Origin of the sequence: Clostridium sp. AF50-3, assembly GCF_003477445.1 — a bacterium.
GTDB lineage: Bacteria > Bacillota > Clostridia > Lachnospirales > Lachnospiraceae > Otoolea > Otoolea fessa.
In genome coordinates, this window is record NZ_QUDH01000011.1 from 1 (window position 1) to 57,671 (window position 57,671).

46 protein-coding genes, 2 tRNA genes, 1 other RNA gene and 1 pseudogene (1 of these 50 running past the window's edge) are annotated in these 57,671 nt (G+C 49.8%); 8 read left to right on the top strand and 42 right to left on the bottom strand.

Features of this window, described 5'->3' with window-relative positions; translation table 11 throughout:
* Nucleotides 1–607 precede the first annotated feature (607 nt).
* From DW085_RS12415 to ffs, 8 genes are all read right to left on the bottom strand, one after another.
* On the bottom strand, nucleotides 608–1,342 hold the full coding sequence (locus tag DW085_RS12415; protein ID WP_107001682.1) for a CvpA family protein: 735 nt from the start codon (nucleotides 1,340–1,342) through the stop codon (nucleotides 608–610).
* The gene (locus tag DW085_RS12420; protein ID WP_118492960.1) at nucleotides 1,327–2,151 is read right to left on the bottom strand and encodes a Cof-type HAD-IIB family hydrolase; all 825 of its coding nucleotides are present in this window, start codon (nucleotides 2,149–2,151) and stop codon (nucleotides 1,327–1,329) included. The genes DW085_RS12415 and DW085_RS12420 overlap by 16 nt, the downstream gene beginning before the upstream one ends.
* A 120-nt stretch (nucleotides 2,152–2,271) precedes the next feature.
* Nucleotides 2,272–4,518, bottom strand: coding sequence for a hypothetical protein (locus tag DW085_RS12425; protein WP_118492962.1), 2,247 nt, complete (start codon nucleotides 4,516–4,518; stop codon nucleotides 2,272–2,274).
* A 90-nt stretch (nucleotides 4,519–4,608) separates the two neighbouring features.
* Nucleotides 4,609–5,208: a recombination mediator RecR gene (gene recR, locus DW085_RS12430; RefSeq protein WP_022359051.1), complete on the bottom strand. Its 600-nt coding sequence runs from the start codon at nucleotides 5,206–5,208 to the stop codon at nucleotides 4,609–4,611.
* 3 nt (nucleotides 5,209–5,211) lie between these two features.
* Nucleotides 5,212–5,565 (bottom strand): YbaB/EbfC family nucleoid-associated protein, encoded by a 354-nt coding sequence (locus tag DW085_RS12435; protein ID WP_022359050.1) that lies wholly within the window; start codon nucleotides 5,563–5,565, stop codon nucleotides 5,212–5,214.
* Nucleotides 5,566–5,722: 157 nt separating this feature from the next.
* A complete protein-coding gene (gene dnaX / locus DW085_RS12440) occupies nucleotides 5,723–7,342 on the bottom strand; it encodes a DNA polymerase III subunit gamma/tau (protein WP_118492964.1) in 1,620 nt (539 codons plus the stop codon).
* A 17-nt stretch (nucleotides 7,343–7,359) separates the two neighbouring features.
* The gene (locus DW085_RS12445) at nucleotides 7,360–8,439 is read right to left on the bottom strand and encodes an ATP-dependent 6-phosphofructokinase (RefSeq protein WP_118473071.1); all 1,080 of its coding nucleotides are present in this window, start codon (nucleotides 8,437–8,439) and stop codon (nucleotides 7,360–7,362) included.
* 300 nt (nucleotides 8,440–8,739) lie between these two features.
* An RNA gene (ffs, locus tag DW085_RS12450) (signal recognition particle sRNA large type) lies at nucleotides 8,740–9,002 on the bottom strand.
* A gap of 272 nt (nucleotides 9,003–9,274) precedes the next feature.
* On the opposite strand from ffs, the gene DW085_RS12455 reads away from it, so the two are divergent.
* The gene (locus tag DW085_RS12455) at nucleotides 9,275–10,300 is read left to right on the top strand and encodes a branched-chain amino acid aminotransferase (RefSeq protein WP_118492965.1); all 1,026 of its coding nucleotides are present in this window, start codon (nucleotides 9,275–9,277) and stop codon (nucleotides 10,298–10,300) included.
* Between the two features lie 55 nt (nucleotides 10,301–10,355).
* Here the strand turns inward: DW085_RS12455 and tadA are convergent, their stop codons facing one another.
* The 16 genes from tadA to DW085_RS12535 all read right to left on the bottom strand — a co-directional run bounded on the left by tadA (nucleotide 10,356) and on the right by DW085_RS12535 (nucleotide 31,000).
* On the bottom strand, nucleotides 10,356–10,844 hold the full coding sequence (tadA, locus tag DW085_RS12460; protein ID WP_117796687.1) for a tRNA adenosine(34) deaminase TadA: 489 nt from the start codon (nucleotides 10,842–10,844) through the stop codon (nucleotides 10,356–10,358).
* A 195-nt stretch (nucleotides 10,845–11,039) separates the two neighbouring features.
* Nucleotides 11,040–12,341 carry a hypothetical protein gene (locus tag DW085_RS12465; protein ID WP_347475080.1) on the bottom strand — a complete coding sequence of 434 codons (1,302 nt, stop codon included), beginning with the start codon at nucleotides 12,339–12,341 and terminating at the stop codon, nucleotides 11,040–11,042.
* Between the two features lie 139 nt (nucleotides 12,342–12,480).
* Nucleotides 12,481–12,566, bottom strand: a tRNA-Leu gene (locus tag DW085_RS12470).
* A gap of 33 nt (nucleotides 12,567–12,599) precedes the next feature.
* Nucleotides 12,600–12,681: transfer RNA gene (locus tag DW085_RS12475), tRNA-Tyr, on the bottom strand.
* Nucleotides 12,682–12,837: 156 nt separating this feature from the next.
* Nucleotides 12,838–15,003, bottom strand: coding sequence for a glycoside hydrolase family 13 protein (locus DW085_RS12480; protein WP_118293771.1), 2,166 nt, complete (start codon nucleotides 15,001–15,003; stop codon nucleotides 12,838–12,840).
* A 588-nt stretch (nucleotides 15,004–15,591) separates the two neighbouring features.
* Complete coding sequence (gene ftsH, locus DW085_RS12485) at nucleotides 15,592–17,400, bottom strand: ATP-dependent zinc metalloprotease FtsH (protein ID WP_333489863.1); 1,809 nt, start codon at nucleotides 17,398–17,400, stop codon at nucleotides 15,592–15,594.
* Nucleotides 17,401–17,457: 57 nt separating this feature from the next.
* The gene (hpt, locus tag DW085_RS12490; RefSeq protein ID WP_022360393.1) at nucleotides 17,458–17,982 is read right to left on the bottom strand and encodes a hypoxanthine phosphoribosyltransferase; all 525 of its coding nucleotides are present in this window, start codon (nucleotides 17,980–17,982) and stop codon (nucleotides 17,458–17,460) included.
* A complete protein-coding gene (gene tilS / locus DW085_RS12495; RefSeq protein ID WP_243034027.1) occupies nucleotides 17,975–19,366 on the bottom strand; it encodes a tRNA lysidine(34) synthetase TilS in 1,392 nt (463 codons plus the stop codon). Before tilS ends, hpt begins: the two co-directional genes overlap by 8 nt.
* Nucleotides 19,367–19,525: 159 nt before the next feature.
* Nucleotides 19,526–20,944 (bottom strand): SpoIIE family protein phosphatase, encoded by a 1,419-nt coding sequence (locus DW085_RS12500; RefSeq protein WP_118293769.1) that lies wholly within the window; start codon nucleotides 20,942–20,944, stop codon nucleotides 19,526–19,528.
* A 166-nt stretch (nucleotides 20,945–21,110) separates the two neighbouring features.
* Nucleotides 21,111–21,461, bottom strand: a complete 351-nt coding sequence (locus DW085_RS12505) for a septum formation initiator (RefSeq protein ID WP_347474443.1) — start codon at nucleotides 21,459–21,461, stop codon at nucleotides 21,111–21,113.
* Between the two features lies 1 nt (nucleotide 21,462).
* On the bottom strand, nucleotides 21,463–21,861 hold the full coding sequence (gene yabQ / locus DW085_RS12510; RefSeq protein WP_022360388.1) for a spore cortex biosynthesis protein YabQ: 399 nt from the start codon (nucleotides 21,859–21,861) through the stop codon (nucleotides 21,463–21,465).
* Nucleotides 21,862–21,871: 10 nt separating this feature from the next.
* On the bottom strand, nucleotides 21,872–22,156 hold the full coding sequence (yabP, locus tag DW085_RS12515; protein ID WP_022360387.1) for a sporulation protein YabP: 285 nt from the start codon (nucleotides 22,154–22,156) through the stop codon (nucleotides 21,872–21,874).
* 85 nt (nucleotides 22,157–22,241) lie between these two features.
* On the bottom strand, nucleotides 22,242–29,414 hold the full coding sequence (locus DW085_RS12520) for a carboxypeptidase regulatory-like domain-containing protein (protein WP_182430876.1): 7,173 nt from the start codon (nucleotides 29,412–29,414) through the stop codon (nucleotides 22,242–22,244).
* 236 nt (nucleotides 29,415–29,650) lie between these two features.
* Nucleotides 29,651–30,316: a TetR/AcrR family transcriptional regulator gene (locus DW085_RS12525; RefSeq protein ID WP_107001694.1), complete on the bottom strand. Its 666-nt coding sequence runs from the start codon at nucleotides 30,314–30,316 to the stop codon at nucleotides 29,651–29,653.
* Nucleotides 30,317–30,354: 38 nt separating this feature from the next.
* Nucleotides 30,355–30,594 carry an RNA-binding S4 domain-containing protein gene (locus DW085_RS12530; protein WP_022360641.1) on the bottom strand — a complete coding sequence of 80 codons (240 nt, stop codon included), beginning with the start codon at nucleotides 30,592–30,594 and terminating at the stop codon, nucleotides 30,355–30,357.
* A gap of 130 nt (nucleotides 30,595–30,724) precedes the next feature.
* The gene (locus DW085_RS12535; protein WP_022360642.1) at nucleotides 30,725–31,000 is read right to left on the bottom strand and encodes an HU family DNA-binding protein; all 276 of its coding nucleotides are present in this window, start codon (nucleotides 30,998–31,000) and stop codon (nucleotides 30,725–30,727) included.
* Nucleotides 31,001–31,533: 533 nt separating this feature from the next.
* Here DW085_RS12535 and DW085_RS20610 point away from each other — a divergent pair.
* Nucleotides 31,534–31,734 (top strand): hypothetical protein, encoded by a 201-nt coding sequence (locus DW085_RS20610; protein WP_347475081.1) that lies wholly within the window; start codon nucleotides 31,534–31,536, stop codon nucleotides 31,732–31,734.
* Nucleotides 31,734–32,861 (top strand): Na+/H+ antiporter NhaC family protein, encoded by a 1,128-nt coding sequence (locus tag DW085_RS12540; RefSeq protein ID WP_347475082.1) that lies wholly within the window; start codon nucleotides 31,734–31,736, stop codon nucleotides 32,859–32,861. The genes DW085_RS20610 and DW085_RS12540 overlap by 1 nt, the downstream gene beginning before the upstream one ends.
* Nucleotides 32,862–33,283: 422 nt before the next feature.
* Here the strand turns inward: DW085_RS12540 and spoVT are convergent, their stop codons facing one another.
* From spoVT to DW085_RS12560, 4 genes are all read right to left on the bottom strand, one after another.
* A complete protein-coding gene (spoVT, locus tag DW085_RS12545) occupies nucleotides 33,284–33,832 on the bottom strand; it encodes a stage V sporulation protein T (protein ID WP_107001695.1) in 549 nt (182 codons plus the stop codon).
* A gap of 125 nt (nucleotides 33,833–33,957) precedes the next feature.
* The gene (locus tag DW085_RS12550; protein WP_107001696.1) at nucleotides 33,958–35,346 is read right to left on the bottom strand and encodes a uracil-xanthine permease family protein; all 1,389 of its coding nucleotides are present in this window, start codon (nucleotides 35,344–35,346) and stop codon (nucleotides 33,958–33,960) included.
* A 954-nt stretch (nucleotides 35,347–36,300) separates the two neighbouring features.
* Nucleotides 36,301–36,876 (bottom strand): chromate transporter, encoded by a 576-nt coding sequence (locus DW085_RS12555; protein WP_207655665.1) that lies wholly within the window; start codon nucleotides 36,874–36,876, stop codon nucleotides 36,301–36,303.
* Nucleotides 36,873–37,415, bottom strand: a complete 543-nt coding sequence (locus DW085_RS12560) for a chromate transporter (RefSeq protein ID WP_107001697.1) — start codon at nucleotides 37,413–37,415, stop codon at nucleotides 36,873–36,875. The genes DW085_RS12555 and DW085_RS12560 overlap by 4 nt, the downstream gene beginning before the upstream one ends.
* Nucleotides 37,416–37,643: 228 nt before the next feature.
* Here DW085_RS12560 and DW085_RS12565 point away from each other — a divergent pair, with 228 nt between their 5' ends.
* Nucleotides 37,644–38,492 (top strand): LysR family transcriptional regulator, encoded by an 849-nt coding sequence (locus tag DW085_RS12565; RefSeq protein ID WP_118492969.1) that lies wholly within the window; start codon nucleotides 37,644–37,646, stop codon nucleotides 38,490–38,492.
* A 284-nt stretch (nucleotides 38,493–38,776) separates the two neighbouring features.
* On the opposite strand, the gene DW085_RS12570 is transcribed toward DW085_RS12565, so the two are convergent.
* The 10 genes from DW085_RS12570 to DW085_RS12615 form a co-directional block, all read right to left on the bottom strand.
* The gene (locus DW085_RS12570; RefSeq protein ID WP_107001699.1) at nucleotides 38,777–40,273 is read right to left on the bottom strand and encodes a Na+/H+ antiporter NhaC family protein; all 1,497 of its coding nucleotides are present in this window, start codon (nucleotides 40,271–40,273) and stop codon (nucleotides 38,777–38,779) included.
* Between the two features lie 155 nt (nucleotides 40,274–40,428).
* The gene (spoVG, locus tag DW085_RS12575; protein ID WP_107001781.1) at nucleotides 40,429–40,713 is read right to left on the bottom strand and encodes a septation regulator SpoVG; all 285 of its coding nucleotides are present in this window, start codon (nucleotides 40,711–40,713) and stop codon (nucleotides 40,429–40,431) included.
* A 36-nt stretch (nucleotides 40,714–40,749) separates the two neighbouring features.
* Entirely contained in the window at nucleotides 40,750–41,871 is a 1,122-nt protein-coding gene (glgD, locus tag DW085_RS12580) for a glucose-1-phosphate adenylyltransferase subunit GlgD (RefSeq protein WP_022359575.1), read from the bottom strand.
* Nucleotides 41,868–43,142: a glucose-1-phosphate adenylyltransferase gene (locus DW085_RS12585; protein ID WP_118473001.1), complete on the bottom strand. Its 1,275-nt coding sequence runs from the start codon at nucleotides 43,140–43,142 to the stop codon at nucleotides 41,868–41,870. Before DW085_RS12585 ends, glgD begins: the two co-directional genes overlap by 4 nt.
* Before the next feature lie 257 nt (nucleotides 43,143–43,399).
* Nucleotides 43,400–44,035 carry a substrate-binding domain-containing protein gene (locus tag DW085_RS12590; protein WP_347475083.1) on the bottom strand — a complete coding sequence of 212 codons (636 nt, stop codon included), beginning with the start codon at nucleotides 44,033–44,035 and terminating at the stop codon, nucleotides 43,400–43,402.
* On the bottom strand, nucleotides 44,020–44,373 hold the full coding sequence (locus DW085_RS12595; protein ID WP_118482239.1) for a LysR family transcriptional regulator: 354 nt from the start codon (nucleotides 44,371–44,373) through the stop codon (nucleotides 44,020–44,022). The genes DW085_RS12590 and DW085_RS12595 overlap by 16 nt, the downstream gene beginning before the upstream one ends.
* Before the next feature lie 138 nt (nucleotides 44,374–44,511).
* Nucleotides 44,512–45,801 carry a TRAP transporter large permease gene (locus DW085_RS12600; protein WP_207722853.1) on the bottom strand — a complete coding sequence of 430 codons (1,290 nt, stop codon included), beginning with the start codon at nucleotides 45,799–45,801 and terminating at the stop codon, nucleotides 44,512–44,514.
* Nucleotides 45,798–46,298 (bottom strand): TRAP transporter small permease, encoded by a 501-nt coding sequence (locus tag DW085_RS12605; protein WP_107001703.1) that lies wholly within the window; start codon nucleotides 46,296–46,298, stop codon nucleotides 45,798–45,800. The genes DW085_RS12600 and DW085_RS12605 overlap by 4 nt, the downstream gene beginning before the upstream one ends.
* A 23-nt stretch (nucleotides 46,299–46,321) precedes the next feature.
* Complete coding sequence (locus DW085_RS12610) at nucleotides 46,322–47,401, bottom strand: TRAP transporter substrate-binding protein (RefSeq protein WP_118492971.1); 1,080 nt, start codon at nucleotides 47,399–47,401, stop codon at nucleotides 46,322–46,324.
* A 42-nt stretch (nucleotides 47,402–47,443) separates the two neighbouring features.
* Nucleotides 47,444–48,307 carry a DUF6282 family protein gene (locus DW085_RS12615; RefSeq protein WP_118492996.1) on the bottom strand — a complete coding sequence of 288 codons (864 nt, stop codon included), beginning with the start codon at nucleotides 48,305–48,307 and terminating at the stop codon, nucleotides 47,444–47,446.
* Between the two features lie 350 nt (nucleotides 48,308–48,657).
* Here DW085_RS12615 and asnS point away from each other — a divergent pair.
* The 4 genes and pseudogenes from asnS to DW085_RS12630 all read left to right on the top strand — a co-directional run bounded on the left by asnS (nucleotide 48,658) and on the right by DW085_RS12630 (nucleotide 53,110).
* Nucleotides 48,658–50,048: pseudogene (gene asnS / locus DW085_RS12620) on the top strand (asparagine--tRNA ligase).
* 127 nt (nucleotides 50,049–50,175) lie between these two features.
* On the top strand, nucleotides 50,176–51,246 hold the full coding sequence (locus tag DW085_RS12625; protein ID WP_117796652.1) for a DNA repair exonuclease: 1,071 nt from the start codon (nucleotides 50,176–50,178) through the stop codon (nucleotides 51,244–51,246).
* A gap of 5 nt (nucleotides 51,247–51,251) precedes the next feature.
* Nucleotides 51,252–51,632 (top strand): AAA family ATPase, encoded by a 381-nt coding sequence (locus DW085_RS20615; protein WP_347475084.1) that lies wholly within the window; start codon nucleotides 51,252–51,254, stop codon nucleotides 51,630–51,632.
* Nucleotides 51,629–53,110 (top strand): hypothetical protein, encoded by a 1,482-nt coding sequence (locus tag DW085_RS12630; protein ID WP_347475085.1) that lies wholly within the window; start codon nucleotides 51,629–51,631, stop codon nucleotides 53,108–53,110. The genes DW085_RS20615 and DW085_RS12630 overlap by 4 nt, the downstream gene beginning before the upstream one ends.
* 122 nt (nucleotides 53,111–53,232) lie before the next feature.
* Here DW085_RS12630 and DW085_RS12635 read toward each other — a convergent pair whose 3' ends face one another.
* From DW085_RS12635 to murC, 4 genes are all read right to left on the bottom strand, one after another.
* Nucleotides 53,233–54,414, bottom strand: coding sequence for a ribose-phosphate pyrophosphokinase (locus DW085_RS12635; protein ID WP_022359580.1), 1,182 nt, complete (start codon nucleotides 54,412–54,414; stop codon nucleotides 53,233–53,235).
* A gap of 109 nt (nucleotides 54,415–54,523) precedes the next feature.
* Entirely contained in the window at nucleotides 54,524–55,516 is a 993-nt protein-coding gene (locus DW085_RS12640; protein ID WP_118482233.1) for an ATP-binding protein, read from the bottom strand.
* Nucleotides 55,503–56,567 (bottom strand): DnaD domain protein, encoded by a 1,065-nt coding sequence (locus DW085_RS12645; RefSeq protein WP_118492973.1) that lies wholly within the window; start codon nucleotides 56,565–56,567, stop codon nucleotides 55,503–55,505. Before DW085_RS12645 ends, DW085_RS12640 begins: the two co-directional genes overlap by 14 nt.
* Before the next feature lie 547 nt (nucleotides 56,568–57,114).
* On the bottom strand, nucleotides 57,115–57,671 hold the 3' portion of the coding sequence (murC, locus tag DW085_RS12650; RefSeq protein WP_118466999.1) for a UDP-N-acetylmuramate--L-alanine ligase. The gene runs 835 nt beyond the window's last position; 557 of the gene's 1,392 nt are visible here — the last part of the coding sequence; the start codon falls outside the window, past its right edge — the gene reads right to left on this strand; its stop codon occupies nucleotides 57,115–57,117.

The following is a 57,671-nucleotide window of genomic DNA, read 5'->3' on the forward strand; positions in this document are numbered from 1 at the left end:
GGTTTTGTTCTGAATGTTCTCTTGAACTTCAAGGCTTAACCAAAAGCCTTTGTTCTTAGAATTTTCAGGGTTTTACATACTGTTCAGTTTTCAAGGTTCTTTGTTGTTGTCTCATTGACAGCTCATTTATATTACCACAAGCGGTTATCTTTGTCAACAACTTTTTTATTTTATTTTTCGCAACTGAGCTTTCGCTCAACAGCTTGAATATCATATCATAGGCAGTTGTCGTTGTCAACTATTTTTTCTTAATTTTCAAAACATTTTCGCAAATAAGAAAACCTGTGATATTCGATTTTCCCTGCATATGCAGACCAACGTCAAAACACGTTAGAGTTAGAGTTTACCATTTCAGCATTAACTTGTCAAGGGCTTTTCACTTGTTTTTTCGCTGACATATTCCATACAGAATCATTGCGCATCCTCGCGGAGCGTTTATCTCAGTCGGAGCCCCAACTCCCACTGAGACAAATTTGCTATTACTCGCCACCTAAAGAGGTGGGAGTCTTCTCGACTGAAATAAAAAATTTGGCACACCTAACTCATCACTAAGTAGCGAGAATGCGGTGTGCCGTTTTTCAATATCACAGTTTTTCTCTATACGCTTTTAAATAATCCGTTTCACAACACCCATCAGGATGCTTCCAAGCATATTGTGGTCATACAGCCAGGTCAGCCAGATATTGCTTTCTATCTGGTTCAGGAAAAGTTCACCAATCGCCGTTGCCGAGAACAGTGTAATAAGCAGTGCTGCAATCCAGACGAAAAAGATCCCTTCCGCACCCCCCAGCACGGCACCTGCCAGACGGTTCAGCCCCGATATGATCGGCAGCCGGGAGACCACATTGAGCGATACGGACAGAACACGCAGTCCGCCGAACACGGCTGCAAACAGCAGAAAAAAACTTATAATATTGATCAGGCTGTTTGCCAGATAACGGCTGACGTAGTGGGTAAAGCTGCTTACACCCAGCGCCTCGTAAACTTCGCTGTTATTATTCTCCAGAAGCGCATCCTTTAACTGTTCCGGAAGCTCCATTTCTTCAATAATACTGCGCTGTACGGATGGCGGCGCCGCGTCAGCTGCCTCATTTTCCGCCTCATCGTCCTTTTGGATAAATTTCGTCACGCTGTCCTCCACCGCCTGATAGACCACCTCATTGCTGCGAAGCAGATTCGCGACAGACGGCGCACCAAAATGAACCACCCCCAGCGACAGCACCAGGGAAACGGCCGAGACTGCCAGGCGGACAAATCCGCGGTAATGCCCGTACAGTACCATGGAAACCAGATAGACTGCCACCACCACGAACAGCCAGTTTTCTTTTATATAAGCACCCATTGTCTGATCGCCTCCGCTACGCCCTCTTCCCGGTTCGAAGCGGCAATCCGGTCTGCGCGTTCCTTTAAAAATGGGGCGCCATTTTCCATCGCCACGCCGATTCCTGCTGCCTCCAGCATGGGCCAGTCGTTTTCGCCGTCTCCAAATGCCATCGTCTCCTCCGCTTCAATTCCCAGATACTGACAGAGATTCCGCAGCCCGCTTCCCTTTGTGATGCCCGCCGCGTTGAGTTCCAGATTCCACGGAAGCGAGGAGGTCACCAGAACCTCCGGCATCGCTTCCAGCTTTGCCCGGACTGCCTGCTTGCTCTCCCGGTCCTTAAAATTTAAATTCATCTTCTGCACCGGGCATTTTTTCTCCCGCAGATACTCCACCATGTCAGTAACTGCCCGGCGCGTCGCCCGGATATAGGCGCATTCACGTTCCGGTATCCCGTATTCTTCCAGCTGTGCCAGCAATCGCGTCTCGCTGACGCCGCCCTCCGATACATACATATCGTAAATAACCGGATGCCGGCGCAGCACCTCAATCACCCGGATCGTCTCTTCCCAGCTCAGGCAGCTTTCCGACACCCAGGTATTTTTCCCGAAATCCCGGACGACCGCCCCATTTGTAAATATGCCATAGTGGACGCCCGGCAGGCTCAAAACCTCCTCTGGCACTTCCGGGAGCGCGCGCCCGGTCGCCGGGACAATCTCAATTCCCCGCTGCGCGCACAGTTCCATCACCTGTCTTGTTTTTTCCGACACGTGCATTTTTTCATTTAACAGTGTCCCATCTAAATCGAGGGCTATTAACCGTGTTCCCATCTTTCTCTCCCGTATCTCTTTTTACTGTCCACTACCAGAAAACGCTGCCGGGAAGCATTCCCCCGCAGCGCTCTCTTTTACTAATTAGTTTTAATTTTAAAATTTCTCGAATTGTTTTAATTAATCAAAGAAATGTTTCTCTTTCAGAATCAGAAGTCCATCCTTATCATATTTCGATGAGAACAGTCCGCTGAAGGATTTCTTCTCCGCCTTATCTGCAGCTTCCTCGATCAAATCTTCGGCACTTGTCTTGGTAAGCGGTTCTCCGTCCTCCTCCATCATCTCAGCGCGCTCGTACAGAGCCAGCATGCTCTTTCCCGAAATACTGCAGTCGATCTCCGATGCATATTTGCAGGCATACTGAACAAACTCCTCAACATCCATATCGCCGGACTTTTTGGACGGTTTCTCTTCCGACTCATCCTCTGGATAATTGGAATACTCGTCGTCCTCGCGTTCGTCTTTATAGCTGTCTTTGTAATCGTCCTTATAATCATCACGATAGCCGCCACGCGCATAATCATCCTCCGGCTCATACTCGTCCTTCTCGTAGTGATCTTCTTCGTCTTCATACTCCGGCTCGTCATCGCGTCTTGCCTCTTCCTGACGGCGCAGTTCTTCTCTCTGCCGCTCTGCCAGACGGCGATCTTCCTCCGCTTTACGCGCTTCTTCTGCCTCTTTGGCTGCCAGCGCCTGTGCTTCTGCCTTGGCGCGCTCTTCTTCCTCACGGCGGGCTGCTGCTTCCTGCTGTCTACGTTTTTCCTCTGCCTCTTTTTCTGCCTGACGGCGGATCTCCGCTTCACGCTCTGCCTGGCGTTTTCTGGCTGCTTCTGCTTCCTGCTGCGCCTGCTGGCGTTTCAGCTCTTCCTCGCGCGCCTGTGCCAGCTTCGCTGCATCGTCTTTCTGGTTTTCACAGCCGATATACTGGAAACGCTCTGCTAATGCCGGATATGCGCGGTGCATCTGCTCTAAACGTGCCTGCGTATCAATCAGAACAACGACCATGCCGGTTTCATCCTGTGTCATCAGTTCTTCCAGCTCTTCCACCGTCAAATCGTCCAGATCGGCTGCATGCTCGACCACCAGATCCTTGCCTGCCAGGCGCTCCGCCACCGATGCGATGCCGCGATGGGAAAGGTTTGCACCGCTGATCTTGGCAACCGGATGCTTGGTTCCCAGCTCGCGGTGAATCTTTTTCAGGGAATCAAGTGCCATCGCAAGACCGGCTGCTGGATCTTCCGCCTCGATCATCAGATGATTTGATTCCTTGATCTCCTCTTCTTCCTCTTCCGGTTCGAAATCCCAGTCTTCCACTATGGTTTCCTCTTCCTCTTCAAATTCATGAATCGGAGCTTCCTCGCTCTTTTCCTCTGCCTCTGCCGGCTCTAGGTCGCGGAGATTCCTGAAAACACGTGTCTCCCCTTCGGATGCGCCCTCTTCCTCATCGTAAGGCTTGATCTTGGACACTTCTTTTGCCAGCGCTTCTTCCGCCTGTGCTTCATGAAGGCTTGCTACTACATCCTCGTCCAGCGCAGCCTTTTCTACTTTCTCGTCCGCCGGTTTTGTCTCAGCTTTCGGTTTTCCAGCCTTCTCTTCTGGCTCTGCCTGCTCCGGCTGTCCCTCCGGTTCGTTCTCCGGTTCGTCGTCCAGCTCTGCCTCCGGCTCATCCGTATCCAGATACTCTCCTTCCGGCTCTGGCTTGCGGTATGTACCGTTCTTGTACTCTTCTTCCACCGCACGCAGCTTCTCTTCGTACTTCTCGCGGTTTTCCACCAGATCCATCTGATATTTCGTCAGCGGCGCATACTGAAGTTTCAGTTCCATTGCCTTGTCCACATATTTGCCAAGACCGAACATCAGCATGATCTTGTCGCAGATCCGCACACAGTCGTCCGCCTGGTTCGCCTGATGATAAAGCTCTGCCAGGTGGTACAGCCATTTCTCATCCAGCTCTTCCTGACAATATCTCTCCAGAGAATTGATCTGCTGCTCTAACGGCGCATCCTTCGCCTCCAGAATCAGGAAACGAAGCAGGTACTGGCGCGGGTCATCGCCGGACAGCTCACAGAACTCCCGGTAATATGCCTCTGCCTCCTGAATATTATTTTCACGCAGTGCAAGGTCGGTCAGCTTATATAAAAGCCCCTTTCCAAGCGGCGCTCTCTCATATGCCAGCAATAAAATATCCTTGGCATCCTGATACTCTGCATTTTTCTCATAAATCTGGGAAATCATCGTAAGCAGGCTGGTGCTGCGTACACGACGCCAGTCGATGGTATCGGCGATCTTCATCGCCGTCTCGAAATCTCCCTTGTTAACCAGTTTCTTAATCTGCTCTACCTTGATGTTAAACTCGTATTTATCCATCTTATGCATCTCCTAACTTCCTGCCGCGGCAGAAGTTTTATTGTTACTGTTCACGCATACGTGCCCAGTAACGTTTTATTTGCTCACCGGCTACAGCTCTGTACGCCCATCCAGCGCGCGCAGAAGCGTTACCTCATCAATATATTCCAAGTCGCCCCCGACCGGAACGCCGCTGGCGATTCGCGTCACCCGGATCCCTGTCGGCTTAATCAGCTTGCTCAAATACATCGCGGTCGTCTCGCCCTCCAGGCTTGAGTTGGTTGCGATAATGACCTCACGAACCTCCTCTTTCTGCAGGCGAGTCATCAGCTCCTTGAGCCGGATGTCGCCCGGCCCGATCCCCAGCATCGGGGAGATCGCCCCATGCAGCACATGATAGACCCCGTTGTATTTTCCTGTCTTTTCATATGCCGCCAGATCGCGCGTATTTTCCACCACCATGATCGTCTCATGATCTCGCCGGTCGCTGCTGCAGATCGGGCACAGTTCCTTATCAGTCAATGTGCAGCACTCCTTGCAGTAACGCACATTCTGCTTGGCTTCCAGAATCGCGCCGGACAAGTGCCTGACCTGTTCTTCCGGCATATTGATAATATGAAATGCAAGACGCTGCGCCGATTTACTTCCGATTCCGGGAAGTTTTGACAATTCTTCGATTAGCTTGCTAATCTGACTGCTGTAATAATCCATCGCTTAAAACGGGAATCCGCCTCCCAGACCGCCAAGGCCACCGGTCAACTGGGACATCATCTGGCTGCTGTCCTCTTCCGCCTGACGGAATGCCTCGTTGGTCGCCGCCACGATCAGATCCTCTAACATCTCGATATCATCCGGATCCACTACTTCCTCAGACAATTTCACGGAAAGAACCTCTTTTTTACCTGATACGGTTACGGTTACAGCGCCGCCGCCTGCGGATGCGCTGTACTGCTTCTCCTCCAGCTCTTTCTGCTTCTCTTCCATCTGGCGCTGCATTCTCTGCGCCTGCTTCATTAAATTGTTCATATTGCCCGGCATACCGCCTGGGAAACCGCCACGTTTTGCCATGGTGTCATTCCTCTCTTTCACTTCTTTTTATTTATATTCAGACTGGCTGCCGATTGCAGCCGGTTCTATATATCATATAAACCCACTAATATCATTTATCTGCATTTAATCACAGCTTCTTGCATTACAAAACAAGGCTCATCTTTGGCAAGCTCCACTACACGGAATCATCCTCTTCGACAATCACATCGGTATGGATTGCGTTCTTTAAATCCTCATCACTGACATAAACCGTTCTTTGCGGCACAGCAGATGATTCTAAACGGACTTTAAATTGCAGAGTCTTTTTGTATTTTTCTTGCACTACTTCCTGCAAATTCTTAAGCTCAGGCTCCCGATTGATAATTCCAAACGTATTTTCATCTGTACACACAATGCAAAGGCAGCCTTCGCCCGCCGGTTCTACACTTGTCTTGGGAAGACTGAGTCTAATCGAACCCACAAGCTGGCTCAGGGACGCAATCCGTCCCCATTCTTTCCGCATCAGCATCAGATCTTCGTACTGTGCCGGTGGAAGGGATACCTTCTTCGGCTCAGGCGGCGTTTCCACCACAGCCGTTTTGGAGGATGCCGCCTGCCCCGCTGCCGGTGCAAGGGACGCCAGTTTCTGTAGATTGTCCGGCATTTCCTGCATTTTCTGCTCTAATAGCGTAATCCGCTGTAAAATGGAATCAAGATTCTGTTCCATCGACGGCGTCGTCAGCTTGATAAAGGCAATCTCCACCAGAATCCGCTTCTGCGACGCGTAGCGCAGCTGCCCGGAAAGCTCCGAGAAAATACGGATGTAACGCATCAGCGTTTCCGTATCAACGCCTGTCGCCTCTTCCTTTAAAATTGCCAGATTTTCCTCCGACATATCGAGCATATCGCCCGGTTCGTCGGTCGTCTTGGCAATCAGGAGATTTCGCATATACCAGACGAAATCGTTGACAAGCTGCGAAAGATCGCGCCCCTGGATGATCATTTCCTCAATCTCACGGATGCACGCCTTCGTATCACTTGCAAGCACCGCTTGAAACAGCTTGCTGAACACGCGGTTATCGACCGCGCCCAACACCTCGAGCACATTGTCATACGTCAGCTTTTCCCCGAAATGGAACGCCACGCACTGATCGAGAAGGCTTAACGCATCTCGCATCGAGCCATCCGCCGCACGTGCCACATACCTAAGTGCCCGGTCATCTACATCGATCTGCTCCGCCTGCGTCAGCTCCGCCAGCCGTCCCGCGATGGTATCGATCGAGATCCGCTTGAAATCATATCTCTGGCACCGGGACAGGATCGTGATCGGGATCTTGTGGACCTCCGTCGTCGCCAAGATAAATATAACGTAGGACGGCGGTTCTTCCAGCGTCTTTAAGAGCGCATTGAACGCGCCGATCGAAAGCATATGAACCTCGTCAATGATGTAGACGCGGTAGCGCCCATCCGTCGGCGGGTACTGCACCTGCTCCCGGATATCGCGGATATTTTCCACACCATTGTTGGATGCCGCATCGATCTCCACCACATTGAGGGAAGCTCCTTCCGCAATCTGGCGGCACATACTGCACTCGCCGCAGGGGCTGCCGTCCACCGGATGTTCACAGTTGACTGCCCGTGCAAAGATCTTGGCAATACTCGTCTTACCGGTTCCGCGCGTCCCGCAGAAGAGGTACGCGTGCCCGATCCGCCCGGAGTTGATCTGATTTTTCAGGGTCTTTACGATATGGTCCTGACCCCGGACCTCTTCAAAGGACGTCGGACGCCATTTTCTGTACAGTGCTGTATATGACATAAACTACTACTTCCTTACTATTCGTCGCCGAAGCTGATGCCTACATCCTTAGCTTCCCGGATAATATCGCTCTTCGGATCGACCATCTTTAATTTACCGGCAATGTCCGCGAGCGGAATTTTTTCAATCTTATTGTTGTTTAAAGCGACCATATAGCCGTATTCTTTGCGGCGGATCATCTCTGCTGCCTCCGCACCGAGGCGCGTCGCAATCACGCGGTCATACGGACATGGCTCGCCTCCGCGCTGCATATGCCCCGGAACCGTCACACGGATCTCCTGCCCCGTCCGCTCGGAAATCTGGGCGCCCAGCTCGTAAGCGACCGACGGATAAACCGGTCCATTTTTCTTCTTTTCTTTTAATTCTTTCTTGGTCAGGGCTGCATTTTCCTTGGAAATCGCGCCCTCTGCGACCGCCAGAATCGTGAAATTCTTGCCATTTTTAGTACGGCTGCGGATCGCATTTACCACCACATCAATATCATACGGGATCTCCGGCAGGAGAATGATGTCAGCTCCGCCCGCGATGCCTGCATAGAGCGCCAGCCATCCCACCTTGTGGCCCATGATCTCCACGATGAAGACTCTGCCATGAGACGCCGCCGTCGTATGAATACAGTCGATGGCATTGGTCGCTACATCAACCGCACTATGGAATCCAAACGTAAGATCGCTGCCCCAGAGATCGTTGTCTATGGTCTTCGGAAGAGAAACGATATTGAGTCCTTCCTCCCGCAGCAGATTTGCCGTCTTCTGGCTGCCGTTGCCACCTAAAATGACGAGGCATTCCAGTTTCAGCTTGTAATAGGTGTGTTTCATCGCTTCCACTTTATCCAGACCGTTCTCGTCCGGCATCCGCATCAGCTTGAAAGGCTGTCTGGAAGTTCCCAGAATCGTACCTCCGCGTGTCAGAATCCCGGAAAAATCCGACTGTTTCATAATCCGGTAGTCTGCATACATAAGACCTTTATAGCCGTCTTCAAATCCAACTATCTCTATGTCATCAAACATTTTGTACAGCGATTTTGCCACGCCTCGCATCGTCGCATTTAAGCTCTGGCAGTCGCCGCCGCTGGTTAACATACCGATTCTTCTCATGAGCGCTTTCCCTTTCTTCATAACCGTCCAGTACCTTCACAGTTACCCTTATTCTAAGTTTCCAACAACCCCCATATCAGGATAAACTACACCCATTTTGTAATTATAATACAATCATATCCCGCGGGCAAGAAAAAATTCCTTACAAATATCATAGACATAAAAATACCGGGATACGCGCTTTTAATCTGCTCCGGCACGGTATTCCTACCCCTTGGCAAATCAAATTCCACATATCCCGGCTATATTCACACACCTGCAAAAATGCTGGTTTCTGCATCTATTTTCTTATAAAAAAATCCGCACGCCCGGCTTCGAACGTATGCCATGGACGTTACCCTGACAGTTAACTCGGTCCAGGCTGCCTTGCGGCACACAGAAGCTTCTGCTTAGTGCTGCTGCATTCCTGCCCTGACACGGTTCACAGATTTCTGTTGCGCAAGACCCAGACTTCAACGCCACTTTTCAGGGGCAGCCCCACAGTAAAAACGCCCTCGGTCGGACAACACCCCTGCTATAGCGGATTGCAGGTACAGGGCACCGCTAACTCCCCGGCTGTGCGGAAACTTTATGACTTGATCTTATATGACGGAATGACCTGCAGACCGTCAGCCTGTTTAGTATACATGGCAGCCGCCGTTTTGTCAAGCCGGAGCTTGACTAACAAGCATTGTATAAAAATACACAAGAATACATTTTATTGTTTTTTTATCATTTTTTATCCCAGAATCTTGCAACAGAAGAAAGAAATTATTATAATAGGTATAAATCTAGCGACTGCAAAAAGTCAAACAGTTACTAAATCATAAAATTCTGTAAGATTGGAGCAACGATTATGGAAAAGAAAAATATCGACTGGAGCAACATCGGTTTCGGCTATATGCCAACGGATTACCGCTATGTTTCCATGTACCAGAATGGTTCCTGGGACGAAGGCGCCCTTACCTCCGACCCGAATATTACCTTGAATGAATGTGCCTGTGTTCTGCAGTATGCACAGACTTGCTTCGAGGGTCTGAAAGCGTATACGACCGAGGACGGCCATATCGTTACGTTCCGTCCTGACTTAAACGGCGAGCGTATGGAGAATTCCGCAAAAGGTCTTGAAATGCCGCCATTCCCGAAGGAGCGCTTCGTAGACGCCATCACAAAAGTAGTAGAAGCCAACGCAGCATTCGTACCGCCGTATGGTTCCGGTGCAACCCTGTACATCCGCCCGTATATGTTCGGTTATGATTCCATTATCGGCGTTAAACCGGCAAACATCTATCAGTTCCGTGTATTCTGTACACCGGTTGGCCCGTACTTCAAGGGCGGCGCTAAACCGATCACCATCCGCGTCAGCGATTTCGACCGTGCAGCACCTCACGGAACCGGTCACATCAAAGCCGGATTAAACTATGCGATGAGCCTGCATGCGATCGTCGATGCTCATAAGAACGGTTTCGATGAGAACATCTACCTGGATCCGCAGACACGTACCAAGATCGAGGAGACCGGCGGCGCAAACGTTATCTTTATCACCAAAGACGGCAAGCTGGTAACTCCGAAGTCCAACAGCATCCTTCCGTCTATCACACGCCGTTCTATCCTGCAGGTTGCAAGAGATTACCTCGGCATGGAGACCGAAGAGCGTGAAATATACTTAGACGAGGTAAAGGATTTCGCAGAGTGCGGCCTGTGCGGTACCGCAGCTGTTATCTCCCCGGTTGGCAAGATCGTTGACCACGGCAAGGAAATCTGCTTCCCGGCAGGTATGGAGAAGATGGGTCCGGTTACCCAGAAACTCTACGAGACACTGACCGGCATCCAGATGGGTCACATCAAAGCTCCGGAGGGCTGGATCCACGTAATCAAATAAGGACTGTATTTTTCGGTTTGAAGGGGAAATATGGAATGCAAAAAGCTGGTGGAAATCATTCACCAGCTTTTTCTTCTTTCTTCTTTTTTCTCTTTTCACGCAATTCTTTGAAAAATTCTTTCAACATCATCGAACATTCCTCGCCCAAAAGTCCTTCTTCTGTCTCCACCTGATGATTGAATCCTTTTTCATCCAGAAGATTCAGTACCGAACCGGCGCAACCGGCTTTCGGGTTCATGGAACCGATGTAAACTTTTGGAATCCGCGCCTGCACGATCGCCCCTGCACACATCGGGCACGGTTCCAGCGTCACGTACAGCTCGCATTCTTCCAGGCGCCAGTCGCCCATGCGCTTGCACGCTTTTTTGATTGCCGCAATCTCCGCATGTGCCAGCGCGCTATGATCGACCATCCGGCGGTTGTAACCCCTGCCGATGATTTTGTCCTCATACACGATCACGCAGCCGATCGGCACTTCTCCGAGCGCCCAGGCTTTCTTCGCCTCGCGGATCGCCGCTTTCATATATTTCTCTTCCCGTGTCAATTTTGCTGCCACTGTTTTTTCCTCCGTTCAAATTCATCCGCTTCCAACAACAGACATCCTTATCCCAGTTTCCTGGCAAGTTTGCTCCGCTGCCAACCAAACACCTGAAAACATTTGACCCGTGTCCATCCTACCCAGAAAAGCTATCCTTTGTCAAGAGTTCTCTAAAAGGATCGACCGGCTTTTATGTAAAATTCAAATCCGTATACCAATACCCGAACCGGCTGTCGCGCGGCGGCTGGCGGGTGGAACGGACAAAGCGGTCAAAGCCGAACATCGCCGCCATATATTTTTCATTGTTTCCATAATGTCCCGGCACGCCAGAATGTAGCGCCCCCGTTCGCCGGGTTTCCCCAGTCTCGCCAGAATCAGATATCGGTAGTTGTAGTAACCGTGCAGAAGAAAGCTGTTATTTCCATACACCCAGTTTTCCCGCGGCAGAAGCCCGATATCCTGCGGTTTGATTACCAGAATCTCGCAGCCGTCGGCGCATTCGAAGGCGGTTACTTTGGGATAGGCAGCACGCAGACGGTTCCAGAGGGACTCGGCGGGATCTTCTTTCGGAAATTCCTTGGATGAATCTGGTTGCGGTTGTTTTTGATTTTGAGAGCCTGGCTGAAATGCTTCTTGATGGTCTGGTGGAGAATCTGGAAGCGCCTCTTTCCGGACTTCCCGGGTGGATTCTTGAGAATCTTTCCGCCGTGCTTCTGTCTGTGCTTCCTGATAGGATTCCTGAAAACTTTCCTTCGGTGTCTCCGTTTGCACTTCTTGAGTGGATTCCTGAAAACTTTCTTGCGGTGTTTCCGTTTGCACTTCCTGAGTGGATTCCTGAAAACTTTCTTGCGGTGTCTCCGTTTGCACTTCCTGATTGGATTCCTGAAAACTTTCCTGCGGTGTTTCCGTTTGCGCTTCCTGAGTGGATTCCTGAGAACTTTCTTGCGGTGTTTCCGTTTGCGCTTCCTGAACAATTTCTGCCTCTTGATGATCGGATGTTTCTGAGATATCTGGAACCTCTTCCGCATTCTGGCCCTCTGCCTCCTGCGCCCTCTCTGTCTGTTTCCGCGTTGCCTCTTCCTTCTCTGCTTCCTGCTCCCGCACTTTCTCAGCAGTCACATCCGCCAGCTCAACCTCTGCCGCATGCGCGACGGCATCTTCCCAGATCGTCGTATAGGCACGCCATGCGCTGTCCGTCTCATGAAGAGTCAGACCACAGCACTCTTCCATATTGCAGCCGCTTCCTTCAATATTTTCACAATTGACGACGGCACGGAACTCCCCATTTCCGCCACGGACAAACAGGGTGCCGATACGGATCTCCTCCTGCCCTGCCAGAAGGTATACGCCGATCGGGCTGCCGCCCGCAAAGACACGGCGGACGCTGACCTGAATCCGGCAGGAAGTTCCCCGTGTCTCCAATTTCGCAAATCCCGTATTTTTCCCTTTGATTCCGCCCTCGTATGCATAGATATATGATATTAACCGATGATATGCAGACATGTTTTCACTCCTTTGCTTTGTATTATATGCAAAAGAAGCGCCGGTTTATGACAGGATTTCTATATCCTGATATAAACCAACGCTGCAAATACGTCCGTATAACGCAAAATCGGGAACAGTTAAAAACTGTTCCCGATACTGCCGGCGACCGGAATCGAACCGGTACGAAGTTTAACCCTCGCAGGATTTTAAGTCCTGTGCGTCTGCCAGTTCCGCCACGCCGGCATCATGATTACTCATGACTGGCACAAAGCCAAATGGATGGAGGTGGATTCGAACCACCGAAGCGAGACGCAACAGATTTACAGTCTGCCCCCTTTGGCCACTCGGGAACCCATCCAAAATTGCTCTGACAGTTGAAGATTATAACATGGCTGTCTCAAAAAAGCAAGTGTTTTTATATATTTTATTTAATATTTTTATTTCCATTTTTTCCTGCTTTTGATTCTTCTCGCTCAACTGCCAGAAATCATATATCTTGTCGAAGCCGCATTTCCTACAATGCCGTATCATTTCCCGTCAAAACGATACTTCCGACCGGTGGGATTTTCACCTCGATATAGCCGTCCTTTACCTCATGTTCAACCTGTCCGGCGTTGTAACCGTCCTCATAGGTCATCATTTCCCGGCGCAGGACCGCCCCGTCGCGCGCCCCGATCTGCCAGACCGGAATCTTGAGCGTCAGCCAGTCATCACCTGTATTGACCACCGTTACTCCGCAGCACGCGCCGCCAGCTCTCTGAGCACCCTGAAAACGTCCATAGGCAATATAGCCATCTCCCGCCGCCAGCGCTTTCAGGGAACCATTTCTAAATGCCGGACAGCGTTTCCGGATGCCGCTCATGTAGCGGTGGAACTCGATCAGCTCCAGGTTTTCCCCGCCCCACGGGTACGTCCGGCGGCTGTCCGGATCGGTCCATCCACAGACACCCGCTTCGTCACCGTAATAGATCGTCGGTGCGCCCGGCCAGGTCATCTGCATGACAACACCCTGGCGGAAAATGCCATAGCTGATGCCTTCCTCCGCTGCTTTTGCACCTGCCGACGCAAGACGGCCCACCCGGCGGTTTGTCCGCGTCATAAAGCGGGAGTGATCGTGGTTGGACAGCTCGTTCATCGCACACTGCACGGAAGCCGTCGGCATTTCACTCATATGGTAGCGCATCGCCTCAAAAAAGGCGCATCCATCCCCAAACAGCGCCGGATTTTCTTCGTCACTGTGCTTCTCCATCCCGGTCAGAAACCATGACAGCGGCTCCATAAACGCATCATAATTCATGACCGTATCCCACTGATCGCCCTTCAGCCAGTCATACGGGCTGCCATAATGTTCCGCGATCATGACCGCCTCCGGATTTGCCTCCTTGACTGCCGCGCGGAAATCACGCCAGAACTGATGGTTCATCCAAGCGCTCCGCCCCAGATCTGCCGCCACATCCAGCCGCCAGCCATCTGCTCCAAACGGCGCCGACACCCATTTTTTCGCAATCCCCAGAATGTACTGGTACAATTCCGGCGATTCCTCGTAATTGAGCTTCGGAAGCGTCGCGTGTCCCCACCAGCCGTCGTAGCTGTCATTAAACGGCCAGGCATTTTCATTGTGAAACTGGAAAAAATAGCGATACGGGCTGTCCTCCGAGACATATGCCCCCTGCGGATAGCCGCCCGCGTGCTGGTACAGAAGTTCCGCATCCAGCCATTTATTGAAAGAACCACAATGGTTGAACACACCGTCCACCAGCACCCGGATTCCCCGCTTGTGCGCTTCCTCAATCAGGCGGGCAAAAAAGGCATCGCTCGCCTCCAGGTTCTGCTCATCCGCCGTCCGCGTCATATATTTATGTGCGCGGTCATTGTCCGTATCTTCCGGGCACACCAGCCCGTCTGCGTCCTCCAGAATCACTCCATAATGCGGATCGATATGGTCGTAGTCCTGACAGTCATACTTATGGTTCGACGGTGATACAAATACCGGATTTAAGTAGATTGCTTCTATCTTGAGACTCTTTAAATAATCAAGTTTATCTAAAACACCCTGCAGATCACCGCCGTAAAACCGTCCCACATCGAGTGTACTGATCGGTTCCTTCCAGTCCGTTACCCGGGTGACCGGCTTTTTCAGATAAATATATTCATTGGTTTCCGTATCGTTTGTAGGATCGCCGTTGCAGAACCGATCCACATAGATCTGATACATCAGCGCGCCCTTGCTCCACTCCGGCACATGAAACCCCGGAATCAGGCGGAACGGGTGCGCCGCCGCATCCTCTGTCAGCCCGATCCGGTTGTAAAGACAGACGTTCTCGCCCCAGGTTACCTGAAATACATACGAAAATGTTTTCGTTCCCAGAGTCAGCGCACAGCTGTAGTAATCAAAACGGCTGTCTGACTTGTCAGCCATACCGCTACCATCTATGCCTCGATTTGTATCTGCACCGTTCCCAACGCTGCCAGCACAGCACTCCCACGAAAGCCGTTTCATCTGCCACTCCTGCAAAAGCGCCCCGGTCTCCGGGTCACATTCCAGCAGTACAACCGCATCTGCTCCATTTTTCTCTGTTCTGAAATAAAATGTAACGACTTCACCCGCATCTGCCTCCGAAGGACAACGGTAATCCTCTGTCTCGTCGCAAAATAGCGCGTCGCGATTGATCTGCTCCATCTGTTTCCCTTTCCAGCGGTTTCGCCGCTTTCACAATCATGTTATTTTCTGCCCATATTTTACAGGATTTCCCCAAATTACACAAGTTATTTTCACGCCCCTAATTTTAGGTAATAAAAAAGAATGTGCCTTGGCACATTCGGGCGTCTCGCGCGGTCGCTTGCGACATGTTTCTGCTTCGCGCGAGTGTGCATCCCCGCGGAGCGTTTTTTGTTTCATAGGACGTAATTTCCTATGAAATAAAAAAGGTCAGCGGGGTAGCTGACCTTTTTAGGAGAAGGTATTTCGTTTTATGGGGTGTAGCAAAAACTATATAATGTATTGGGGGGGGTTACGTCTATTATAATAGCATAGGAGCGGAAATAAGTGTGCACAAACATCGTTTTATTTCGATTTCTTTTTTGTGCAAATCAACGCTCTTTCCAGAAATGTCCAGCAAAATCCGCCTGAAATTTGCATAAAAGAAGGTGCCGCCACTGCCATTTCCATCTATCCGATGGCTGTCCGGGATGTCTCCCGCACATTCTGGCAGCTGACTGGCACCTTTTTTCAGGCTTATTTCCAGACCTGTCTCATGCTTTCAACTTTTTATGCTTCTGTCACCGGAGTTTCAGCTTCCCCTGACGGCTTTTCTCCATCCTGAAACAGCGCTTCAAACTCAGCCTGGCCGATCTTCTCTTTCTCCATCAGCAGGGCACAGCAGGAATGAAGCACATCTTCATGGTCGAGAATGATCCGTTTTGCCTTGGCGTAGCACTCATCGATGATGCGCTTTACCTCGCTGTCGATCTCGCTCGCCACTTCCTCGCTGTAGGTTCTCGTATGCGCCAGGTCGCGGCCAATAAAGACCTCGTTGTTGTCGCCGCCGTAGTTGATCATGCCCAGTTTCTCTGACATACCGTACTCGGTTACCATCGCGCGCGCCATCGAGGTCGCCTGCTTGATATCCTGGGAAGCGCCGGTCGTGATGTCGTCAAAGATAATCTCCTCGGCGATTCGTCCGCCCAACGAAACCATGATATTTTGAAGCATTCTGCCCTTCGTCATATGAAGCTCATCCTGCTCCGGAAGCGGCATCGTATAACCTGCCGCACCAACGCCGGTCGGAATGATCGAAACGGTATGAACCGGTCCCACATCCGGGAGGACATGGAACAGAATCGCATGACCCGCCTCATGGTATGCGGTAATCTTCTTATCTTTCTCGGAAATCACCTTGCTGCGCTTCTCAGCACCGATTCCCACTTTAATAAAGGCTTTCTCAATATCCGTCTGGGTCAGGAACTTACGTCCCTCTTTTGCGGTATTGATCGCCGCCTCATTCATCAGGTTTTCCAGATCGGCTCCGGTAAATCCAGCGGTTGTCTGCGCGATGCGGTGTAAATCCACATCCTCGCCCAGCGGTTTTTCCTTCGTATGGACGCCGAGAATCTCCTCGCGACCCTTGACATCCGGTCGTCCGACTGCCACCTTTCGGTCAAATCTGCCCGGCCGCAGAATCGCCGGGTCGAGAATATCCACGCGGTTCGTCGCCGCCATGACGATGATGCCCTCATTGACTCCGAAACCATCCATCTCAACCAGGAGCTGGTTGAGCGTCTGCTCTCGCTCGTCGTGACCGCCGCCCATGCCGGTACCACGCTGTCTGGCAACCGCATCGATCTCATCGATAAAGACAATACACGGGGCATTTTTCTTGGCTTCCTCAAACAAGTCGCGGACACGGGATGCGCCGACACCGACGAACATTTCAACAAAATCCGAACCGGAAATCGAGAAGAACGGAACGCCTGCCTCACCCGCCACCGCTTTGGCAAGCAGGGTTTTACCGGTTCCTGGAGGTCCGACTAGGATCACGCCTTTCGGGATGCGCGCCCCGACACCGGTGTATTTCTGCGGATTTTTCAGGAAATCTACGATCTCCTCCAGTTCCTCTTTCTCCTCTTCCAGACCGGCAACTTTGGTAAAGTTGACCTTGCTGGTCGATACCATCCGGGCACGGCTGCGTCCAAAATTCATCATCTTGGCATTTGCCCCGCCGCCGGAACGGGAATTGATAAACATAAACAGGAAGATCAGGACGCCTGCGGACAAAGCGATCGGCAGGATCACCGTCATAAAATAGCTGTCCTGGCGGACGCTGGTGGTCGTGTACGGAACCCCCGCCTTGCGAAGCGCCATCTCTACTTCCTTCACATCCAGCACATTGAACTCCTCCCGGTCGCCGGAGGTTGTCTCAAAAATAACCTCACCGGTCGGCACCTCGCGGTTCGGGCGGATCTGTGCGCTCTCTACGGTCTTATTTTCCAGATATACCATGAACTCCGGATAGCTTAATTCCCGCTCCGTCGCCATTCCAGGGACCTTCAACGAGAAAAACATGATAACGAGCAGCATGAGGATCAGAAGCCCCACGCCTCCCATCGACTGACGTTGTTTCAACTGGCTTCCTCCTTATACTTCCACAACACCGATGTACGGCAGGTTGCGGTATTTCTGATCGTAATCCAGGCCGTAACCTACGACAAACTCATCCGGGATTGTAAAGCAGGTATATTTAACCTGAACCTGTTTTTTTACGCGGCGCTCCGGCTTGTCAAGCAGGGTGCATAGCTCGATATTTTTCGGATTTCTCTGTTTTAATACCTCGATCAGATATGCCAGGGTGCGTCCGGAATCGATGATGTCCTCCACGATGATGACATTCTTGCCCTCCAGCGGCTCGTCCAGATCCTTGATAATCTTTACCACACCGCTTGACTTGGTGTCGGAACCGTAGCTGGATACAGACATGAAATCCAGGGAAACCGGAATAGTCAGGCGTTTTGCCAGTTCACAGGTAAAGAATACGCCGCCCTTTAAGATACAGATCAGGTGGACTTCCTTTCCCTCATAATCTTTGTTGATCTGTGCTGCCACTTCACTGATCTTCTTGTTTACTTCTTCTTCCGTTAATAATACACGAATCTTATCAGCCACTGCTTTTTCCTCCGTTAAATTCCACCTCAAGGATGGTTTTTGTCTGTTCTGTTATCTTATAATATGCGCTGATCCGGTGCCCCACTATCCACAGGATATGTTTTTCTTCCGCCAGAAGCCAGATTTCCTCCCGCTCCTGTCTCGGAATTTTCTCATCGATCATCCAGGATTTCAGCGTCTTCCGACCGCCGGACGGCAGTGTCAGGTAGTCCCCCGGCTGCCGGTGTCTCAGCGATAAGGTACCTTTTATTTTATCATAGTCAAACCATTTCGTATACTGGTTTTTCGGAAATTCATCCCCATTTTCACAGGGGAAAGTATGCATCTGCAAAAGATTCTCATTCTGGATGCCCGGAAGCAAACCCCCTTTTCTTTCTCCTGGATGACTAAGCGGGCGCACTTCAAGAAATCCATATATATTTACCGCCCGGAACCCATGCGGCAGCGAAATACTCTTTCCGGTTCCCTGATGCAGAAGTTCCCGCACCGCCTGCACATGCGTCTCCGTCACGTCCCGGAGCGGCATTTTGCTCTTTAAAAACAACCGCCGCACGATATAACCCTGCACAATCTCCGCCTGTTCTGCCAGCGCTCCTGCATCCGCCTTTCCGTCCGGTGCATGCTTTTGAAGCCATTCTTCTGCCACCTCTTCCAGATAGGCATCTGCCTGCCGGATGCGTCTGCCCGCCTGGTCGATATGACGGACTGCCTGTGCATTCAGGCGCTCTTCTACCGCCGGAAGCAGTTCATTCCGAAGCCAATTGCGGCTGTATTCACTCTCCTGGTTCGTCGAGTCCTCGACCCAGTCCTGTCCCTGCTGCCGCAGCCAGGTCTGAATCTCGCTCCGCTGCGCCCAGAGAAGAGGACGGATGATGCGCCCCCGCACCGGAGCAATGCCAGAAAGCCCGGTCAGACCGCTTCCGCGGAACAGGTTAAAAAGAACCGTTTCCGCATTATCATCCGCATGGTGGGCGGTGGCGATGTGAACCCGGGCGGCTGCCGCCTCTTTTCTCCCCGCATTCTCCGATGTCAAATCCGGATACATCTCTTTCTCCCACGCAAGCGCCGTCTCCTCATACAGGCGGTACCGCGCCTGCCGTCCCGCCTCCTCGACGGAACATTTCCGGTCAAGCGCCTCTTTCGCCGCATCGATACGGAACTCATAAAAAGGAACTTCCAGCCGTTCACACAGCATCCGTGAAAATGCCGCATCTCTATCCGCCTCCGCGCCGCGCAGCCCGTGATGGACATGGAGCGCCCGCAGGGAAATCTGAAACGTCTCCCGCAGCTTCCAGAGCACCAGCAAAAGACCGACGGAATCCGCTCCCCCGGATAAACCGACCAGAACGCCATCCCCCGGCCTGGCCATATGATTTTGTCTCATATAAATTTCTGTTTGTTTCTGCATTCTTTTATATTTCTTTTTATCCCTCTTAACATCCACTCGTAACTACTGTTCCGTACCTTCACAGTATAACGGATCTCCTCTTATTTCTCAACCTGCCAGATTCTACGTTACTGTTCACGCATACGTGCCCAGTAACTACCCACGTTCCAGCACCGTCCCGACCAACACTGTGCAGTCATCCACCACACCCCCGTCCGAAAGCCCGGACGCAAACGCCAGGATCTGTTCTGCCAGTTCCTGCGGGTTGCCGCCGGAAAGGTTTGATATAAATTCCATGAACGTCTCTTCCTTGTGTTCCCCCGGCATCGCTTCGAGAATACCGTCGCTTATCATAATGATTTTTTCGCCGTCCCACATTTTCCGCGACATCAGAACCGGCTCCGCGTTCTGTACGATTCCCATCGGCAGCCCGCCTGCTTCCAGAAACTCAACGCCCTCACGCCCCAGAATAAAGGTCGGCACCGCGCCCAGCTTCATCGCTTCCAGCACACCTGTCCCCAGATCGATACAACATAGATCGATTGTTGCCGGATTCTGCTCCGTACCCGCCAGCAGAAGCACCGTATTTACCAATTTGAGCGCCGATCGTGCCGAAAATCCCGTCTCCAGCAGGCGCTGGGTCAGCTCAATGACCTTCTCGCTGTCCTCGCTGGCGCTTCTGCCGCTTCCCATGCCATCCGACAGGCTCATAATCACCTGCCCCGGAAGCCCGGTCTGCACCGTACACGTATCGCCTGAAATCGGTTCACCCTCCCTGGGGCTGCACGCCATGCCGTACACCATCCGGTATTTACCTTCTTCCACAAAACGGAAGGTCGCCGCATTGCGGGTGATCAGGCTTTTGCTGTCTTTCGCCACACTCCAGTGGCTTCCGGCGATCGCGCGTCCCAGAAGTTCCGCCACATCCCGCGCCGTCATGCATCGCCCGTTGACGCTGCGGAGTGTGAGAAACGCCTCCTTCTGCTGATTTTCATATTGAAGCACCAGCATGTTGTCCACGCGCAGATGGCTTCTGCGGAGTATCCCTGAAAGCACCTCCTCCCAGGATGCCGTCACATCCGCCGCCTGTTCCATCTGGTTGGAAAATTCCTCCAGAATCGCCGCCAGCTCCCGGAACTGGACGATCACCGCGTCCCGGCTTTCCAGAAAACGGTTTTTCCACCCCAGATTCATCGTCGCCCGCCCGAGACTCCGGTTCAATTCCCGCAAATATGCCTCTCTCTGGGAACAGATCTCATGAAACAGGCGAGGCATGTCCTCCAGGTCGATTTTCCCTTTCTGCTCGAACGTCCGAAGCAGATAATAGAGATAATAACTGTCGTCCCGGCGGCTGCCATAATACAGGTTGCACCGTGTACAATCGCCGCATACCGCCGACGCCGCCGTCTGCATTGCCGCCAGCCCGTCCTCCTTCGTCAGATGCCCCTGCCCGCCGATCTCATCCGCAAACGCCTGCGCCAGACCGCCCAGTGACAGTGCCATGCTCTTTAAACGTCTTGCCGTGTAGACGTTGACATCCGCCATATCTCTATGTAAAGTTCTCCGTTTAAGCACAAAAAATCCCTCCTAACCTGTATAACGCCATTATATACAGGCTGGAGAGAAATATTTGTCAAACGGACAGAGCAAAACCAGGGAAAACTTCGACATTTTCCGACACATCCAGGAATGCTGCTCCCCTGTGTGGCATGCCCCGGACATTCTATGATGCACCGCAAGCCTAATTCGAATTGGACGGTTTGAGCAGGATCTCATTGCGGTTTACAAGCCCCAGCTTCTCCTTCGCTACCTTCTCGATATACTGCTTGGTCTGCACGTATACGCGGTATTCCTCAAGCTGTTTGGCACGTTCTTCTTCTTTCGCAACCTGTGCCTCCAGATTTTCCTCACGAATTGAATAACTCCTATCCTTTTCCTTGAGATCGATGCCCTTGATGTGCACGGCAACCGCCAGACTCAGCACTACCATCGTAACGCCCACAAGCGCCATCCGGTTGTTTAAATTATCCTTTTTCTTTTTCCGCACATTTCCACCCGGTCTGCCTTCCGACATCTGTCTACGCATTCTCATCTCACTTCCTTTCCATGTTTTCTGCCTGTCCCCTTGTTGTACGTTTCTTTCCGGTCTTCTGGCTTTTTTTGCCTCTTCTTTTCATTTTAATCCATCCGCTGCATTTTTTCAATACCGCAAACAAAAGACGGCTGCCCGTCCGGTCATAAAACACCATGCCGCCCAGCACGCCCGCCACCGCATAGCCGCGCAAGACTCCGTCATTCTGCCCGAACAAAAGCCGGAACGTCGCAAAGCTGGCAAAAAGCCAATACGCCGCATCCTCCATGCCTGTCCAAAATGAGCCGTGCCGTACCAGCCACCGGAAGATCCTAAGCCCGTCATACATCATCATCAGCGCGATTCCCGTACACACACTGCCGCCAAGCAGCCATATTTCCCCTCTCACCGTCCCGCTCATCCGCCACCGCCTAACGGAACAGCCGTCCAAAGAACGACTCCTGCGATTTCCGGTGGGACTCATTGCAGGAATACGAAAAGCTTTCAAACTCGCCCTCAATATCCACTTCGCCCTTTTCCAACGTCAGACGGCTCACATGCAGAGCCTTCCCACGCACCGTCAGAAGCCCCATGTTTGTATCGAGAATCATCTGGTTCTCATCAAATGACACCACATCCTGGATCCCCGTCACACTCCCCTTTTCCCGGTTCAGAAGCTCCAGCTTGTGAGGTCTGGCATCCAATTTTTCTTCCATGCAAAAAACCTCCCAATTTATCTAACTTATAGCCTATAGCTGCCTATTGTTAAATATATTGGGAGGTTTTCAGGTTTATGAATGATTATCTGGCCGGTTCCCAGACACCGTCTGCATTTACATAATAGCCGTCCGGTGTCCACTCAGCCATATAAAGGGAGCCATATGGACGCCCTGCGCCCTCCATGTAAACCCAGGTTTTTAATGCTTCATCATACGCCCAGGTCGGCTGCGGTGCATCCGGATTTAAGTATACATAGCCCAAATCCGGAATCAGCTGCCACTCCGTCAGCATCTCTCCCGTTACCGGATCCAGATAATACCATCTGCCGTCCTGCGGATCCAGATACCAGCCCGTCCGCATGCCTGTGTTTTCGTCCACATAGTACCATTTGCCTGCGCTGTAATCATAGACCCAGCCCGTCCGGATATATCCGTCGGCTCCAAATGCCCACCATGCGCCCCGGAGCTGTTTCCACACAACCTGTTCAACCTGCCTGCCGGTCGCCGGATCCAGAACCAGGCTTCCGGACAGATACGTGCCATTTGACAGGCGGTAGCGCCATCCGGCACTCTCTTTTACCCATGTGCTGGTACTTCTGTCGCGGCCGGAAGTGGTCGTTCCCTGCGGATTGCCTGGGGTCGATGGATTCGGGTTCGACGGGTTGGGTTTCGTCGGATTGGACGGGTCAGACGATGCTTTCTTTGTCTGGACCGTTACCGCCTCGCTGGCTGCGGATGCCGTCGTATTGACACCTTCTTTGAGTCTCACATAGAAATTGTAAGTCGTTTCCGGTGTCAGCCCGGTAAATACCGGTGAATCCTGCCATTCTCCCTGATCCACGCAGTATTCCACTTCATATCCTGCCGGAATCGCGGTTCCATCCACAAATGCAGACGGTGCTTCCAGGGTCACGCTGGTGTCTGTCCACGCTGCTGCCTGCGGTGCTTTCGGGGTCTTTGTTGCTATTTTTTTGATCGTCAGGCGCACTGTAATCGGATCACTCTTATAATTTACGTTGCTGTCCGGGATCTTAATCCTACAGGAATACGTTCCCGCATTGGTCGGCGGTGTCGTGCTGAAATAAACGGTTCCGTTCACACCTTCATAGTGAACCTCATACTGACCCTGAAACTGTTCCGAAAGATCCTGTCCACCTATCGTTGCCTGAATTCCATCCCCCACAGACTTCGGCGTTCCATCGTAATCAACCTCTTTATCCGTACCATTCAGTGTAACCTTATCTTTGTCCCCAAAATACACATGTGTCTCAACATCCTGCGCCGGCATCTTAAAGGAAGCCGTCCATTTGCCATCGGATTCGGTAAATTTCGGCGGGTAAATAACTACAAGGAAACCACCGCTGTATGTAAGGCATGCATTCTTGTTCGGATTCTCCTTCATCTGTCTGACACCTTCATTTGTCAAGGTCGCCGTTACCACTTCCCCGGCTCTTGCCGCAGGCTTGTCCAGCATATAATAAGAACTGCTTTCCGGCTTCTTTGTGATCGAAAATATCGCAGTTTGATCATTCTTAACCTCGATATCCACAGCTACCATGCCCGGTCCAGCTAAGTATACATAGAGAGTCGGGAGACCGGTTGTATTATCTTTTTCGATGTAATAATCGCCGTTCTCTTTAAGTTCTGCTCTACTATTTACCTTGTTCGTTGTAACTGAACCTTTCTTATACAGCGACATTGATTTTATATTAAATTCTTTAAACAGCTTGCCATTGATAATCTTTGTTACTTCCAGAGAGCCAATATGGTCCACTCCACTCCACTCTTTGGTTTCAAAGGCTGCCGTTGTTCCCCAGGTACCCCATTCCTGTCCTACGAACCAGGTATACTGGTACGCGTTCATATTTTCCGCATAGGAAACCTGTACGGAGGCATCTGAACATGGCATCGTAAAGCAATACACCGTCGGATTCTCCAGATTGCAAATTGTCGCATTCACTTTTGAATTATTCTCACCGGTAATCGTTACTTCGCTTACGACATCTTTCGGATCCAGACCCGTAAATGCAAGGTACACTTTTTCTCCGGCTTTCCGTGAAAATGTAAATGTACCAGTTTCACTACCTATCGTAGAAATCGGATTTGTTTCCTTTTTTGCATCATCCAGGGATGCATACGCTTTCACAACTGCATTCAGGGAGTTTATCGTATTCTCCCGTCCTACTGTAACTGTGTGCTCCGCCGTATCAACTGTCAGCTGGCATTCTGCCTGCTTGGAAGGATCCGCCTTGCTGATGGCTGTGATTATATAGGTTCCATTTGCCACATCCGCAGCGGTTACCAAGCCGTCCTCTACCTTGACTGCCGGATCACTGCTTTTCCACGTCACTTCTCTGGACGCTCCGTTTGCCACATCGACGGTTGCAGTAAGCTGGACGCTTCCTCTTGGGTAAATCGTCTCATTGGTCTTATCCAGCGTAATTCCGGTAACCGAAGGTGTCAGATCCAGCGTCAGATCCGGACGTAAAGTCTGGTTTTTCAGAATCGGGAAGGCATACTCGCCGGTTGAATCCATCATCCAGGTAGAATCAAAATCCCAGCCCAGCCCCTTATAAAATGCCGGATTTTTCAGATCTGCCGCCGCTGCGTCCGCTCCATATAGCTTATCTGCCCCCATCATATCCGGTTCCGGGGTCAAAATCATTCCATCTGATTTTCTCGCAACTGTGCCGGCAAAGCCGTAGTTGTTCTGGTAACTTCCCGTTCTTCCACCAATCCGGTTGAGCGATCGCATCTCCGGGAAAATGCTGACACAGGAGGAAATCGAACCGTTGCTGGAAATGCCCGCCACGGATGCGCCAGTGGGATTTTTTGTCAGCGTTTCGCCTGCCGCGTAGCTGTGGGAGATCGTTACGTTGCCGCTTCCTACCAGTCCGCCGATATAATATCCCTTATCAACGTCCATATCCACAACTGCATAGCTGTTGTCAATGGTTGTAGTTCCACCGGTCCAACCGACCAAACCACCTGCAAATCCCTTGTCGGTGGTTCCTTTGATTTTAGCATCTGCATAGCAGGACTTAATATTTACCGAATAATTCGAATACTCCCTTACGTTTCCAATCAAACCTCCTGCCGATTCAATCTTATTTGTTCCATCTGCAGTTTCGATTGTTCCACTGACGTAACAATTTTCTACTGTCAGAGAACCATATACATCACCAACCAGGATGCCAACTCTCGCTTTATCGCCGGAAGCCTTAACCACCGCATTTTCTATGGTCAGATTCTTAATTTCACAATTCGAAGAAATTGCTCGAAACAATCCCACATAAGCATCGCCGACTACATTCAAGCCTTGAATCGTATGTCCGCATCCATCAAATTCAGCTCCGGCCTGATTAATCGGGGCAAAGTCGTGACCGCCCATACCAATATCGCACATCAGTTTCGCTTTCCAGTTTGAACTGTTCGTATCTCGGAAATACGCAAGCTCTGCCCCTGTACTAATTTGATAATAACCATTTTCATCTTTGGCCGGTTCCACAACCGCCTGTCCATCCCACTGATCCTGCACCCATACCGCCTTAAATGTCACATTTCCTTCCGGCATTGTATAACTTGCACCGCTGGCATATGTCTTAGTTTCGTCACTCCAGCCTCCAAAATTCATGCCGTATACCTTAAAGGTATTCTCCGGAAGCGTAATCACGGTTCCGGCTGCGGCATTTTCCAGTGTCGGCGCCTTTCCCTGTGAATCCTTACGTCCAGACGTAAAGGTAATTGCATACTTCGCCGCGATTGGAAGATTTATTTCGATTGTATCTGTTTCTGTTGACGCGCTATCAGCGGTATAGCTCAAAACAATCGTTCCCGTGATACTTCCGTTTTGTCCCGGATCTGTTCTGTCTGTTGCCGGTGTTAGCTTAAAACCTTTTTCATCGGACCACTTCGCCTGAATTTTGTTATTTGTGATAACAATCTGTACAACCTGCAAAATTTCCTCTGATGTCGTCTCATTTGTCACTGTCTTCGCCTGCAGCGCTGCCGCTACCGCTTTTTTGACATCCGCTAATGTCTGCTCGGAAAATTCATAGGTTCCACTCTTCTCTTCCTCGCTGTCATCATAGGTTGAACCATCGCCCGTTGCTTGGACTCCAAACGTATAGGTTCCGCTATCTGCAATCTGGGAGGTAAAATCGTAACTGGCTGCATCCGCCCCAAGTGTTACCCCAGCCCCCAGTGATGAACCATTCTTATAGAGCTGTACTTTATAACCCGACGCATTCTCAACCGGACTCCAGACGGCTTTTCCTTTTACTGTCTCATCCCATTTGACATCCGCAGGCGCTGCAAGCTGAACAAGATTCACCTCTTTTGTCAGCGTGATTGAGCCAATCAAGCTTCCCTTATAATGGACATAAAGCTGTTTTTCATTTATACTGCCAAGAGCCAGCGATTTAGCAAATCGAATCTTTATCCCCCATCCATTTTCTGTTTTTTCCACTCCAGAAATTGTAACTTCGCCATACTCCATTCCATCTTCCTCGGATGAAAGGGTAAAATCTTTCGGCTGCAAACTATCTGTTCCTGCATATATAAGTTTAATTTCCCCTTCTGCTGTGGCACTTTCCGCATCGGTTGTCTGGAAAGTTCCTGTCACAGTTTGTCTCGCAGGCATGGAAACCGGGTTGGCTTCCAAGGTGAAATCAAGGTTTCCTGGAATTGTAACACTATCTGTCCACGTCAGATATCCGGTCTTTTTGATTGTTACCGTATAAATTCCGTTTGCGAGTTCAATCTCAAAATCACCATCTGCATTGGTTGTGGTACTTTTTTCACTATTCCCCTTCTTAAAGATAATCTCCGCACCATCAAGTCCTGTTTCTCCAGAGCTTACAGTTCCTGTTACCATATTGGTTGCCTGGAGGTAATCTGGTAAATCATCACCTGAAAATATCACATCACCATTTGTTGTTTCCAGCGAAGGGAACTGATCTGCTTCAATTTTCCAGCTTGAATTTGAGTCATTTCCCCAGCCGATCTTGTTTTCCCAGAAATTGGTTGTTAAAAGTTCTGCTTTCGTGACACCTTCGCCATGGTGCTCTGTATGTTTGTTAGCAAAATTTCCATTATATCCGCCTGCCATATTTTGATAAGCATAATTTTGATTTCCTGATACATAAACGGTTGAATCTCCACTATAGCCAAAAATTCTATCTACATAACTACTAAGTTTTTTTGTGGAAACTGTTTTCTGTAATGCTACACTTTTTTCGATTATAACATTTACATTTCTTCCGCCAACTAAGCCACCGCAGCCACTATTACACTCTGTTGAAACACTTCCCATTGCCATGCAATTTTCAATGTTTAATATATTTTTTGCTGAAACCAATCCAACCAAACCACCAGCCAATGAATTTTGAGAATCTGAGCCTGTACTCTTAACATCCGCATTAACAACACAATTCTTTACCGTCAACGTGCTACTTGAAGGAACCTGTCCAATTAGTCCACCCGCTGCGTAGTTTCCTGTATTAAGAATCCCCGCATCATCATCGCCATTGTCCTTGGCACCTTCAACATAACAATTTTCAATGATGGCTGTACCTGCTGTCGTTCTAGCAATCGCGCCTACATGTTTGAAATTTTTCGCCTCTTTAATTTTCACATTCGATAAAACTAAATTTTTTACCGTTCCTTTCACACTGCTAAACAACGGCTGTGAAATTCCACTCAAAGTATAGCCATCACCGTCTAAGCAAGTTGTTAATGTTCTTTCCTCCCACGGGTCAACTTCGCTAAGATCAATATTATTCCCCAATTTAATATATTTATTTACATTAGAATTGTACTGACCACTTCCATTATACTGATTTTTATTTCCTTTACCCATGACGATAGACCACTGATCTGCCGTCGTAATCACATACGGATCTTCCAATGTACCGCTTCCCGTGATTCCTTCATCCGCATACAGCGCAATCCCCGCGTCTCCCACCTGCACATGGATCTCCGGCAAAGCAGTGTCTTCCGGTATCTCTTCGCTTTCCGGAATCACCGGAATATAGGTATAGATCGCCCCCTTGTATTCTTCATTGGCTTTATCGTAGCCTTCCCAGGTCTTTTCTTCGGTTTCTTCTGGTTCGCCGTCCTCATCGAAGCGGTCAAAATAGTCCTCCGGTGCCAGTCCGCCCTGAAATTCAGAATAGTCGCTGTTTTCCGCATCCAGTTTCCACGTGATACCCGACAAAGTCCGCTCGGTGGTTTCTTCTCCCATCGTCTCACGCACGGTAAGAGTCTCCGGGAACTGGATGTCGGATTCTTTGCTTCCAAGCGGGAGAAGCTGATCGGTGATCGATTCTTCCAACGGTGCAAATTCCAGCGTCGTTTTCGCCTGCTCTTCTTCCAGGACCGTGATCTGGATCACTGGAAGTTCATCCTCATCTACCTCATAATTGCTGCTTTTCAGCTCTGCGCGAAACAGGTAGATACCCGGATTTTCTCCATCATAACGGGATGCCTGGCTCTCTTCTGCATCCAGAACCCAGCGCACCTTTACTTTTCGCCAGAAACCTTTCTTTTCGCCAATCTCTTCCTCGGTCTTCTCATCCGTCTTGACATCTTCATTCAAATCTGCATTTCCACCCGAAGAACCGAAATCTGTCTTACCGGAATCATCTTTTTCATCGGATTCCTTCTTCCCAGAATCTGAATTTTCGCCCTTTTCATCCGATCCATTCTCTCCAGAATCCGAATCTTCGCCTTTTCCGTCCGATTCACCGTTCCCCGGATTTGCATTTTCATCCTGAGAGTCCCCATTTTCCGCCGAATTTCCATCTTTCCCAGAATCTCCCTGTTCACCTGAACCGGATTCCGCTTTCTCTAAGCCCTCTTCCCCTTCGCTTTTGTCTTTGCTATCCTCTCCGGCATCTTTTCCTTCAGTATCTTCTTTTTCTCCATTCTCTTCACTGTCTGTCTTTTCCAGCACGGCATCATCATTTGTGCGGTTGGCAAACGCAGCTACATTCTCATCGCTCCCTGCGTCAGGCACATCTTCGGTTTGCCCCCCCCCGCTGACAAAAACGTCTATGCTGTCCGGCATCTCCAGATCCTGATACCGGGTGCCATAGGGAACTTTCTGATACAGGACCTGTTCCGATAAGCTCTCGATCTCCCGGATCTGATAAAAATTCGTGTTCGCATAAACTCTAGGCACAGAGCCATATGAACTGCACGTTATCACCACCACCATTCCTGCTGCCAGGATTCTTCTTTTTCTCCTTCTCATACGCTTTTTTCCTCTCATTCTCGAAATGTTGATTATCCGTCATAAAGTGTGTATACACAAATGAGTCGTCACTATATTTATATTATAATAATCAACTCTCACAAATTCAAGACAGAATCTGTTCTTTTAAGCGCATAAAGAAAAACGAGACGACCGAAGTCGTCTCGTAAAAGTCTAACTTTGAGGGGGCACCTCAATTCTCTTGACTTCTTTTTTTATTTCCGTTCTTTATATGATTATTTCTCCAGGTTCTCCGGGGTTCTGCACCATGTCAGGAGCATTTCTTTTAAAAATTCCAGTTCCTGCGTGTGGTCTGCCTTGTGATCGTCCGCCCACACAATTCCCTGTGCATAGCGCTCAGCCACTGCCAGCATCGCAATCGCAACGCTTGTAAATAACTGCTGCTCCGGAATATCGGTCCGGATGCTTTTATCGCTCCTCGCCTGCTCATAGAACTTATGATACAGCGCTCCTGCCGGCTTCAAAACATCCAGATGTTCAGCCAGCGCTTCCCCCTTGACTTTCTCCCGGGAGATAAAGTTTTTATAGTTATTACTGAACCGGAGCATTTCCGGTCGTTCCCGGTAAATCCGGATGATCTGGTCCGTATAAAACTCAATGTACTGATACGCCGTGAATGATTCAAATATCTCCGGTCCCTTTTCTTCCAGAATCTCCTTCCAGAGATCGCCCCAGATTTTTCCGCTGATCGCTATCACAAGCTTGACCTTCGTCTGATAATAGTTATATAGGGTCGCAACGCCCACTTCCGCAGCGTCCGCCACCCTCTGTAAACTGACATTCTCGATCCCATATTGCGAAAACAGCCTGAATCCAGCTTCCATCAGCTGTTCTTTCCGGCGCATCGCCTCTTTTTCATCCCGCTCTATATTTCTTGGCATTTCGTCCTCCGCGCCTTTTACTGACGTCTCTTGGATTTTTACAGGTATTCAAACATTTCTTTGGCATCTTCCTTGCGGATGGTCTCCTGTACGCTTGTAACGCGGACCTTCACCGATTTATTGCCGAAAGCAATTTCAATCACATCCCCAACCTTAACCTCTGCACTGGCTCTTGCCACTTTATCATTCAGCATCACTCGTCCGCTGTCACACGCTTCATTGGCTACGGTTCTTCTCTTGATGATGCGGGACACTTTCAAATACTTATCTAGCCTCATATTTTTCCTTTCCATACCCCCTTGCAGGGCACTTTCATCCTGGCGGAATCCCTTCGCTCCTATAATACTAAAGCCCTCCATGATATTTCATCACGAAGGGCTGTCTGTCACACATATATGTCTGAGATAATTATGCGTTTACCATATCCTTTAATGCTTTACCAGCTTTGAACTTCGGAGTCTTGGAAGCTGCGATCGGCATGGTCTCGCCGGTCTTCGGGTTTCTTCCCTCTCTAGCTGCTCTCTCAGCTACCTCAAAAGTACCAAAGCCAACCAGCTGAATCTTTCCGCCCTTAACCAGTTCCTCGGATACTGCATCTGTGAAAGCCTTGATTGCCTTCTCTGCGTCTTTCTTGGAAAGCTCTGCTTTCTCAGCTACAACTGCGATTAATTCTGTCTTGTTCATCGTATATTCCTCCTAGCTTATATCTTTGCACATGAATCCTCTTAGTTTTCTTCGTACATGCCCGCAAATCTTACTTTACATTTATATACATTTCTCCTTGCTTTGTCAAGGTTTTTTGCACTTTTCCTCACATTCCGAACCGACAATCGTTACGACTCGCAAATAGGAATTTTCTAAACTGAAAATTCCGTACGATGCCGTTGAGGCAGCAGATTATTCCGATTTTAAATGCGAAACATCGCCAAAATCATAGTGTGAAGCACACGCAAGCACTTCACACTGTGATTTTTTGGTGAAAACCCGTGTAGTATCTGTGAAATCCCTTGTGCTTTTATCTCATTTCCGCTCATGTTTTCTATCGTTTTTGCATGCTTTTCTCCGTCTTTCAGAATATCGTTTTTACAGGCTTTCGTCAACCTTTTCGTTACAGTTACACTGTCTTCTTTACTTGCCTGAATCCCATTCTTATGGTAAGATCAAATAATGTATATCCGGCCTATTACGGCAAACATATAGAAAGGCTGAAAATTATTATGAAAAAGCAAAAACTATCTTCCCTTCTGCCTATCGCTGTATTTCTGATCTTTTATCTGGGGCTAGGAATCTGGTCAGAATATATCATGAAGATCCCGATGGGCTTTTACAACATTCCGATTGTTGTCGCATTTATGCTTGCGATCCTGACGGCCTGTTTCCAGAACCGTTCTCTTCCTTTGACCGGAAACTGGAGCTGATGGGGCAAGGCATCGGAGATAAGAACATCATCACCATGCTTCTCATCTTCCTGACAGCCGGAACCTTTGTCGGTGTCGTAGGACGAAGCAGTGCTGAAAGCGTTGCTTATCTGATGCTGTCTCTTATCCCGGCCCGTTTTTCCGTTGCTGTTCTCTTTGTGGTAGCGTGCTTTGTCTCTACCTCCATGGGAACCTCCGTTGGAACCATCACCCTGATCGTTCCGATTGCCACTGCCGTATCTGAGACCTCTGGTTTCTCTCTGGCCCTTTGCGTCGCATCTGTCATCGGCGGTGCCATGTTTGGAGATAATCTCTCTTTCATCTCCGATACAACCATCGCAGCCTGCAACGGTCAGGGATGTGCTATGAAGGATAAATTCCGTGAGAACTTCGGCATCGCACTTCCGGCTGCCATCGCTTCCCTGGCACTTATCCTGGTCGTTTCCTTCCATCAGGATCCGGGAGCTGCCATCATAAAACCATACAACCTGATTCAGCTGATCCCCTATCTTCTGGTATTAGCAGGCGGCATTGCCGGTATTCAGGTATTTGTCGTTCTGTTAGTCGGAATCGTATCCGGTGCCATCATTATGCTGGGCTCCGGCCAGACTACTCCCTGGGAAATGCTTACCAACATGGGTTCCGGCACTTCCGGCATGTTTGAGACCAGTATGGTTGCCATCTTAGTTGCAGCTATGTGCGCACTGATCCGTGAAAACGGTGGCTTCGACGTTCTTCTTAACGTTATTCATCGCATCTTCCGTGGAAAACGCGGCGGTCAGTTTGGTGTCGGCCTTTTAGTTACCCTGCTGGATATCGCAACTGCCAATAACACAGTAGCTATCGTTATGGCTAATCCTATTGCAAAGGAAATTTCTGAAGATTATGGCATCAGTGCCAGAAAGACAGCCTCCCTTCTGGATACCTTTTCCTGTATCTCCCAGGGAATCCTGCCTTACGGTGCTCAGATGCTGGTAGCATTATCGGCGGTTCATGAGCTGGGCTATGAACTGTCTGCCTTTGAGGTCATGCCGCTTCTGTTCTATCCAAGCATGCTGTTTATCAGTTCTTTAATCTGTATCTTTCTGCTTCCAGAGCGCGGAGACCGTGTCAAAGCAAAAAAATAACAGCGGAACCCTTTCCACTGCACACATAAACGCATTGAGGCATAAAGAAGAGCTGTCCGACTTTCTCGTCATCAGACAGCTCTTTTATGAAATATCTCGAAGTTTCACTATATAACCTCTCTTTCTTAATTTTAACAAAAAAGGGGCGTGTTCACAATTTATTTACTCATGCGTTTGTCGTGCGCCTTGCTGTGCTTTTTCTGTGAAAAATCATGGAGTATCTGTGAACTCCCCTGCGCTTTCGTCTGTTTTTCGATATATCTGTTATATCAAATACCAGTTTTTATCAAATACAGGACTATCAAAAACAGGATCGATGGACAACCTCCCAGGAGTTTTATCTCTCTTTACGTTTTCCATCGATCCCGTCTTTTTTTCTCTCACCGCCTGTTTCCAGGCAGATTTATCTCATTTATCTTTTTTTATCCTTCCATCTGACGTCCCAGAAATCCGGCTGCCGTCGCTGCCAGCTTCATCTCCGCCCCTCCAAGCGCCTGCTTTGCCTCCCGGCTGAGGAGAATCACCGCCCCGATGGCATCTCCCTCGCTCAAAATCGGCACAATCACCTCGGCGCTGCTCTCCTCCACCTCATCCGAGGTAATCGGGATAAATGCTTTTTCTCCCCGCGCCGCACAGATATTCTGACGTTCGGAGACTGCCAGCTCCAGCGCCCGGCTGATCGTCTTCTGGTAATATTCCTTCTTTGGTCCCCCGGATACCGCGATGATCTGATCCCGGTCCGCGATGCAGACCATCAGCCCCGTGGACTGCGCCATCGCCTCCGCGTACTGCACGGCAAATGCCGCCAGCTCCACCATCGGTGAATATTTTTTCAATATAATCTCGCCCTCGCGGTCCGTGAATATCTCAAGCGGCGTCCCTTCCCGAAGGCGCAGCGTCCGGCGTATCTCTTTCGGGATGACAACGCGACCCAGATCATCGATTCTTCTCACAATTCCTGTAGCTTTCATGATTCTTCCTCCTGCATACCACGTTTGCCATATCGTGTGTCTTATGGGTAGTATGTGGAAATGCAGGCGGATTATACATCTGAAATGGTTCGTCCTAATTTTAGAACTGAAAATTTTTGCGTTTTTTATTCCTGCCGTTTCTTCGGATTCGGATTGATCGCCACACCGCGGTTGATGTCGCCCTGTAAATTCTTGCCGAACTGGTAATCATTACCCGGAAGAATCACATTGAGCAGAACGCCCGCAATCGCTGCGATCGCAAGGCCTGTCAGGGTAACCGAGGTTCCTGCCGCCTCAAAGGTCAGACCGCCGGAGAATCCCAGCCCGCAGACCAGAATTACCGCAGCGATTACCAGGTTCCGGGATTTGGTTAAATCCACCTGGTTTTCGACCACGTTGCGGACACCGATCGCGGAGATCATACCGTATAGCATGAAACTAACGCCGCCGATGATGGCAGACGGCATCGAACCGATGACCTCTGCCATCTTCGGAATAAAGCTCAGAATCACCGCAAAGACAGCTGCAATCCGGATGACACGCGGGTCATGAACACGGCTTAATTCCAGAACGCCCGTATTTTCACCGTAAGTCGTATTGGCAGGACCGCCAACGAGTGCCGACAGAGATGTTGCGATACCATCGCCGACCAGCGTCCGGTGCAATCCCGGATCCGCAAGGAAATTTTCTCCGACCGTCGCGGAGATCGCCGACATATCGCCGATATGTTCCATCATCGTCGCAAGCGCAATCGGCGCCATTACCATGACCGCCGTCGGGTCAAATTTGCACAGCTGGAACGGAGGAAGTCCGACCCAGGAAGCCGTCGCTACCTCTGAGAAATTCAGGATCGCACTTCCGTCCGGGTTTGTCATTCCCATCATCTGGAAGACTGCTGCCGCTGCATAGGAGATCACAACGCCCATCAGAATCGGAATGATCTTGAACATTCCCTTGCCCCAGATATTAAAAACGATGATGGTTCCCAGCGCGATCAACGCAATCAGCCAGTTTGTCGATGCGTTGGCGATCGCGGACGGCGCCAGTGAAAGACCGATACAGATAATGATCGGACCTGTCACAACCGGCGGCAGATAGTGCATGACGCGCTCCACGCCTGCCAGCTTGATGATCAGCGCCAGAATCAGGTACAGTGCACCCGCTACCACGATACCGCCGCAGGCATATGGCAATTTCTCGCCCATCGTCATATCTGCAAAAATACCGCTGTCCAAGTTTGCCACCGTCGCAAATCCACCGAGGAATGCGAACGAGGAACCGAGGAACGCCGGGACTTTTAACTTAGAGCAGGCATGGAAAAACAGTGTTCCCAGACCCGCACACATCAGCGTTACCTGAATCGAAAGTCCCTCTCCCTCAAAATAGGTATTGACCAGAATCGGTACCAGGATCGTCGCGCCGAACATCGCGAACATATGCTGCAAACCTAAAAGCAGCATCTTCGGCAGACCCAGTGTTCTGGCGTCTTTAATGACCATGTCGTTTTCATTCATTTTAGATAGATACCTCCAACAATTCCCTTCATTTTGTAATGTATATAATTTTCATTCTCCAGAATATCCTTTTTGGCTTCATTCGTCAACCTTTCTGCCGCGCTTGCTTCGATTTTCTGTAAACAAAACAAAGAATGTGCCTTTTTGTGTAATGGGGAATTCCAAGGAATTTCCTATTGCACAAAAAAAGAGCTGTCCGACTTTCTCGTCATCAGACAGCTCTTTTATGAAATATCCCGAAGTTTCACTATATAACCTCTCTTTCTTTTATATTTTGTTTTAAATGTGCTATGGACCTCTTCCTTTCATATGAATCTCCTCCTTTGATTACATGTATCTATGTAAACTCTTTTAGAGATTGTATGATGATGGATTCCATCGATACCGATTTTTATCTTTTTATTTATTGGATAAATTCGGTTTTTAAAACCATGATCATGTTTTTTAGTAACTAACTATCCCATTGGACTGTCCTCCTTGTTCCTTATTTCGTCCTAGAAACTATGGTAACCGTTTGTTGGGGTTATCTCTGTTTCTTTTGATGGTTTTATTTTACTAGATAATTTCCATTTTGTCAAGTATTATTTCTAATTATTTTTCATATTTTTCTTTATTTATCTGATTATATTTTTGTAATTGTTGTGTATTTCTGTTTTATTTGCTCTGTTTCTAACTATTATTGCGCTTTACGATCGCAATTTCTTGTATTTCTTGTTTTATAGGGCGCAATTTCCTGTAAAATGAAGAAAGTCCCATGAACAAATCATGTGCCTTGACACATCCGGGCTTCTCGCACGGCCGCTTGCGGCATGTTTCTTCTTCGCGTGAGTACGCATCCCGCAGAGCGTTTTGTCATAGGATGAAGCTTCCTATGACAAAAAAGAACCACCCCAAAAGAATATGCCGATACCGAACTACCTCTTCTGGAAATGGTTCTATTTTCTTCTATCTTCCCTAGTGGAACTGGAACACGATTCCAGTCACAGCCGCCACCACGATGTAGAGGATCGGGTGCTTTTTCCATTTGACTAAGCCGTACCAGATCGCAAGTGCCAGTACGATCGCCTTCCAGTTGATGATGGAAAACAGCTTGGAAAGCACCAGGCTGCCATCCTCGCCGACATGGAGGAACGCTATCTTTGCCACGCCGATACCGGCTGCCGCAATCAGGGCGGTAGATGCCGCGCGAAGTCCATAGAGCGCATTCTGTACGATCGCGGATGATTTAAATTTATCGAGAATCTTCGAGATAATCACAATGATGATGACCGACGGAAGCACCAGTGAGAGTGGCGCTGCCAGTCCGCCGAGAATCCCCTTAATATGGAAGCCGACGTAGGTCGCCATATTGACTCCCATCGGTCCCGGTGTGGACTCGGAGACAGCGATCATGTTGGAAATATCATTAAAGGTATACCATCCCGTCTCCTTGGAAATATTGTAAAGGAACGGGAGGGTCGCCAGTCCGCCTCCGATCGCAAACAGTCCGCAGCAGAAGAAGCGGAAGCATAATTCAAGTATCAGCATCATTTCTTCTCCCCCTTTCCGCCCTTCAGTACAATCCCGATCGCACCCGCCACAACAACAAGAAGCGCTGGGGAAACCGATGTAAACAGTGCCAGTACAAACACAACCGCCGCAATCGCGATCGCCCCTTTATCAACCAGCGATTTCTTTGCCAGTTTGACAACCGCACTGCCGATCAGCACACAGACGCAGGCGCGGATGCCTGCAAAGGCGCTGCTCACAGCGCTAAGTTCAATAAAGTTCGAGATAAATGCCGCGATAATCATAATGATGACAAGCGACGGTGCAATGACTCCCAGCGTCGCCGCAATCGCCCCCGGAATCCCCCGATTCTTATAACCGACAAACGTCGCCGTGTTGACCGCGATGATACCCGGTGTACACTGACCAATCGCGTAGTAATCCATCAATTCTTCATCCGTCGCCCAATGGCGTCCATTGACTACCTCTTTCTGCAGCATCGGCAGCATCGCATATCCGCCGCCGAAGGTAAACCCTCCGATTCTGGCAAACGTCAGAAACATATCCAGCAGTTCTTTCATTTCTGCCCACTCCCTTCCGTATTATCCCTACACTTTTATTTCTCTGGAATTTCCAGTATATACCTGCTTATGTATCATACCAGAATTCAAGGAGCCTGAAAAATACCATTCGGATATAGAATATATATCAGAAAAATATAGTTCGCCTGTTATTCTATCGGATTTTGTTATATAATATATCTGCCGTATACACAGTTTTACAACGAATCCGAACAGGAAGGAGCATTTATGGAACTTCGCCAGTTATCCTACTTCACCACCATCGTCAACGAGGGAAATATTTCCCAGGCAGCCAAAAAACTGAATATCTCACAACCGCCGCTCAGCCACCAGATGAAGCTTCTGGAGGCAGAACTGGGTGTGACGCTATTTGAACGCGGTTCCCGCCGCATCCGACTGACACCTGCTGGAAAGACGTTCTACGACCGGGCGCTTGCGATCCTCGATCTGAGCCAGGCTGCCCGCACGGAGCTGACTGCACAGAAACAGGAGATTCAGGGCGTTGTGCGCCTTGGCATCATCTCCTCCGCCGTCGAATTTGTGACCCGGCATTATCTTGCCCCATTCCGGCGATCCTATCCCAAAGCCCTGTTTGAACTCCATGAGTCCAATTCCTACCACCTGCTCGATCTGCTTCACTCCAACCAGATCGACCTCGCCGTGATCCGGACGCCATTTGCCAAAGCCGGGCTGGAGATGCAGACACTGCCGCCGGAGGCATTTCTGGCGATCGGGCGCGAAATGATCTGGAGCCATTACCAGGAATGCCCGAATGCCCTTCTGACCGACATTCCTCCATCCGACACTGGTTCTGTGATTCAAAGTTCCCACCCTATGCCTGCATCCGACGCTTCCGAACCACAAAAAAGCCATACGCCCACATCTCTTCCCCTCTCCGCCCTCACCCGCGCGCCGCTCATTCTTTACCGCCGCTGGCAGCCGCTGATTCTGGGATATTTTGAGGAACAGGCGCTGGAACCGAACATCGTCTGCATTGCCGAAGATGCCAGAACCGCCCTTTTATGGGCGTCCGAAGGCTGGGCATCGCGCTCGCGCCTGAATCTGCCCTCTGTTTAAATTCCGATCCCGCCCTGATCCGCCGGATCATCACCCAGCCGCTGATCCACTCAAGTATCTGTCTGGTCAAACGGAAGGAACGGAGTTTATCGCTGGTGGGGAATGCGTTTTTCCAAAGTTTCCATGCCACCGCTATTTCATAAAGAGGATGCGGACAATCTTCTGCTCCGGCAGAAACAACCGCAGCTGCTACCGATACACCGGCGGAAGATACGACCGCTTCCTCCGATGAAACGAAAGAAATCGGCAGTAAACGAACCAATTTTCGTTTACTGCCGATGCTTTTACGCCTCTTTCGTCCCTTTATTCTTTCGATCCAGAATAACCAGAACCACAATCAGCGCTGCGAATCCCACGCCGGTTCCCACCCAGCCATTGGCGGTAATTCCGGCCGCCAGATAACCGAGGAAACAGCACGCCGCTACGCACAGCACATACGGGATCTGGGTCGATACGTGGTTGATGTGGTGGCACTGGGCGCCAGCCGACGCAAGGATGGTCGTATCCGAGATCGGGGAAACATGGTCGCCGCAGACCGCACCTGCCAGAATCGAAGCCGTCACGATCGTAAGGCTGTTCATATTTTCAGCGCCAACCACCGCAAATGCAATCGGAAGCAGAATACCGAAGGTACCCCAGGACGTACCGGTCGAGAACGCCAGCCCCGCCGCGATGACGAACATCAGGGCCGGCATCAGGGAGCCGACCAGCGCATTGCCGCCCACTACCTCTTTGACATAGCCGCCGATGTTTAAGTAATCCGCACTGCAGATACCAGACAGAGTCCAGGCAAGGCACAGAATCATGATCGCCGGGATCATCGCCTTGACGCCGATCGTGAAGGATTCACAGAACTCATTGAACCGGATGACACGGCGGATCATGTAAAATGCAAAGATAAACACCAGTGTGAAGAAGGAACCAAGCACCAGGCTCAGTGCCGAATCACAGTTGGCGAACGCCTCGACCAGACCAACTCCGTCCAGGATGCCGCCTGTATACAGCATACCGCTGACGCAGAACGCAATCAGAACCAGGATCGGAAGAATCAGATCGATAACCTTTCCGTTGCCGGAGATCTCCATCGCCTCCGCCTCGACCGTCGTCTCTTTTCCGGTCTTTTTCACCTGTTCTTCATAGCGTTTCATCGCCGCGAAATCAAAATCGCCTGCTACCAAAAAGAGCATGAAGCAGATCGTGAGAAGCGCATACAGATTAAACGGAATCGTGTGAAGGAACAGACTGAAGCCGTCCACTCCGCTGTCCTCCGGAAGCGAAGAACCGACCGCTGCCGCCCAGCTTGAGATCGGCGCGATGATACAGATCGGCGCCGCCGTCGCATCGATGATGTAGGCTAACTTCGCACGTGTGATCTTGTGCTTGTCCGTCACCGGACGCATAACCGTGCCGACGGTCAGGCAGTTAAAATAGTCATCCACGAAAATCAGCATTCCGAGGAACATGGTTGCAAACAGCGCGCCCTTCTTCGTGCGGATCGCGTGGGACGCCCACTCACCATAAGCCTTCGACGCACCAGACTTTGTGATCAGTGCTACCACGATGCCGAGAAATGCCAGGAAAAGCAGAATGTTGACATTGCCCCCGATCTTCTCGCCCATGATCGCGATCATTGTTTCCACCGCATGAAGCGGATTTGGACCCGTAAATAAAAACGCGCCCGACATAATACCTATCAGCAGAGACAGGTACACCTCTTTCGTAATCAATGCAAGCGCAATGGCTACGATAGGCGGTATTAAAGAAAAAATCGTACCGCTCATAATTACCCCCTTATGGATTATCTGTACACATTCGGGCAAATTCTGCCCGTTTTTGAGCACACTATATCTACATAATAAATGTCCCCGGGCACTTTGTCCAGCGTCCGGGGACATTTTTTCATATTTTCTCTCTTTTTACTTTCTTTTCCTGCTTTTTACTCTGCTTTCTCCAGCTCTGCCAGTTCCAGAGCTGTCGCCTCGTATTTGGCAAGAATGACATTTTGAATCATGTCTCTGGTTTCCGAATTAATCGGGTGGGCAATATCCCGGTATTCTCCATCCGCAGCCTTACGGCTCGGCATAGCAATAAAAAGTCCTTTCTCTCCCTCAATAACCTTGATATCATGAACCACAAATTCATTGTCAAGTGTGATGGATACGATGGCTTTCATCTTACCTTCCTTCTCTATCCGCCGCACTCTTACGTCTGTAATCTGCATACCCATTTACCCCTTCCGTCTGTTCTTTGATGTACCCTATAATGTAAACCGCTCGTTCTTCTCAATGACAATCTTTACATCTTCCGGCGTACCGATGTGCGTCGTGTTGGCGCGGATCGTATCACGGCTCTCTACAATACAATTCTCAATCACTGTATTGTCCCCGATGTAAACATCATTTAAAATAACAGAATTCCGGATGATACAGTTATTGCCTACATATACCTTCTTAAACAGAACCGAGTTCTCCACCGTACCATTTAAGATACAGCCGCTGGATACCAGGCTGTTCTTGACATTTGCACCCGGATTGTATTTTGCCGGCGGAAGATCATCTACCTTGGAGTAGATCTCCGGGTATTCCTTGAAGAAATAGTGGCGTACATCCGGTTTTAGGAAATCCATGTTCGTCTTGTAGTACGAATCAACCGAAGCGATGTTGCTCCAGTAAGTTCCTAACTTATACGCGTAAATGCGTTTGAGGTTCTTATATCTGACTAAAATATCGGTAACAAAATCATACCGATCCTCTGCTGCACAGCGCTCCAGAAGTTCGATGAGCTGACGGCGGCGGATTACATAGATACCGCAGGAGATCATGCTGGAGGTCGCCAGCATCGGTTTTTCCTCAAAATCTGTGATACGTCCGTCATCATTTAACTTCACCAGACCGAAGCGGGTAACGTCCTCCTCCGGAGGCATCTCCTTGCATACTACGGTAATATCCGCTTTCTTTTCAATATGATACTCCAGTACCTTGCCGTAATCCAATTTATAGACACAGTCGCCGCCTGCAATGACCACATACGGCTCATGACTTTTCTTTAAGAAATCGAGGTTCTGATACAGCGCATCTGCGGTACCGCGGTACCAGTCGCTGCTCTCTGCCGTGATCGTCGGTGTGAATACATACATGCCGCCCTGCTTACGTCCGAAATCCCACCACTTGGAAGAACTCAAGTGCTCATTCAGGGAACGGGAGTTGTACTGCGTCAGTACCGCCACACTCTGGATGTGGGAATTGCTCATATTGCTCAGAGCAAAATCGACACTGCGGTAGCTGCCTGCGATAGGCATCGCTGCGATGGCTCTCTTATTGGATAATTCTCTCATTCTCTTGCTGTTGCCGCCAGCTAAAACAATCCCGATCGCTCTCATTGTATTCCACCTGCCTTTATGATATAATCGCCGCTCTCCAGCTCGCCGCCGTGATAATCGTCTGCCGTCGTCACACCGGAAATCGCTGTGTTCCGTCCTATCTTCACTCCATCCGGTATCACGGAGCGCTCTCCGATCGTTACCAGATCGAACTGATATACCTTCTTGTCGTACTTGCTCTCGGCATATTCTCCGACGCCGACCTCGGCATTCTCACCGATGGTAACGTCCTCCGCCACGATCGCCTTATCCACAACCGTGCCAGCGCCGATCGTCGTGCCCTTCATGATGATCGAATCACGGATCACCGCACCTTCTCCGATCGTAACGCCTGCTCCGATGACCGAGTTAATGACTTCGCCGTATACCTCGGTGCCCTCGCCGATGATACTGCGCTCTATCTTGGACTGCTCCGATATAAATTGTGGGGGAATAATATCGCTCTTCGTGTAAATCTTCCAGTATTCTTCATACAGGTTGAACTCCGGAATGATGTCGATCAGTTCCATGTTTGCCTCCCAGTAGGAGCCAAGGGTTCCGACATCTTTCCAGTAGCCGTTGTACTCGTATGCGAAGATACGTTTTCCAGCTGCATGGCAATACGGGATAATGTGCTTTCCAAAATCACATCCAGGCTCGTCCGAGAGCTTGATGAGCGCTTCCTTGAGCACCTTCCAGCTGAATATGTAAATACCCATGGAAGCTAAATTGCTGCGCGGATTCGCCGGTTTCTCCTCAAACTCCGTAATGCGGTTGTTGTCATCGGTTATAACGATACCGAAACGGCTTGCCTCCTCCATCGGAACCTGCATCGCCGCGATCGTCACATCCGCATTGTTTGCTTTGTGGTATTCCAGCATTACCTCGTAGTCCATCTTGTAGATGTGGTCGCCGGACAAAATCAGCACATACTCTGGATTGTACGTTTCCATGTATTCCAGATTCTGGTAGATCGCGTTCGCCGTACCGGTGTACCAATCGCTTCCTTTGCTCCGCTCATACGGCGGAAGTACCGTCACACCACCTACGTTGCGGTCCAGATCCCACGGAATACCGATTCCAATATGTGCATTCAGCCGCAGCGGCTGATACTGGGTCAGAACGCCTACCGTGTCCACTCCCGAATTGATACAGTTACTTAACGGAAAATCGATGATTCGATACTTTCCTCCGAAAGAAACCGCAGGTTTTGCTACTTTTTGAGTTAAGACACCCAGACGACTGCCCTGTCCGCCTGCCAACAGCATAGCTATCATTTCCTTTTTAATCACGATATCACCCCTCGATGCTCACATATAATGTGTATTTTAAACCTGTTTTTATTATAACATACTTCACGAAAATAGTGAACAAATTTTTAATAGAATTTGTCCCAATTTTGTACATTTTCCGACATTTTTCGTTCCTTTTACATAATATTTTCGTAATTCCGGGATGTGGAATCTGAGAGTGAACCTCCCGTGAACTGAAAAAAAGCCCTGAATCTGAGACACTTTTGACTCAAAAGCATTTCCGATTCAAGGCTTTTTTACTGTATACTCTTTCTCAATTCTTCCAGACTCATCGAATCTGCAATCCGCGGCAACTCCTCCTGTAAGATATGGACAAAGTCCTGTATATACATCGGATGCATCGCATTCCGATGGCTGACCAGCTCGATCTTTAACTCCCGTCCCAAGTTCCGGATCGGGAACATATAGAGTTCATCCTCCGGTTTACAGGTCTGATTGTGACGGTACGCGGCTGCCAGCAGCATTTTCGGGCACAGCGCCGCACAGATGCCGGACGCGCAGAGCAGAATCTGCGTCTCACTATCACTGATGTTATAGATGACATTAAGCTTTACATTATAACTGTCCAGATATTCCTGAATCGCATGGTTGACTTTTCCGGTCTTGAAACTCTGCGTAAACGGAATGTTGGAAAACCGTTTCAGATCAATCCCATCCTCCATCTGCCGGATCTCCTGCTTGCTAAATTCCCGCCTCAAAAGCTTGGCGGAGATAACCAGGATGATCTCATCCGTCGTCAGGGTCTGGATTTTATAATCCGGATGCGGTGACGTATTGACCCCGATAAATAAATCTACCTGTCCGTTCAACAGGCGTTCCTCCAGAATCTGTGTGTCCTCCTCCGTAAAGGATATATTTACCTCGGGTAACACTGGTAATATCGCGGCAGCACACGGGGCAGTATGATCGGCGCGCGGGATGTACTGATTCCCAAGGTAAAACCGCCCACCGTCCCCTCCGCTATCCCCGCTAGACTCCGGCTCATACTCGTCTCCATAATCTGGATATTTAACAGGTTATGAAGCATGATCTCGCCAGCCTGTGTCAGACGGAATTTGGGACGCCGCTCAAACAACACGACATTATACTCTTTTTCCAGCCTCTTTATATGATCGCTGGCGCACTGCTGTGTAATATGAAGCTCATTTGCAGCTTTTGTAATACTCATTTCTCTGGCTACCACCAAAAAAACTTCGAATCCTATTTTCATTGTTTCCTCCGCCAGTTCTCAGTTCTATCTATTTTCTTATTCTAACCAAAAGGAGCCGTAAAAAAACAGCGCATTGACCTTTCAAGTCTCTTCTGCTGTCTTTTCATAGCCCCTTTTTCTTACGTATTTTTCTAATACTTAGTATCCGTACCCCATTAGTCTCGGAAGCCATGTGATGATTCCCGGTACATATGCAAATACAAACAGAAGCAATATTTCCGTCAAAAGGAACGGAAGCGCTCCCTTTACAATCTGTTTAAAATTCAAGCCTGAAATCGAAACCGCCGTAAACAGATTATATCCAAACGGAGGTGTTACGAATCCAACTACCAGGCAAATACAGAACAGCATACCGATGTGGAGTTCATTACATCCGAGTGCAATTCCAACCGGAATTAAAATTGGTGCCAGAATCAGAGTTGCCGCTACGTTATCCATCAGACAGCCTACAATTAAGAGCACTACAACTAGTACGAAGAGATAAAGTGCCTGGCTGCCACCTACGAAGCTGATAAATGCATTGGAAATCACGATTCCGATCTGGGATTTCGATACAACCCAGGAGAACAGGGACGCCGCCGCGATGATGAAATTGACCATTGTCGATGTTTTCAGGGAATTGATCAGGATCTTCGGTAAATCTTTTACTTTCAGTTCTTTCAATGCAAAACCCAGAATCAGCGCATAAACAATGCCGACCGCTGCGGATTCGGTTGGTGTAAAGATACCGCCATAAATACCGCCTAGAATCAGAACCGGAAGTCCCAGAGCGCCCAGCGCTTTCCAGAACAATTTCATGGATTCTTTAAAATCAAACTTCATCGTCTTCGCATGTTTCAGAACCTCCGGATTCCTGTATGCGAATACGACATTGACTAACGATAACGCCAGTGCGATAACAAGTCCCGGGACAACCCCTGCCATAAACATTGCCGGAATTGAAAGATTCATTGTAACTCCATAAATAATCATGGGAATACTCGGAGGAATGATTGGTCCCAATGCACCTGCCGATGCAACTAACCCCGCGCTCGTTTCTCTGGAATAACCTGCCTTCAGCATAGAAGGAAGCATAATTGAACCAATCGCTGCTACCGTCGCCGGACCGGAGCCCGTCAGCGCTGCAAAGATCGCACAACTGAATACGGTTACAATTCCAAGTCCGCCCGGAAGCCAGCCTAAAATACTCTTCGCCCAATCGGTCAGACGTTTGGAAATACCACCGAAATCCATCAGGTTTCCTACCAATATAAACAGTGGGACTGCAAGCAGTGTGAAGGAGTTAAGACCGTAAATCAGCCGCTGTGCGACTACCAGCATACTTCCTCCCGTTGTCGCCAGATATGCCATTCCGGCAGAAAGGATTGCAAATGCAACCGGAATGCCTAAAAGCATCAGACCAAATAATACTACTAATACAAGTGTCATAATACCGGTTTATCCTCCTTTCTCTCTGTCGCTGATACGATCATCGCAATCGCTACAAATGCCTGAAACATCAGAAGGATTCCGCCGACTGCCACGGAGGAATTGATACACCACATCGGGACAGAAAGCGCGGTGCTCAAGTTGGTTCTGGAGCTGTACGCAAGCTTTAAGCCTGCGTACAGCATTACGGTTCCATCAAAAAAGATAACTAATTCAATGATAATATCGACAATTTTTCGAAGCGTTCCATGCATCAGATCCAGGATTGCTGTTACTGTAGCATGTCCGCTTCCCTCAATCAACAAGGAAGCACCCAGCATATGCATCCAGATAAAACAGTACCGGGCAAGTTCTTCGCTCCATGACAGTGAATTATTCAGAATGAAGCGGAAAAACACCTGTGCCACACAGGCAACAATCAGGACAATAAAGATCACCATTCCTATGTAACTGACGCACTTATTAATTATGTCTGAAACCTGCTCTAATTTTTTCATGCTGTCAAACCCTCTTTCTGCAATCACCCCTCCGTGCCGGTCAGGGATTTAATCTGATCCACCCACTCAGAACCGATGTAGGATTCCATCTCGTCATAGCACGGCTGTACGGCACTCTGGAATGCCTCTGTATCTACATCCTCAGAGGATACAATCGTCATGCCCTGAGACGTCAGATCTGACTCCATCTTTTCAGCGGTTGCATCGTTGTTTTCACGTGTTTCTTTGGCTGCTTCCTGTGCTGCTTCTTTTAAGATCGCCTGATCTTCCTCAGATAAGGACTCATATACGCTGGTAGAAATACATACCGGAAGTGGAGAATAGAACAGGTTTACATTATCAATGTATTTGCAGATATCCGGGAAACCGTTGGTATATAATACGCTTAACGGTGCATCACAGCCATCTACGGTACCCTGCTGCAGAGCAGTTAAAAGCTCGCCCCATGCCATCGGGGTTGCATTTACACCCAGTGCCTTATAAGCAGACAGGTAAATCTTTGTCTCCATGCAGCGGATCTTCAGTCCATTCAAATCGGACGGTGCTTTGATTTCTTTGTCCTTTGTACATAACTGACGGAATCCGCCCTCAGAAAATGCAAGACATGTAACGCCTGTTCCGTCCATATTGTCGATCAGGGACTGACCGAAATCGCCGTCTACGATCTCACGTGCCTGTGCCAGATCGCTAAAAATGAACGGAAGATCCAATGCACCGTTTGCCGGTACATAAGAAGAAACATATGCATTCGTCATGACTGCCATGTCGCATGTTCCGGTCTGCATGCCTTCCCACATCTCCGGCTCGGAACCAAGCTGACTGCTCGCATACAGGTTGACCGCAATTCTGCCCTTGGATTTTTCTTCCACGATCTCTTTGAATTTGGTTGCTGTAAAGTGATACGGATCATCTGCGTTTGCTGCGGTCGTATAACCGATGCTGAGTGTTGTCTCGGCATTCGGGTTAGCGGTGTTCTCGACTGCCGCCTGTGTTCCTGCCGCCGCTGCCTGTGTGGTACCACCTGCCTGTCCGCCGCCGCACGCTGTCATGCTGAGCGCTGTCACTGCTGCTAATGCCCCTGCCAATACTCTGTCTTTCCTCATAATGTAAAATCCTCCTTCTAAAAAATGTGCATTTATATAAATTTATCTGCATACCACTTCTTCCGGTACCTTCTGGACCATGTCCCGTATCTGTGCTTCCGCAATCCCACAGGTCAGCATCACGGCGATAAACCGTTTCAATTCCGAAACGGGTGTCGGCGCCCCTTCCTGCCCGCGGTCCGTTGCCAGATATACGTGTCCACTTCCAACGGTCCGAATCGTCTCTGCCATCTCTTCCGGCATCACACTTTTCTGTGCCAGATTAAACCAGTTCTTCTCAATCACAACCCCCAGCTTCGCCAGTTCCGCCTGATCGTCTCTTCCTATCCTCGTCCTTGGAAACTCTGGATGTGTCAAAATCATATTGACCCCCCGTTTCCGTCCTTCCCTGCATAAAATCAGGGATTCCTCCGGGCTGATATGTCCTGTTGCCAGAAATGCGTCTTTTTCCTTGATAGCATCCATGATGTCGTAGACGCATTCTTTTAATGTTCCATCCTGTTCCAGAATGGTAATACCCCTGCGGTCGAAGAAATCTCCCTCCATGTTTCCGAATACTAGGCTGTTTTTCGCATCCCGGGTCGGCATCCATACAATTTTTGCCCCCGCCCGCAATGCATTTTTCACCGCGTATACATTCAAGCCGCCCGCCGGGCAGTTGAGGCAGAGCCCGCCATACGCTTTCGCCTTACAGCCGCTGTAGCGGTTGATCAGTTCTGCCCGCAAAGCCGTTGATTCATAATGACTTTTCAGCATCACTCCCGCCATTCCTGCCGCGTCTGCCTCCCGGATCAACTGGAATCCATCCAATTCTCTCGGAAAAACAGAGGGCGATGAATGTACATGTAAATCGTACGCACCTTTCAGAAGCTCTTCCGCTTTTTTATTTGCGTCAAGTTCAGTCATAATTCTTCTGTCTACACCCTTTCCGTTTGATAGACTCTTTGAAAGTATTCCGCGGTTTTCTTTCTTTATCCCCATTCTAACACCGGGCATTTGTCTCTGTAAAACAAGTATTCACAGAGTTGACACAATACCCAGCTTGTTTTCTGCCCTTTCCTTCTGTTTTTGCATTTGTTTCTGTTAATTTTTAAAGCTGTCACTTTTTATGCGGGCAGGTTTCTTCCCCCGCAAATTTCCCTCCGTCCCTTGAATCTACAAGAAAAATACAGTATAATGAAAGTTAAACACGGTCTGAACACTGCAGGGCAGTCCGCATGAGAAAGTTTATTTTGCAAAATAAGGAGTTTACTGAGATGAATTTAACCACTGTAAGAGAAATTTACCGTTCCAGAGAGACGTATCTGGACAAAGAAGTTCAGATCGGCGGCTGGGTACGAAGCGTGCGCGGTTCCAAGAACTTTGGCTTCATCGTTGTGAGCGATGGCAGCTACTTTGAGACACTTCAGGTTGTTTACCATGATACAATGCCGAACTTTGCGGAGATCTCCAAGTTAAACGTAGGCGCATCCATTATCGTAAAAGGTACCCTGGTTGCAACCCCGGAGGCAAAGCAGCCGTTCGAGATTCAGGCGACCGAGGTAGCCGTTGAGGGACCGTCCGCTTCGGATTATCCGCTTCAGAAGAAACGCCACAGCCTTGAGTATCTGCGTACCATCTCCACCTGCGTCCGAGAACCAACACCTTCCAGGCTGTGTTCCGTGTACGTTCCCTGGCAGCTTACGCGATCCATCAGTATTTCCAGGAGCGCGATTTCGTGTATGTCCACACTCCACTGATTACCGCAAGTGACTGCGAGGGCGCCGGTGAGATGTTCCAGGTTACCACGATGGATCTGAACAATGTTCCGAAAAAGGACGACGGCACGGTTGACTACTCCCAGGATTTCTTCGGAAAACCAACTAACTTAACTGTCAGCGGTCAGTTAAACGGCGAGACCTACGCGATGGCATTCCGCAATATCTACACCTTCGGACCGACCTTCCGCGCAGAGAACTCCAACACGACCCGTCATGCAGCTGAGTTCTGGATGATCGAGCCGGAGATGGCATTTGCGGATCTGAACGACAACATGGAAGTTGCCGAGGATATGTTAAAATATGTCATCCGCTACGTCTTAGAGCACGCACCGGAAGAGATGAATTTCTTCAACCAGTTCATCGACAAGGGACTCCTTGACCGCTTAAACCACGTATTAAATTCCGAATTCGGTCATGTAACCTACACAGAGGCTGTCCGCATCCTCGAAGAGCACAACGACGAATTCGACTACAAGGTATTCTGGGGCTGTGACTTACAGACCGAGCATGAGCGCTACTTAACCGAGAAGATCTTCCAGAAACCGGTCTTCGTTACCGATTATCCGAAAGAGATCAAGGCATTCTACATGAAGATGAACGAGGACGGCAAGACCGTTGCAGCGATGGACTGTCTCGTACCGGGCATCGGCGAGATCATCGGCGGCAGCCAGCGTGAGGACAGCTTAGAGAAGTTAGAGGCGCGTATGGACGAGCTTGGACTTAAAAAGGAGGACTACGATTTCTATCTGGATCTGCGTAAATACGGTTCCGCAAGACACTCCGGATTTGGTCTTGGATTCGAGCGCTGCGTGATGTACTTAACCGGCGTTTCCAACATCCGCGATGTCATCCCGTTCCCGAGAACCGTAAACAACTGTGAACTGTAAACAATAAGCAACTATGGGGCTGTCGCAAATACTGGAATCTGCTTTCTGCTATTTGCAGCAGTCCCTTTTCTATTATTATTTCAATATGTACATACGGAGTGACAGACTCCTGAAAGGGGGAGAGAATGTGAAATTTATCCATACCGGCGATATCCACTGGGGCATGTCCCCGGACAGCGACAAGCCGTGGAGCCGGGAGCGCAGCCGCGATATCCGCGATACGTTTACCGCCATCATCGCCAAGGCAAAAGAACTGCGCGTGGACTGCCTGTTCATCGCGGGGGATCTGTTCCACCGCCAGCCGCTGCTGCGCGACCTGAAAGAGGTCAATTACCTGTTTTCCACGATCCCGCAAACACAGGTTGTCATCATCGCGGGCAATCACGACCGGATCCGCAAAAATTCAGCTGTTTTAAGCTTTTCCTGGGCTTCCAACGTGACGTTTCTGGAAAGTGAGGATGTCTCATCCGTCTATTTTGAGGATATCAACACCGAGGTGACCGGCTTTTCTTACTATACTGCGGAGATCCCGGAGCCGCGCCTCGATGCTCTTGAAGCGCCGGAGGATGGAAAAATCCACATTCTGCTGGGGCACGGCGGCGACGCGAACCACGTCCCGATTGACCGGGCGGCGCTGGCTTCCTCCGGATTTTCGTATATCGCACTGGGGCACATCCACAGGCCAGAGATCCTACTGGACAAAAAGATGGCATACTGCGGTTCCCCGGAGCCGCTTGATAAGACCGAGACCGGCAGGCACGGCATCCTTTACGGCGAGATCGACCCGGAAAGCTGTCAGGTAACGACACTGGACTTTATTCCGATGGCGAAGCTCCGCTACATCCCGCTCATCGTCCGCGTCACGCCGGATACGACCAACACGGAGCTGTACTTAAAAATCGCCCATGAGATCGAACAGCGCGGCAATGACAATATTTTCCGCTTCAAGGTGCAGGGCATGCGCGATCCCGATATTTCCTTCGATCTGGACGCCTTAAAGCTGCGTTTCCGCATCGCGGATATCATCGATGAGACGGAACCGCAATACGATTTTTCCGCCCTGTTTGCCGAGCATCCAAGCGATATGATCGGCTTTTACATCCAGGCACTGAAAAAACCGGACATGAGTCCGGTGGAGAAAAAGGCGCTGTTTTACGGCATCCACGCCCTGCTTCTCACCACCGATGAAAGGAGTTAGCTTCCATGCGTTTTCTTGATCTTTATATCAGTGGGTTTGGAAAATTTCATGACACAGCCGTCTCCTTTGAGGATGGGTTAAACGTCATTTACGGTAAAAATGAAGCCGGCAAATCCACGATCCACACCTTTATCCGCGGCATGCTCTTCGGCATCGAGCGTCAGAGGGGCGCGCCGCCAGAAACGACATCTACAGCAAATATGAGCCATGGGAAAACAGCGGCACCTACGAGGGGCAGCTCCGGCTTGAATCCGACGACGGCACCATTTACCGGATCGAGCGCTCGTTCCAGAAAAATAAGAAGGAATTTACCGTCATCAACGAGACGACCGGACGCGAGGAACCGGACGGCCGTGCCGTTTTGCAGGAAATTTTGGGCGGCATGAGTGAAACCATGTACAACAACACCATCAGCATCAGCCAGTTAAAGAGTGCGACCGATGAAGGCATGGTTTCGGAACTGAAAAACTATATTGCCAACATGAATACATCCGGCAATATGGCGCTCAATATTACCAAGGCGACCGCCTATCTGAAAAATCAGCGCAAACAATTTGAATCCCAGTTAAGCCCGGAGGCTTCGGTCAACTATACCTCCCTTCTTAGCGAGATCCGCGCGCTGGAACGCGAGCTTTCTTCGCCAAAATATGAGAATCAGTTACAGGAATACTCAAGGCTGCGTGACTCGGTCCGAAATGAACTGGAACATCAGAAAATAGAAAAAGAAGATTTATCCGACCGGCTGCAGAAGAGCCGTCAGGTACTGGATGAGTTTTCCTTTACGGACGAGGCGTCCATCGAGGCGTACCGCAATCAGGCTGAAACACTCTACCAGGACTATCAGCATGCACAGGTGTCTTCCTCCAGCAAGGGATCCCGGTTTTTCCAGGTGTTTTTCTTTGTCACAGCGGCGATCTGCGCCATCTGCGCGGCATACTGCGGATATCTGGCGTTCTTCCCGCTTCCGTCTCCGTGGCTGGGAGCTGGTCCCACCGCCCTCATCTTTGGCGTCGCCGCTCTTGTGCTTCTCATGCTGGGAATCTGCGTCACACGGCACCGGAGCCGCCGCAGGCAGGAGGCGGAGAAAAGTGCCTCTGTTTTATCGGAGATTTTGCGCCGCCACCTGGGCGAATCCGAGATTTCGGATGAATCCATGAAGCTTTTGTCCCAGCGGCTGGACCGCTTCATCACGCTCTGCCACGCCGTTACAAACTCGGAGGATTCACTGGTAAAACGTTCCGAACAGATCTCGGCGCTGATGGCAAAGCAGAATGACTGCAGCCTTGTCATCGAGGAACAGCAGCGCGTCCAATGGGAGTTAGAAAAAAAGCTGGAGCACCTATCCGCCTGCAAAGACCGGGCAGCGGCGCTCAAACACATTTTAAATGAAAATGAGCGCATCCATCAGGAGATCGCCTCCGTGGATCTGGCGCTTGATACCTTAAAAGAGCTTTCCACCACCATCCGGGATTCTTTCGGCCTGTACTTAAATAAGACTGCGTCCGACCTGATCGCCGGAATTACCGGCGGAATTTATTCCAGCATCAGCATCGATGAGAACCTGAATGCGTTTTTAAACACCCGCCGGAAGCTGATCCCGCTTGAACAGGTCAGCAGCGGCACCGCCGACCAGATCTATCTGGCGCTGCGCCTCGCCGCCGCCCACTTTATCCAGGGCGATGCAGACCGGCTGCCGCTCATCTTTGACGACAGCTTCGTCCTCTACGACGACGAGCGCCTGAGAACCGTCCTCAAATGGCTGCCAACCGCCTATTCCGGGCAGATTCTTGTATTTACTTGTCATGAGAGGGAGATGCGGGTGCTGAAGGAAGAAGGAGCTGCGGTGCATGAAGTGCGGTTGTAGGACTCCTTTCATACATAACCGTGACATTGCCTGTTTCCTATGACATTAAAAAGAACGCCATTTTCTGACATGTATTGGTCCGGAAATGACGTTCTTTTTGTTTCTATTTTAAAGGTCTATTTTTAGTCCCGTATTCCCGCCCGATACTTCGCCAGCAGCTTATTGATACGTCCAGTCGGATTTAACAGCTCGCTTAAGGAGGCATCGTGGTTCAGGTTATCGATGATGAGCGCGATGTATTTGCTCATATCGACGCTGATATAGTACGGTCTGGAGAGAAGCTCCGGTGTCTGGTATACCAGGTTGGTGGTCAGGACGCGGTCGATCAGACCGTTCTCATAGTACTCGTCAAACTTCTGCAGTCCGTTGGTAAACAGACCGAAGGTCGCACATACGAATACCTTTCTCGCCTTGCGGCTCTTTAATTCCTTCGCTACATCTAACATGCTCTCGCCAGAGGAGATCATATCATCGATGATCAGGACATCCTTGCCCTCTACGCTGGATCCCAAGAACTCATGAGCAACGATCGGGTTGCGTCCGTTGACGATCCTGGTGTAATCGCGGCGTTTGTAGAACATACCCATGTCGAGTCCCAGCACGTTGGAGAAGAAGACAGCGCGGGACATACCGCCCTCATCCGGGCTGATGACCATCATGTGATCGCTGTCGATCTCCAGCTCTTTCTCATTTTTCAGCAGATATTTGATAAACTGGTAAATCGGCTGAACGGTCTCAAAACCCTTGAGCGGAATTGCGTTCTGGACACGCGGATCGTGTGCGTCAAAGGTAATGATATTCTCAACGCCCATATCTACCAGCTCTTCCAGTGCCAGCGCGCAGTCTAAGGACTCACGGCCGGAGCGCTTATGCTGGCGGCTCTCATACAGGAACGGCATGATTACGTTGATACGGCGTGCCTTTCCGCCTGCTGCCGCAATGACACGTTTCAGATCCTGATAATGATCATCCGGGGACATATGGTTTACCATGCCGCACAGAGAATATGTCTGGCTGTAGTTGCAGACATCCACGATCAGATACAGATCATCGCCGCGCACCGACGCCTTGATCTCGCCCTTTGCCTCGCCGGAACCAAATCTCGGTGTGTTTGCCCCGATGATGTAGGAGTCTCTCTGATAACCTGAAAATGCGATCGACGTCTTGTGCTCGCTCTCGCGCTCATTTCTCCAGTCCACCAGATATTTGTCTACCTTGCCTACCAGTTCCTCACATCCCTTTAATGGAATCAGTCCCAGCGGACCTACCGGTATCGTCTCAATGATTTTCTCTTCGTACAGCATTTTCCATTTTCCTCCAGCCTGTTTACTCTCTGTTAATTCGCTTTTTTTGCATATGTTAGCGCATTCTAACGTCTCTTTTATATCATTATGTCCCTTATAAGTCAACCCATTACCGGTTTTCCAGCTTTTTTCGTATCCGGATATCCTCGCCGTAGAGCGGAATGATCTGATACTGGCTTATGATCCGTGACATGACGCGGTCGGTAAACTCGTCGCGCATCTCATTGACCGGCAGATTGGTGGAAATGATCGTGCCTTTCTTCCGGTTTAAGCGCTCGTTGACCACATAGAAGAGCTGGGAAGTCGTAAACGTATTCACCAGTTCCGTCCCCAGATCGTCGATGATCAGCAGATCGCACTCTAATAAATACTGGGAGCGGTCGCGATCCTCATCGGTCGCATCATTTGCGAAGCGGTCCCTTGAAAATATCTCATACATCTCCACCGCCGGGAGATACACGACGCTGAAACAGCGCTCAATCAGCTCCTTCGCGATGCAGTTGCTTAAAAACGTCTTTCCAAGCCCCGTTTTTCCGGTAAATAAGATATTTCCCTTTTCTTCTTTAAATCCGTCCACATAGCGGTGGCAGAACGCCGTCACCTGCTCCATATACGCGCGGGCAGTCTTGCCGCTACGCGGATCGATCTTCGTGTCATCAAAATAATCATAGGAAAAATGAGAAAAATTCTCCCGCTCCAGCACTTCCCGGATATTCGACTGGGCGTATAACAGATCGATCTCCCGCTGACGGAAACAGTGGCATTTTATGCCGTCTTTGTACCCGGTATCCTTACAGTCCGGACAATTATACTGCATCTCCAGATAGTCCGCCGGATAGCCGTAGGCGCTCATCAGCACCTGGCGCTGCTCTTTCAGGTCTGCGATTGTCCCTCGCAAACGTTTCACCGCGTCCGCATCGCCCGCCAGAAGCTCTTTCGCGCTCTTGACCGCCGCGGCGGCGATCGCGTCGTTCATCTCCCGGACCGCCGGTATTTTCTCATAGACCTCGTCAACCCGCGCGTCCAGCTCATGTTTCTTCTGAAGCTGTGTCCGGTTATAAACACGCATGATCGATTCATACTGCGAATTACTGAGTGCCATCGTCCCCTCCTGTCTTCTGCGCTCCGTTTATCATGCTCCATACCATCTCGTCGTAATCATATCCGTGTTCCTCTAGATTGTGGAACCGGTTGGAAGAACGGCTGCTGCCTGCAGACGCCTGCCGGCGCTTCGCCCCGCCTTCTTCCTTCCGTTTTTTATCTAGCTCTGACACATCCCGGAAGCTCTTGACGCCGGCATTTTTCCAATCCCGCAGGATCTTGTCTGCATAGTCAAACGACGGTTTATGTATCTGCCGGATCGTGCGGCTGCACGCCTCGACGATCAGCTCGCGCGTGAAACCGTACTCCCAGAACCATTTTTCGATAAATTCACTCTCGACCTCCGCCGGACTCCGGTCCGAAAGCCCCATCGCCCGCATAACCGCGAATGAACCCTTCGTGTAGCCCCTGCCGCTCGCTTTCGCCTGTTCCACATCCTTGATGCCGCGCTTATGCCAGCCGAGCGCCACCTTTTCCATATAGCGCAGGCTGGTGTGATGGTTCTGCACGCAGTACTCAATCAGGTATTCCAGCAATTCCCCGGAAAATCCCAGATTCGAATAGAGATTTCCAAGAATCTGGCAGTCCGTCGGTGTGAGCAGCTTATTTAAATACTGCTGGGCAATATAAATGAGCTGCTTAAACGACTCATCCGAGGTCAGGCGTGACATATCGCAGGCTGCGGCTTCCCGCGCGGCAGTTTTTGTAGATGGCGCAAAGGAACCAGCGCCTGCCAGGGATTCCGTTGAAGCAAAAACCGGCGAAATTTGCTGTCCCGGCGTCTCCTGAAACGATCGCTGTGCCTCTTCACCGACTTCCGTTCCCAGCACCCCGGCTCTCTGCCAGTATGCCAGCGCGCGCTGCACGTCCGCCTCCGTGTGGTTGAGCGCGTCCGCGATCTGTCCGATCGAGACTTCCTCCTGCTGGTGGCGGAGCAGGTACAGATATACCTTCACATATTCTCCACTGGCTCCCGCCATATATGTATCAATAAATACGTCCGGAACCGGCGTCGCGCCCACCGCCAGCCGGTTTTTGAATCCTATTCCCATCGTCTAATTTCCCTCTTAGCCATTCTGTGTCCTCACATTTCCTGTTACCATTTATCTATCAGCAGCCTGCGGCTGTGTAAACCATTCAAACTGCTGTATTTTACTTTTATTTTGAAATATTCTCTATTTGTTCCATCCAAATCTTCCTGTTTTCTTACTTTTCCACCGTTTTGATTTTGTTTCCGGACTTTTCCACAATTTTGCTCCGGACAAGACAGTTTTCATCCATTTATCACAGGTTCACTGCGTCTGTTCCTATCATAACATACCTTTTTTTAAAAAGAAATACTCCTAATTATGGTTCGCGGCCGACACTTTTAGACCAATTTTTCCACTATTTTGATTGTGGATAATGTGGATAATGTGGAAAAAGCCTTCAAAAATCCTCAAAAATAACCCTTCCTCCGACAAAATCCTTATTTTATCAACATTTTCGGCATTTCCCCATTTCCGCATTTAGGCGCAAAAAATCCACATAGTTCCTTTACATAATATGTTGAAAACTATGTGGATAATGTGGATAACTATATGTACACTCGGAGTGCATCTATTTCGCAAGGAGGTTTTCCCCTACATTTACAACGTCTCCGGCGCCCATGGTTATCAACAGGTCGCCCTGTGTACAATGTTCCATGACAAATTTTTCTATTTCATCGAACGTCGGCAGATACCATGCTTCTTTTCCTTTTTCTTTTAGAAGTTTCACGATATCCTCTGAGCTGATGCCGAGCGTGTCCGTCTCGCGCGCCGCGTAGATATCCGCCAGAATGACTTTATCTGCCAGTGAGAGCGCCTCGGCAAACTGCGGCAGAAATGCCTTCGTCCGCGTGTAGGTGTGCGGCTGGAAAATGCACCAGAGTGTCTTGTGTGGATAGTTCTGCGCCGTCTTTAAGGTAGCCTCGATCTCATGCGGATGATGCGCATAGTCGTCGATGATGGTAAATCCATTTACCTCACCCTTCTTTTCGAACCGGCGGTTGGTTCCGGTAAAATGTGCCAGTCCCACGCGGATGGCGTCCATGGAGATGCCATTTTCCAAGGAAACAGCGATGGCTGCCAGCGCATTGTATACATTGTGCTCACCTGCCACACCGAGCGTCAGGC

What these genes read in the sequence shown, in the direction of transcription:
- DW085_RS12600 (WP_207722853.1), bottom strand. Translation starts at nt 45,801, where the DNA reads ATGACACTTGTATTAGTAGTATTATTTGGTCTGATGCTTTTAGGCATT.
- DW085_RS12550 (WP_107001696.1), bottom strand. Translation starts at nt 35,346, where the DNA reads ATGAATGAAAACGACATGGTCATTAAAGACGCCAGAACACTGGGTCTG.
- DW085_RS12480 (WP_118293771.1), bottom strand. Translation starts at nt 15,003, where the DNA reads ATGGAGCAGATCAATCGCGACGCGCTATTTTGCGACGAGACAGAGGAT.
- DW085_RS20610 (WP_347475081.1), top strand. Translation starts at nt 31,534, where the DNA reads ATGAAAAAGCAAAAACTATCTTCCCTTCTGCCTATCGCTGTATTTCTG.
- glgD (WP_022359575.1), bottom strand. Translation starts at nt 41,871, where the DNA reads ATGAGAGCGATCGGGATTGTTTTAGCTGGCGGCAACAGCAAGAGAATG.
- DW085_RS12530 (WP_022360641.1), bottom strand. Translation starts at nt 30,594, where the DNA reads ATGAGGCTAGATAAGTATTTGAAAGTGTCCCGCATCATCAAGAGAAGA.
- DW085_RS12425 (WP_118492962.1), bottom strand. Translation starts at nt 4,518, where the DNA reads ATGGATAAATACGAGTTTAACATCAAGGTAGAGCAGATTAAGAAACTG.
- dnaX (WP_118492964.1), bottom strand. Translation starts at nt 7,342, where the DNA reads ATGTCATATACAGCACTGTACAGAAAATGGCGTCCGACGTCCTTTGAA.
- DW085_RS12595 (WP_118482239.1), bottom strand. Translation starts at nt 44,373, where the DNA reads ATGAAAATAGGATTCGAAGTTTTTTTGGTGGTAGCCAGAGAAATGAGT.
- DW085_RS12555 (WP_207655665.1), bottom strand. Translation starts at nt 36,876, where the DNA reads ATGATGCTGATACTTGAATTATGCTTCCGCTTCTTCTGCTGCGGACTG.
- DW085_RS12435 (WP_022359050.1), bottom strand. Translation starts at nt 5,565, where the DNA reads ATGGCAAAACGTGGCGGTTTCCCAGGCGGTATGCCGGGCAATATGAAC.
- DW085_RS12535 (WP_022360642.1), bottom strand. Translation starts at nt 31,000, where the DNA reads ATGAACAAGACAGAATTAATCGCAGTTGTAGCTGAGAAAGCAGAGCTT.
- DW085_RS12415 (WP_107001682.1), bottom strand. Translation starts at nt 1,342, where the DNA reads ATGGGTGCTTATATAAAAGAAAACTGGCTGTTCGTGGTGGTGGCAGTC.
- DW085_RS12420 (WP_118492960.1), bottom strand. Translation starts at nt 2,151, where the DNA reads ATGGGAACACGGTTAATAGCCCTCGATTTAGATGGGACACTGTTAAAT.
- DW085_RS12640 (WP_118482233.1), bottom strand. Translation starts at nt 55,516, where the DNA reads ATGGCACTCAGTAATTCGCAGTATGAATCGATCATGCGTGTTTATAAC.
- DW085_RS12605 (WP_107001703.1), bottom strand. Translation starts at nt 46,298, where the DNA reads ATGAAAAAATTAGAGCAGGTTTCAGACATAATTAATAAGTGCGTCAGT.
- DW085_RS12465 (WP_347475080.1), bottom strand. Translation starts at nt 12,341, where the DNA reads ATGTCTGCATATCATCGGTTAATATCATATATCTATGCATACGAGGGC.
- yabP (WP_022360387.1), bottom strand. Translation starts at nt 22,156, where the DNA reads ATGGAAGAAAAATTGGATGCCAGACCTCACAAGCTGGAGCTTCTGAAC.
- DW085_RS12560 (WP_107001697.1), bottom strand. Translation starts at nt 37,415, where the DNA reads ATGAAAGAACTGCTGGATATGTTTCTGACGTTTGCCAGAATCGGAGGG.
- DW085_RS12565 (WP_118492969.1), top strand. Translation starts at nt 37,644, where the DNA reads ATGGAACTTCGCCAGTTATCCTACTTCACCACCATCGTCAACGAGGGA.
- spoVT (WP_107001695.1), bottom strand. Translation starts at nt 33,832, where the DNA reads ATGAAAGCTACAGGAATTGTGAGAAGAATCGATGATCTGGGTCGCGTT.
- DW085_RS20615 (WP_347475084.1), top strand. Translation starts at nt 51,252, where the DNA reads ATGCGTTTTCTTGATCTTTATATCAGTGGGTTTGGAAAATTTCATGAC.
- DW085_RS12630 (WP_347475085.1), top strand. Translation starts at nt 51,629, where the DNA reads ATGAGTGAAACCATGTACAACAACACCATCAGCATCAGCCAGTTAAAG.
- DW085_RS12505 (WP_347474443.1), bottom strand. Translation starts at nt 21,461, where the DNA reads ATGAGAATGCGTAGACAGATGTCGGAAGGCAGACCGGGTGGAAATGTG.
- DW085_RS12445 (WP_118473071.1), bottom strand. Translation starts at nt 8,439, where the DNA reads ATGAGAAGAATCGGTATGTTAACCAGCGGCGGCGACTGCCAGAGCTTA.
- tilS (WP_243034027.1), bottom strand. Translation starts at nt 19,366, where the DNA reads ATGAGACAAAATCATATGGCCAGGCCGGGGGATGGCGTTCTGGTCGGT.
- spoVG (WP_107001781.1), bottom strand. Translation starts at nt 40,713, where the DNA reads ATGCAGATTACAGACGTAAGAGTGCGGCGGATAGAGAAGGAAGGTAAG.
- DW085_RS12455 (WP_118492965.1), top strand. Translation starts at nt 9,275, where the DNA reads ATGGAAAAGAAAAATATCGACTGGAGCAACATCGGTTTCGGCTATATG.
- DW085_RS12610 (WP_118492971.1), bottom strand. Translation starts at nt 47,401, where the DNA reads ATGAGGAAAGACAGAGTATTGGCAGGGGCATTAGCAGCAGTGACAGCG.
- yabQ (WP_022360388.1), bottom strand. Translation starts at nt 21,861, where the DNA reads ATGAGCGGGACGGTGAGAGGGGAAATATGGCTGCTTGGCGGCAGTGTG.
- DW085_RS12570 (WP_107001699.1), bottom strand. Translation starts at nt 40,273, where the DNA reads ATGAGCGGTACGATTTTTTCTTTAATACCGCCTATCGTAGCCATTGCG.
- DW085_RS12525 (WP_107001694.1), bottom strand. Translation starts at nt 30,316, where the DNA reads ATGCCAAGAAATATAGAGCGGGATGAAAAAGAGGCGATGCGCCGGAAA.
- recR (WP_022359051.1), bottom strand. Translation starts at nt 5,208, where the DNA reads ATGGATTATTACAGCAGTCAGATTAGCAAGCTAATCGAAGAATTGTCA.
- DW085_RS12520 (WP_182430876.1), bottom strand. Translation starts at nt 29,414, where the DNA reads ATGAGAAGGAGAAAAAGAAGAATCCTGGCAGCAGGAATGGTGGTGGTG.
- DW085_RS12635 (WP_022359580.1), bottom strand. Translation starts at nt 54,414, where the DNA reads ATGCTGTACGAAGAGAAAATCATTGAGACGATACCGGTAGGTCCGCTG.
- DW085_RS12540 (WP_347475082.1), top strand. Translation starts at nt 31,734, where the DNA reads ATGGGGCAAGGCATCGGAGATAAGAACATCATCACCATGCTTCTCATC.
- DW085_RS12645 (WP_118492973.1), bottom strand. Translation starts at nt 56,567, where the DNA reads ATGGGAATAGGATTCAAAAACCGGCTGGCGGTGGGCGCGACGCCGGTT.
- ftsH (WP_333489863.1), bottom strand. Translation starts at nt 17,400, where the DNA reads ATGCTGCTCGTTATCATGTTTTTCTCGTTGAAGGTCCCTGGAATGGCG.
- DW085_RS12615 (WP_118492996.1), bottom strand. Translation starts at nt 48,307, where the DNA reads ATGACTGAACTTGACGCAAATAAAAAAGCGGAAGAGCTTCTGAAAGGT.